Origin of the sequence: Roseibium sp. FZY0029 (assembly GCF_036350355.1) — a bacterium.
Taxonomy (GTDB): domain Bacteria; phylum Pseudomonadota; class Alphaproteobacteria; order Rhizobiales; family Stappiaceae; genus Roseibium.
This window is the reverse complement of record NZ_JAZDVZ010000005.1, coordinates 478109-535779: the sequence shown is the minus strand read 5'-3', so window position 1 is coordinate 535779 and position 57671 is coordinate 478109. Positions and strand designations below refer to the sequence as shown.

At 57.4% G+C, this 57671-nt stretch carries 51 protein-coding genes (2 of these 51 running past the window's edge); 33 read left to right on the top strand and 18 right to left on the bottom strand.

What is annotated here, in order from left to right; all coding sequences use genetic code 11:
- Both V1T76_RS17205 and parE read right to left on the bottom strand, forming a co-directional pair.
- Window positions 1-513, bottom strand: the 5' portion of a protein-coding gene (locus V1T76_RS17205) for a sulfotransferase family 2 domain-containing protein (protein WP_330561986.1). It extends 204 nt beyond the left edge of the window; the window shows 513 of its 717 coding nt (coding positions 1-513); it begins with the start codon at window positions 511-513; its stop codon lies beyond the left edge, outside the window.
- Window positions 514-626: 113 nt separating this feature from the next.
- On the bottom strand, window positions 627-2672 hold the full coding sequence (gene parE, locus V1T76_RS17200; RefSeq protein ID WP_330561871.1) for a DNA topoisomerase IV subunit B: 2046 nt from the start codon (window positions 2670-2672) through the stop codon (window positions 627-629).
- Between the two features lie 587 nt (window positions 2673-3259).
- Here parE and V1T76_RS17195 point away from each other — a divergent pair.
- Window positions 3260-4117, top strand: a complete 858-nt coding sequence (locus tag V1T76_RS17195) for a tetratricopeptide repeat protein (protein WP_330561985.1) — start codon at window positions 3260-3262, stop codon at window positions 4115-4117.
- A gap of 139 nt (window positions 4118-4256) precedes the next feature.
- Here the strand turns inward: V1T76_RS17195 and V1T76_RS17190 are convergent, their stop codons facing one another.
- The 3 genes from V1T76_RS17190 to erpA all read right to left on the bottom strand — a co-directional run bounded on the left by V1T76_RS17190 (window position 4257) and on the right by erpA (window position 5970).
- Window positions 4257-4577: a hypothetical protein gene (locus tag V1T76_RS17190; RefSeq protein WP_330561870.1), complete on the bottom strand. Its 321-nt coding sequence runs from the start codon at window positions 4575-4577 to the stop codon at window positions 4257-4259.
- 201 nt (window positions 4578-4778) lie between these two features.
- Window positions 4779-5561, bottom strand: a complete 783-nt coding sequence (gene xth / locus V1T76_RS17185; protein ID WP_330561869.1) for an exodeoxyribonuclease III — start codon at window positions 5559-5561, stop codon at window positions 4779-4781.
- Between the two features lie 67 nt (window positions 5562-5628).
- Window positions 5629-5970 carry an iron-sulfur cluster insertion protein ErpA gene (gene erpA, locus V1T76_RS17180; protein WP_330561868.1) on the bottom strand — a complete coding sequence of 114 codons (342 nt, stop codon included), beginning with the start codon at window positions 5968-5970 and terminating at the stop codon, window positions 5629-5631.
- Between the two features lie 154 nt (window positions 5971-6124).
- On the opposite strand from erpA, the gene V1T76_RS17175 reads away from it, so the two are divergent.
- From V1T76_RS17175 to V1T76_RS17165, 3 genes are all read left to right on the top strand, one after another.
- A complete protein-coding gene (locus V1T76_RS17175; RefSeq protein ID WP_330561867.1) occupies window positions 6125-7342 on the top strand; it encodes a deoxyguanosinetriphosphate triphosphohydrolase in 1218 nt (405 codons plus the stop codon).
- Between the two features lie 97 nt (window positions 7343-7439).
- The gene (gene argS, locus V1T76_RS17170; RefSeq protein WP_330561983.1) at window positions 7440-9209 is read left to right on the top strand and encodes an arginine--tRNA ligase; all 1770 of its coding nucleotides are present in this window, start codon (window positions 7440-7442) and stop codon (window positions 9207-9209) included.
- Between the two features lie 358 nt (window positions 9210-9567).
- The gene (locus V1T76_RS17165; protein WP_330561866.1) at window positions 9568-11766 is read left to right on the top strand and encodes an SPOR domain-containing protein; all 2199 of its coding nucleotides are present in this window, start codon (window positions 9568-9570) and stop codon (window positions 11764-11766) included.
- 57 nt (window positions 11767-11823) lie between these two features.
- Here the strand turns inward: V1T76_RS17165 and V1T76_RS17160 are convergent, their stop codons facing one another.
- Window positions 11824-12741: a LysR family transcriptional regulator gene (locus V1T76_RS17160; RefSeq protein ID WP_330561865.1), complete on the bottom strand. Its 918-nt coding sequence runs from the start codon at window positions 12739-12741 to the stop codon at window positions 11824-11826.
- A gap of 132 nt (window positions 12742-12873) precedes the next feature.
- Here V1T76_RS17160 and V1T76_RS17155 point away from each other — a divergent pair, with 132 nt between their 5' ends.
- Complete coding sequence (locus tag V1T76_RS17155) at window positions 12874-13797, top strand: DMT family transporter (protein ID WP_330561864.1); 924 nt, start codon at window positions 12874-12876, stop codon at window positions 13795-13797.
- A gap of 234 nt (window positions 13798-14031) precedes the next feature.
- Here V1T76_RS17155 and V1T76_RS17150 read toward each other — a convergent pair whose 3' ends face one another.
- A complete protein-coding gene (locus V1T76_RS17150) occupies window positions 14032-15045 on the bottom strand; it encodes an alpha/beta hydrolase (protein WP_330561863.1) in 1014 nt (337 codons plus the stop codon).
- Window positions 15046-15162: 117 nt separating this feature from the next.
- On the opposite strand from V1T76_RS17150, the gene nagZ reads away from it, so the two are divergent.
- The 11 genes from nagZ (at window position 15163) to V1T76_RS17095 (ending at window position 25149) form a co-directional block, all read left to right on the top strand.
- On the top strand, window positions 15163-16182 hold the full coding sequence (gene nagZ, locus V1T76_RS17145; protein ID WP_330561862.1) for a beta-N-acetylhexosaminidase: 1020 nt from the start codon (window positions 15163-15165) through the stop codon (window positions 16180-16182).
- Window positions 16183-16193: 11 nt separating this feature from the next.
- On the top strand, window positions 16194-17033 hold the full coding sequence (locus V1T76_RS17140) for a segregation and condensation protein A (RefSeq protein ID WP_330561861.1): 840 nt from the start codon (window positions 16194-16196) through the stop codon (window positions 17031-17033).
- Window positions 17023-17730 carry an SMC-Scp complex subunit ScpB gene (gene scpB / locus V1T76_RS17135; RefSeq protein WP_330561860.1) on the top strand — a complete coding sequence of 236 codons (708 nt, stop codon included), beginning with the start codon at window positions 17023-17025 and terminating at the stop codon, window positions 17728-17730. The genes V1T76_RS17140 and scpB overlap by 11 nt, the downstream gene beginning before the upstream one ends.
- Window positions 17730-18869, top strand: a complete 1140-nt coding sequence (locus tag V1T76_RS17130) for an ABC transporter ATP-binding protein (RefSeq protein WP_330561859.1) — start codon at window positions 17730-17732, stop codon at window positions 18867-18869. The genes scpB and V1T76_RS17130 overlap by 1 nt, the downstream gene beginning before the upstream one ends.
- A gap of 126 nt (window positions 18870-18995) precedes the next feature.
- Window positions 18996-19220 (top strand): twin-arginine translocase TatA/TatE family subunit, encoded by a 225-nt coding sequence (locus tag V1T76_RS17125; protein WP_330561858.1) that lies wholly within the window; start codon window positions 18996-18998, stop codon window positions 19218-19220.
- 83 nt (window positions 19221-19303) lie between these two features.
- Window positions 19304-19690: a Sec-independent protein translocase protein TatB gene (locus V1T76_RS17120; RefSeq protein WP_442970137.1), complete on the top strand. Its 387-nt coding sequence runs from the start codon at window positions 19304-19306 to the stop codon at window positions 19688-19690.
- Window positions 19687-20487 (top strand): twin-arginine translocase subunit TatC, encoded by an 801-nt coding sequence (gene tatC / locus V1T76_RS17115; protein WP_330561856.1) that lies wholly within the window; start codon window positions 19687-19689, stop codon window positions 20485-20487. Before V1T76_RS17120 ends, tatC begins: the two co-directional genes overlap by 4 nt.
- A gap of 71 nt (window positions 20488-20558) precedes the next feature.
- Window positions 20559-21839, top strand: coding sequence for a serine--tRNA ligase (gene serS / locus V1T76_RS17110; protein ID WP_330561855.1), 1281 nt, complete (start codon window positions 20559-20561; stop codon window positions 21837-21839).
- Between the two features lie 185 nt (window positions 21840-22024).
- Entirely contained in the window at window positions 22025-22783 is a 759-nt protein-coding gene (gene surE / locus V1T76_RS17105) for a 5'/3'-nucleotidase SurE (protein WP_330561854.1), read from the top strand.
- Window positions 22784-22801: 18 nt separating this feature from the next.
- The gene (locus V1T76_RS17100; RefSeq protein WP_330561853.1) at window positions 22802-23494 is read left to right on the top strand and encodes a protein-L-isoaspartate(D-aspartate) O-methyltransferase; all 693 of its coding nucleotides are present in this window, start codon (window positions 22802-22804) and stop codon (window positions 23492-23494) included.
- Between the two features lie 239 nt (window positions 23495-23733).
- Entirely contained in the window at window positions 23734-25149 is a 1416-nt protein-coding gene (locus V1T76_RS17095; RefSeq protein ID WP_330561852.1) for a peptidoglycan DD-metalloendopeptidase family protein, read from the top strand.
- A 121-nt stretch (window positions 25150-25270) separates the two neighbouring features.
- On the opposite strand, the gene V1T76_RS17090 is transcribed toward V1T76_RS17095, so the two are convergent.
- Window positions 25271-26143, bottom strand: a complete 873-nt coding sequence (locus V1T76_RS17090; protein ID WP_330561851.1) for an ATP-binding protein — start codon at window positions 26141-26143, stop codon at window positions 25271-25273.
- A gap of 242 nt (window positions 26144-26385) precedes the next feature.
- Here V1T76_RS17090 and yajC point away from each other — a divergent pair, with 242 nt between their 5' ends.
- From yajC to V1T76_RS17065, 5 genes are all read left to right on the top strand, one after another.
- Entirely contained in the window at window positions 26386-26721 is a 336-nt protein-coding gene (yajC, locus tag V1T76_RS17085; protein ID WP_330561850.1) for a preprotein translocase subunit YajC, read from the top strand.
- A gap of 72 nt (window positions 26722-26793) precedes the next feature.
- Window positions 26794-28404 carry a protein translocase subunit SecD gene (secD, locus tag V1T76_RS17080; RefSeq protein ID WP_330561849.1) on the top strand — a complete coding sequence of 537 codons (1611 nt, stop codon included), beginning with the start codon at window positions 26794-26796 and terminating at the stop codon, window positions 28402-28404.
- A 16-nt stretch (window positions 28405-28420) separates the two neighbouring features.
- Complete coding sequence (gene secF / locus V1T76_RS17075) at window positions 28421-29371, top strand: protein translocase subunit SecF (RefSeq protein ID WP_330561848.1); 951 nt, start codon at window positions 28421-28423, stop codon at window positions 29369-29371.
- A 10-nt stretch (window positions 29372-29381) separates the two neighbouring features.
- Entirely contained in the window at window positions 29382-29759 is a 378-nt protein-coding gene (locus tag V1T76_RS17070) for an Mth938-like domain-containing protein (RefSeq protein WP_330561847.1), read from the top strand.
- Window positions 29760-29784: 25 nt separating this feature from the next.
- Window positions 29785-30636, top strand: a complete 852-nt coding sequence (locus V1T76_RS17065; RefSeq protein ID WP_330561846.1) for a phytoene/squalene synthase family protein — start codon at window positions 29785-29787, stop codon at window positions 30634-30636.
- A 123-nt stretch (window positions 30637-30759) separates the two neighbouring features.
- Here the strand turns inward: V1T76_RS17065 and trmFO are convergent, their stop codons facing one another.
- The 4 genes from trmFO to uvrA all read right to left on the bottom strand — a co-directional run bounded on the left by trmFO (window position 30760) and on the right by uvrA (window position 36798).
- Entirely contained in the window at window positions 30760-32178 is a 1419-nt protein-coding gene (trmFO, locus tag V1T76_RS17060) for a methylenetetrahydrofolate--tRNA-(uracil(54)-C(5))-methyltransferase (FADH(2)-oxidizing) TrmFO (protein ID WP_330561845.1), read from the bottom strand.
- A 290-nt stretch (window positions 32179-32468) separates the two neighbouring features.
- Entirely contained in the window at window positions 32469-32618 is a 150-nt protein-coding gene (locus V1T76_RS17055) for a DUF1127 domain-containing protein (protein ID WP_330561844.1), read from the bottom strand.
- A gap of 855 nt (window positions 32619-33473) precedes the next feature.
- Window positions 33474-33623 carry a DUF1127 domain-containing protein gene (locus V1T76_RS17050; protein ID WP_006933294.1) on the bottom strand — a complete coding sequence of 50 codons (150 nt, stop codon included), beginning with the start codon at window positions 33621-33623 and terminating at the stop codon, window positions 33474-33476.
- Window positions 33624-33867: 244 nt separating this feature from the next.
- Entirely contained in the window at window positions 33868-36798 is a 2931-nt protein-coding gene (gene uvrA, locus V1T76_RS17045; RefSeq protein WP_330561843.1) for an excinuclease ABC subunit UvrA, read from the bottom strand.
- Between the two features lie 387 nt (window positions 36799-37185).
- Here uvrA and V1T76_RS17040 point away from each other — a divergent pair, with 387 nt between their 5' ends.
- Complete coding sequence (locus V1T76_RS17040; protein ID WP_330561842.1) at window positions 37186-37419, top strand: hypothetical protein; 234 nt, start codon at window positions 37186-37188, stop codon at window positions 37417-37419.
- Window positions 37382-37933 carry a single-stranded DNA-binding protein gene (locus V1T76_RS17035; RefSeq protein WP_330561841.1) on the top strand — a complete coding sequence of 184 codons (552 nt, stop codon included), beginning with the start codon at window positions 37382-37384 and terminating at the stop codon, window positions 37931-37933. The genes V1T76_RS17040 and V1T76_RS17035 overlap by 38 nt, the downstream gene beginning before the upstream one ends.
- A gap of 61 nt (window positions 37934-37994) precedes the next feature.
- On the opposite strand, the gene V1T76_RS17030 is transcribed toward V1T76_RS17035, so the two are convergent.
- Entirely contained in the window at window positions 37995-38471 is a 477-nt protein-coding gene (locus V1T76_RS17030; protein WP_330561840.1) for a hypothetical protein, read from the bottom strand.
- 436 nt (window positions 38472-38907) lie between these two features.
- Here V1T76_RS17030 and V1T76_RS17025 point away from each other — a divergent pair, with 436 nt between their 5' ends.
- Window positions 38908-40893: a L,D-transpeptidase family protein gene (locus V1T76_RS17025; RefSeq protein WP_330561839.1), complete on the top strand. Its 1986-nt coding sequence runs from the start codon at window positions 38908-38910 to the stop codon at window positions 40891-40893.
- A gap of 73 nt (window positions 40894-40966) precedes the next feature.
- Here V1T76_RS17025 and V1T76_RS17020 read toward each other — a convergent pair whose 3' ends face one another.
- Window positions 40967-42190 carry a zinc ABC transporter substrate-binding protein gene (locus V1T76_RS17020; RefSeq protein WP_330561838.1) on the bottom strand — a complete coding sequence of 408 codons (1224 nt, stop codon included), beginning with the start codon at window positions 42188-42190 and terminating at the stop codon, window positions 40967-40969.
- A gap of 44 nt (window positions 42191-42234) precedes the next feature.
- On the opposite strand from V1T76_RS17020, the gene V1T76_RS17015 reads away from it, so the two are divergent.
- The 8 genes from V1T76_RS17015 (at window position 42235) to paaZ (ending at window position 49582) form a co-directional block, all read left to right on the top strand.
- Window positions 42235-43092, top strand: coding sequence for a PaaX family transcriptional regulator (locus V1T76_RS17015; RefSeq protein ID WP_330561837.1), 858 nt, complete (start codon window positions 42235-42237; stop codon window positions 43090-43092).
- Between the two features lie 131 nt (window positions 43093-43223).
- Complete coding sequence (gene paaA / locus V1T76_RS17010) at window positions 43224-44216, top strand: 1,2-phenylacetyl-CoA epoxidase subunit PaaA (protein ID WP_330561982.1); 993 nt, start codon at window positions 43224-43226, stop codon at window positions 44214-44216.
- 5 nt (window positions 44217-44221) lie between these two features.
- Window positions 44222-44707, top strand: a complete 486-nt coding sequence (locus tag V1T76_RS17005) for a DUF3291 domain-containing protein (protein WP_330561836.1) — start codon at window positions 44222-44224, stop codon at window positions 44705-44707.
- Between the two features lie 16 nt (window positions 44708-44723).
- Complete coding sequence (gene paaB, locus V1T76_RS17000; RefSeq protein WP_006933303.1) at window positions 44724-45008, top strand: 1,2-phenylacetyl-CoA epoxidase subunit PaaB; 285 nt, start codon at window positions 44724-44726, stop codon at window positions 45006-45008.
- Entirely contained in the window at window positions 45008-45784 is a 777-nt protein-coding gene (gene paaC, locus V1T76_RS16995) for a 1,2-phenylacetyl-CoA epoxidase subunit PaaC (RefSeq protein WP_330561835.1), read from the top strand. Before paaB ends, paaC begins: the two co-directional genes overlap by 1 nt.
- A 4-nt stretch (window positions 45785-45788) precedes the next feature.
- Entirely contained in the window at window positions 45789-46301 is a 513-nt protein-coding gene (gene paaD / locus V1T76_RS16990) for a 1,2-phenylacetyl-CoA epoxidase subunit PaaD (protein ID WP_330561834.1), read from the top strand.
- Between the two features lie 128 nt (window positions 46302-46429).
- Window positions 46430-47503 (top strand): 1,2-phenylacetyl-CoA epoxidase subunit PaaE, encoded by a 1074-nt coding sequence (gene paaE, locus V1T76_RS16985; protein ID WP_330561833.1) that lies wholly within the window; start codon window positions 46430-46432, stop codon window positions 47501-47503.
- Window positions 47504-47533: 30 nt separating this feature from the next.
- Window positions 47534-49582, top strand: coding sequence for a phenylacetic acid degradation bifunctional protein PaaZ (gene paaZ, locus V1T76_RS16980; protein ID WP_330561832.1), 2049 nt, complete (start codon window positions 47534-47536; stop codon window positions 49580-49582).
- Window positions 49583-49740: 158 nt separating this feature from the next.
- On the opposite strand, the gene paaK is transcribed toward paaZ, so the two are convergent.
- From paaK to paaG, 3 genes are read right to left on the bottom strand one after another with little or no spacing between them, the layout of a single operon-like run.
- A complete protein-coding gene (gene paaK / locus V1T76_RS16975) occupies window positions 49741-51051 on the bottom strand; it encodes a phenylacetate--CoA ligase PaaK (protein ID WP_330561831.1) in 1311 nt (436 codons plus the stop codon).
- A gap of 38 nt (window positions 51052-51089) precedes the next feature.
- Entirely contained in the window at window positions 51090-51515 is a 426-nt protein-coding gene (gene paaI, locus V1T76_RS16970) for a hydroxyphenylacetyl-CoA thioesterase PaaI (protein ID WP_330561830.1), read from the bottom strand.
- Between the two features lie 12 nt (window positions 51516-51527).
- Window positions 51528-52322, bottom strand: coding sequence for a 2-(1,2-epoxy-1,2-dihydrophenyl)acetyl-CoA isomerase PaaG (gene paaG, locus V1T76_RS16965; RefSeq protein ID WP_330561829.1), 795 nt, complete (start codon window positions 52320-52322; stop codon window positions 51528-51530).
- A 254-nt stretch (window positions 52323-52576) separates the two neighbouring features.
- Here paaG and V1T76_RS16960 point away from each other — a divergent pair, with 254 nt between their 5' ends.
- The gene (locus V1T76_RS16960) at window positions 52577-53896 is read left to right on the top strand and encodes an HlyD family type I secretion periplasmic adaptor subunit (RefSeq protein ID WP_330561828.1); all 1320 of its coding nucleotides are present in this window, start codon (window positions 52577-52579) and stop codon (window positions 53894-53896) included.
- 108 nt (window positions 53897-54004) lie between these two features.
- Here the strand turns inward: V1T76_RS16960 and V1T76_RS16955 are convergent, their stop codons facing one another.
- A protein-coding gene (locus V1T76_RS16955) for a cadherin domain-containing protein (protein ID WP_330561827.1) crosses the window boundary here: on the bottom strand, window positions 54005-57671 show its 3' portion. The gene runs 3356 nt beyond the window's last position; the window shows 3667 of its 7023 coding nt (coding positions 3357-7023); its start codon lies beyond the right edge, outside the window — the gene reads right to left on this strand; its stop codon occupies window positions 54005-54007.

The window sequence follows — 57671 nt, the reverse complement described above, 5'->3', positions numbered from 1 at the left end:
TTCTAGCTGCAGAACCAGATCGGCTGTCAGCATGCCTTTGTAGGTGAGCGTGGCAGTCTGGCTACGGAAGAGATTGTCCGCTTCCAGGTCGGAAATCGAGGCAACATGGGACACGAATTGCTGTGGTGTCATGTCCTGACTGAACTGCCGTTCTTCGTAATAGGCAGGAAGGGGATCGGAACTCAGAATGACCTTCTCGTAACAATAGGCAAGCCGGTGCATGGGGTTCTGAACCCAGGCGGCAACTTTCATGTCGGGATGGCGGCGCTTGAGTTCCCGTGCCGTCAACAACTCGACATTTCCATGAAAAAGCAGCCGTTCGGTCGCGGCCGCCTTGAGATCAATTCCGGAAAGAGCCGTGAGCTTGTCGGTGCCGGCAAGGCGATGAAGAACCGGACGCAACAACTGAAATGCCGGCTCCGCAATACGAGCGAAGGCAATTTTATGCTTTGGAAAAGCCAGGAAGACATGATTTCGCAATGGGCGAAGCCGTCTATCCAATATCGAATACATCCGGTTTAACATGCTACTTTTCCGACCGGTCAAATAGGCCATGCGGGCAAAACTAATTACACCCGATCCGCCTCCTCAAAAAAAGATTTAGATCAAACTACCCACTGTTGCGTCTAAATATCAAGATCTTCTGCGAATTCAGCGTTGTCTTGAATGAAACGGAAGCGCGCTTCCGGCTTGTTACCCATGAGGCGCTCAACAGTGTCGTTTGTATCCGACACCGCCTCTTCTTCGACAACGACCCTCAGCATTGTGCGCTTGGACGGATCCATTGTCGTTTCTTTCAACTGGGCAGGCAGCATTTCACCCAAGCCCTTGAACCGACCAATCTCCACCTTGGACTTGCCCTTGAAGACGGTCTCCATCAGTTCGTCTTTATGAGCATCGTCGCGTGCATAAAGGGTCTTGCCCCCCTGGCTAAGACGATAGAGGGGAGGGACGGCCAGGAAGAGATGGCCGCCGCGGATCAGCTCGGGCATTTCCCGGTAAAAGAAGGTAATCAAGAGTGAAGCAATGTGGGCGCCGTCGACGTCGGCATCCGTCATGATGACGATCTTTTCGTAGCGCAGGTCGCTTTCCCGGTATTGCGAGCGGGTGCCGCAGCCTAGAGCCTGAATGAGGTCGGCAAGCTGCTGGTTGGCGACGAGCTTGTCTCGTCCGGCATTGGCAACGTTGAGGATCTTGCCGCGCAAGGGCAGGACAGCCTGGTTGGACCGGTTACGCGCCTGTTTGGCAGAGCCACCTGCCGAGTCGCCCTCCACGATAAAGAGCTCGGTTCCATCCGACTGGTTCGCCGAACAGTCGGCAAGCTTGCCGGGAAGACGCAGCTTGCGCACGGCTGTCTTGCGGGCAACGTCCTTTTCCTGGCGGCGGCGCAAGCGCTCGTCGGCGCGGTCTATCACCCATTCCAGAAGCTTGTTTGCCTGGTTGGGGGAAGCCGTCAACCAATGATCGAACGCATCTCGGACGGCCGTTTCCGTAATGCGGGTGGCTTCGTTGGTCGCCAGCTTGTCCTTGGTCTGGCCTACAAACTCGGGCTCGCGAATGAAGACCGACAGCATCCCGCCGGCGGATGTCATCACATCGTCGCCGGTGATGATGGAGGCCTTCTTGTTGTTTGTCAGCTCGCCATATGCCTTCAGGCCGCGCAGCAGCGCGTAACGGAAACCCGCTTCGTGCGTTCCGCCTTCCGGTGTCGGCACGGTGTTACAGTAGGAATTGACGAAGCCGTCGCCGGCATACCAGCTGACGGCCCATTCGACGGAGCCGTGTTTGCCGGCATTGTCGGTGCGGCCGAAAAAGACATCGTCAACGACGCGGCGTTCCTTGGACAGTCGCTCGTTGAGGAAGTCGCGAAGGCCGCCTGGAAAGTGGAAAACGGCCTCGGCCGGTGTTTCGTCCTTTTCCGACAACAGTTCAGGATCGCAGTGCCAGCGGATCTCGACCCCGCCGAAGAGATAGGCCTTCGACCGGGCCATTTTCAAAAGACGACCGGGTGTGAACTTGGCGCCTTTGCCGAAAATCTGCTCGTCCGGCTTGAAACTGACCTGGGTGCCGCGCCTGTTCTGCGTGTCGCCGACATGTTCCAGCGGTCCTTGAGCATGACCACGGCGGAAGATCTGGCGATACAGCTTCCGGCTGCGTGCGACCTCGACGATCAGCACTTCAGAAAGCGCATTGACCACTGAAATGCCGACGCCGTGCAGGCCACCGGAGGTTTCATAGACCTTGCTGTCGAACTTTCCGCCCGCGTGAAGCGTTGTCATGATCACTTCAAGCGCGGACTTGTCCTTGAACTTGGGGTGGGGGTCGACAGGTATGCCGCGACCATTGTCGGTAATCGTCAGGTAGCCATCAGCGGAAAGCGAAACGTCGATCCAGGTCGCATGACCGGCAACCGCCTCGTCCATGGAGTTGTCGATCACCTCGGCAAAGAGATGGTGTAGCGCCTTTTCATCCGTGCCGCCGATATACATGCCTGGCCGGCGCCGGACTGGCTCGAGCCCTTCAAGAACCTCGATGTCGGCAGCGGAATAATCGTCGCTGACCGCGACGGGCGCAACGGGACGCGGCTTTTGCGGAGCAGGGGCGGGCTCGTCACGTGTCATCGGGGCAGCGACCGCCGCGTTGCCTGCAAACAGATCGTCTTTTGCGCTCATTCCGTATCGCCTGATGGGTCTTGGGTCACAGTTTTCACTAACTCAGCGCCGTTACCTACACCGAATCATGCCTCAGTTTGAAGGACAAACATAGAACGGCAAAGGTAATTGGCCAAAAGCCCCCGTTTTCAACAGCCCTCATGGCTGAAAAGCCTTTCTGGCAACACATCATCAACCCGCCTGTGATGAAATACAGGCCTTGAATGGGAGGTGTGGCCACGAAATGTGCCAATTCCGCAACAGTTGCTGACAGAGTCGCTGGCCGGGTCCCGGTTTGCCTCAGTTGCCCCTGTTCGGCCATGTTTGCCCGTCACCCGTTGCGCTAATGTTTGAGACGCCCCGACAGGAAGGCAGCTTCCCTAGCGGGACACCGTCCGGACATAAGAATCAGGAAATTGTCTTAATTCGGCGCCGTATGGCCCAACTTAGGACGAAATGATCGGCCAGTTTAGGCCATTCCGAAACAGTGGATCCTGTGAGCGCGAGCTTCAGGATCGAAGAGACAGCAAATGCGCTTGGCGCGGACAAAAAACAAGAGCGTCCGTCGGGTACCTGTTTCGTTGCCGACGGATAATAGTGTGACTGGGATGCCTAAGAACAGCACAAAGCTTCAACGCATCGGAAAAGCCGGAACCGTGCTCGGTGCGTTGATCCTGATCGGATTGACCGGTCCTGTGGCCGCCTTTGACGGGCAGCCGGCGCCAGCCCGTGCGATTGGACCGACAGACCTTTCCCCGTCTGAAGCCCTGCGGGCAGGGGCCCGTCAATATTATGCCGGCGACAAGGCCGGAGCTCTCGGTTCGCTGCAATATGCCGCCGAAAACGGTCAGCCGATGGCCGCCTGGAAGTTGGGGGAGATGTATGCCTCCGGCGATGGCGTCAAGGAAGACGACCTCAAGGCTTTCGAATATTACAGCCAGATCGTCCGTGAACACGGTGAAGATCGTCCGGATGCACCCGACGCCCCCTTTGTTTCAAGTGCGTTTGTCGCCCTCGGGTCTTATTACCTGAACGGCATAGAAGGCGCTGTACCCAAGAATGAGTCTCGCGCCCGGCAGATTTTCACGCATGCCGCCTCCTATTTCGGCGATGCCGATGCGCAATACGAGCTTGGCCGCATGTACCAGGAAAACAACGGGCGAATGGCTGTTCGCTGGTACAATCTGGCTGCGCTGAAGGGGCATGTCGGGGCCCAGGCCCGGCTTGGTGAAACGCTTTATGCACTCGGAACATCCGACAAGAAAAAAGCGCGTGGCCTGATGTGGATGACAGTTGCGCGGGAACAGGCAAAAGGAACGGATGCGAATTGGATCCATTCCATGCATGAACAGTATTTCGCGGTTTCGCCCGAGCCTGTCAGGCAGATGGCAAGATCCATGGCTGACGGCTGGTTGAAGCAGAACCGTCCGGACATGCTCACCGCACAGCAACTGCCCGCACAATAACCCTCCAAGTGGACTAACCTGGTCCGATTGGAAAGGTGGCGCTTGTTCGGCGCCTCTCACTGGCAGCGAATTGCCAAGCATGCCGCGTAAGGTACGCCGTTTGGCTTCCCTATAGCTGCATGAAACCCAAATTGGGGTCTTAGAGCGTCGCTCTCGCCCACAACGTTTGCTGGATGTTTCCGGAATTGCGGGTGTCGAGGCTGTCGGATGCCGGGCTCTGGTTCTGCGTAAGTGGGCAAGGGGCGTTGCTGATCTGCCACGAGGTGTTGTTCAGCACCATCTCGCAGGTTGCCATCCGCAACCCCGTCGGGCTTTTCAGGCAAATGGATTCACCGATGCCGTATTTTTCACCCTTGTAGCGACAGGTGCAGGAGACATCCTGAGCCATTGCGCTCGCACCGAAACCCAGAGCTTCTACGAAAATCAAACCGGAAAAAACACAGGTGGCGAAGATCGACATACCCCTGCCGGCGACCTTTGTCGTCGCCGGTAAGTGTTGTCCGCATGTCGCCGTCGCGGAAATTGGTCGGCCGAGCGTTATCCCATGATGACAAAAAGCTTACCATGACATCAGCCGACTGCAAGCCTGGTTTTCGCGTTTTGGCAGCATGGACGTGCAAACGCAATCGGTGGCCTTTGCATATTGAGGTCGTAATCAGTCTCAGGCGGCGAGTTTGACCCACACCGGTACGTGGTCCGACGGCTTCTCCCAACCGCGCACATGCTTGTCGATACCGCAGCCGGAGAAACGATCCGTAGCCTGTGGCGACATCAATATGTGATCAATGCGAATGCCGTTGTTCTTCTGCCAGGCACCGGCCTGATAATCCCAGAAAGTGAATGTTTCTGAAGCTTCTGTGCAGGAACGGACGGCTTCGGTGAGACCGAGGTGTGTGAGGGCGCGAAACCGCTGACGGCTTTCTGGTTGAAAGAGCGCGTCTTCCAGCCAGTTTTGAGGGTTCTTGGCGTCAATCGGATCGGGAATGACGTTGTAGTCGCCAAGAAGAAGGAACGGCGTCTCTTCCTCAAGACGCTTTTGTGCATGCGCTATCAGCCGGTCCATCCACTCGAGCTTGTAGGGAAATTTCTCCGTTTTGAGCGGATTGCCGTTCGGAAGATAGAGGCAACCGATTCGAACAGGGCCTTTTTCCGTCGCCAGACTGGCTTCGATGTACCGGGCCTGTTCGTCCGCTTCGTTCCCCGGCAAACCGCGCTGAATTTCGTCTAGCGGGGTCTTGGACAGAAGCGCAACACCGTTGAAGCCCTTTTGCCCGTGCGTCTCGACAGCGTAGCCGAGGTCTTCGAACGGCTGACGAGGAAAGTTCTCATCGACGGATTTGATTTCCTGAAGGCAGGCAACGTCCGGCGAGGCTTCCTTAAGCCACTCCAGAACAGTGTCGATACGTGCCTTGACGCCGTTGATGTTCCAGGTCGCAATTTTCATGAGCGCGGTTGCCTCAACTTTTTGAAACGGCCGGGGCAACCGGCTGAAAACACATATCCAAGCGGGATCAGATCGTAAAACTTGTGCCGCAGCCACATCCGGCAACAGCATTTGGGTTGTTGATCTGAAAAGACTGGCCGATCAGATCGTCCACGAAATCGATTTCCGATCCGCCCATATATTGCAGGGAAATGGAATCGATCAGAACCGTCGCTCCGTTTTTTTCGATCACCAGATCGTCGTCTTCGCGGCTGTCGACCACGTCATATTTATATTGCAGTCCGGAACAGCCGCCACCTTCCACGCTGACGCGCAGCATGCTGCCGTCCGGCTCCTTCGACAAAATCGCAGCAATGCGCTTGGCAGCGCGGTCGCTGACTGTTACGCCAATTTCAAGTGTTTCGGTCATGTTTCACCGACTCGCTCTGTTCCGGCCATATGTGGGAACGTTAAACCTGATTTGTTCAGATAAGTATGTTTTGCGGTCGCTCGCGTCAATGTATTGCCAGCGGCCGAGGGAACGGCAAACACGGACGGGGTCTGTGAAGGATGGCTGGAAACAGATGAAGGCGGATATCGGATTTGGGGGACAGTCACGCGCGATCTATGCGCAAAACCCTCTGGAAAGCCGGGGCAGGCTCTTCCCCGAACCTGACAGCCCGACGCGGACACCCTTCCAGCGGGATCGGGACAGAATTATTCATTCCTCCGCCTTTCGCCGGCTGAAGCATAAGACGCAGGTTTTTGTCTATCACGAAGGCGATCACTTCCGCACACGTCTGACTCATACCATCGAGGTGTCGCAAATTGCGCGCTCGTTGGCACGCGCCCTTCGGCTCGATGAGGATCTGGCGGAGTGCCTGGCTTTGTCACATGACCTTGGACACACTCCGTTTGGCCACGAGGGCGAAGACGTCATGCATGAGTGCATGGCACCCTACGGCGGGTTCGATCACAACGCCCAATCGCTCAGGGTCGTAACGCATCTGGAACAACGCTACGCAGAATTCGATGGCCTTAATCTGGCCTGGGAAACGCTGGAGGGGCTGGTCAAGCACAACGGGCCTTTGATCGACGCCAACGGCGCCCCTCTTGGAAAATTCAAGGGTGGTCAGTTGCCCTTTGCGATCCGCGACTATGCCAAACAGCAGGATCTACTGTTGCACACCTGGCCGAGCGCTGAAGCGCAGGCAGCCGCGATTGCGGACGATATTGCCTATGACGCGCATGACCTGGACGACGGATTGAGGGCGGGCCTGTTCGCGATCGAAGACATGCGTGACGTCCCATTCCTGGCCGATATCCTGGAAGAGGTGGACGGCAAGTATCCCGGTCTCGAGGAAAGCCGCCGTATCCATGAGATCGTCAGGCGGTCGATTACACGCATGGTCGAGGATGTCATTCGCGAGGCCGTGCGCAATCTGAACGAGGTCGCTCCGCAAAGCGTGCAGGAGATTCGCATGGCTGGCCGCTGCCTTGTCGGCTTCTCTCAGGATATGACGGCTGCGGAAAAGGAAGTGAAGCGCTTCCTGTTTGCCAGGGTCTACAGGCATGAAGATGTTCTGGCGGTTCGAAAACTTGTCGCAAGGGTTGTTCGGGATCTTTTCGCGCGGTTCCATGCCGAACCGGACCTGATGCCGAAACCCTGGAACAGCGGCCTTGGCAATCTGAGCGAAACGGAGATCGCGCGGCTCGTTTGCGACTATATCGCCGGTATGACGGACCGATATGCCATTGAGGAGCACCGCAGACTGTTTGACGACACCCCCGATTTGGGGTAGGCGCTGGGGCGACTTTAAAGCCCTGTGGCGCCGAAGGCTTTGCCCTCGCAGCGCGCGGGGGCTTTGTGTTTTAAAACCAAAACCTGACCGGTGTTCTATGAATATCTTCGCGGACTTCACGCAACGCGTCAAAGACGCTCTCCAAGACATTGATCTAAAAGATGCAAACGGAGAGTCGCCAGATCTTTCGCGAGTGGTTGTGGAAGCACCCCGCGACCCGGCTCATGGCGATCTTGCCACCAACGCGGCAATGGTGCTCGCAAAACCGCTCGGCATGAAGCCGCGCGACGTTGCCGAACAGCTTGTCGCCAAGCTGAACGCCGACCCGGAAATCACGGAAACGTCTATTGCCGGACCAGGCTTCATCAACCTGCGCGTGGCCCAGACGGTTTGGCACAGGGTACTGGCCAGCGTTCTTGACGAGGGTATCCGGTTTGGCGCTCAGGAGCGGTCTCCGGCTCCGAAGGTCAACGTTGAATATGTTTCCGCCAATCCTACGGGCCCCATGCACGTGGGCCACATCCGTGGTGCGGTTGTCGGCGACGCCTTGGCGAACATACTGGCATTTGCCGGAAATGATGTGGTCAAGGAATATTACATCAACGATGCCGGCTCTCAGATCGACACGCTGGCACGCAGTGCCTTCCTGCGGTACCGCGAGGCGCTCGGCGAGGAGATTGGCGAGATTCCAGCCGGTCTTTACCCAGGCGATTACCTGAAACCAGTTGGTGAGAAGCTTAAGGCCGAGTTCGGGTCTTCGCTTGCCGACATGGCGGAGCGTGAATGGTTGCCGCTGGTAAAAGAGCGGGCCATTGCCGCCATGCTCGAACTTATCCGGCAGGACCTGGCCGCGCTCGGTGTCGAGCATGAAGTGTTCTATTCCGAAAGAACCCTGCATGACCGGGGCGAAGGCAATGGGTCCAAGATCGATCACATGCTCGAAACGCTTCGGAACAAGGGCCTGATCTACGAAGGAACGCTGCCGCCACCAAAGGGGCAGGTACCAGACGATTGGGAAGATCGCGAGCAGACACTTTTCCGGGCGAGCGATTTCGGCGACGACACCGATCGTGCCCTGAAGAAATCCGACGGTTCCTACACCTATTTCGCTGCCGATGTTGCCTATTTCCAGGACAAGTTCGAGCGCGGATTCACCGAAACGATCTACGTGCTGGGCGCCGATCATGGCGGTTACGCAAAACGCCTGCAGGCAGTCGGCAAGGCGATCTCGGACGGCAAGACGGAAGTTGTGGTCCGGTTCTGTCAGCTTGTGAAGCTGATGCGAGACGGCGAGCCGGTGAAGATGTCGAAGCGTTCCGGTGATTTCATCACACTGCGCGAAGTCGTCGATGAAGTCGGGCCGGACGCGGTTCGTTTCATGATGCTGTTCCGCAAGAATGACGCGCCGCTGGACTTCGACTTCAAAAAAGTCACGGAACAGTCGAAAGACAATCCGGTCTTCTACGTTCAATACGGACACGCGCGTTGCTGTTCGGTGCTGAGGCAGGCGGCTGATGAACTCAAGGAAGCAGGCTTTGCGGTCGAGGACCTCGCCGACGCCGATTTCTCACTGCTGGACGACGTGGGCGAGCAGGAGCTGTTCGCCAAGATGGCCGAATGGCCAAAAGTGGTAGAAGCAGCCGCCGAAACACATGAACCGCACAGAATTGCATTTTATCTACATGAACTCGCCAGTTCTTTGCACGGCCATTGGAATAAAGGCTACGAATTGCCTCATTTACGTTTTATTCAGGCCGGTAACTTGAAATTAACCCTAGCGCGTCTTGCTTTGGTTCGTGCAGTATCTTTGGTGCTCGCTTCAGGTCTAACGATTCTCGGCGTGAATGCTCCTGAAGAAATGCGCTAGTTTTAATGGCCGCTGGGGACGAATTCACCGTTCATCAGCGACTTGAAGTGGACCGGTTTTCGTAAAGCTCATGTCACAAGACTACGAAACAAAGCGATCAGATTTGCGCGCCTCGCAAAACGAGGCGGACAGCAAACGGCCGGCCGCGGAGGATCCGCTGGTTGAATTGGCGCGGATTGTCCACAAGAACAAGCAATCGGGGGCAAATGTGAGCAGCGGCCGCGTTGGTAGTACAGATTATTTTGCGGGGCTGGATGATGTCGCGGGTGATGAACCCGCAAAATCCACCCCAGCGCCGTCGCGCATCGAACCATCCTTTTCAAGCCTGCGACCGGTATCGAACACACCTGCGTCGAACGTGGGCGACACAACCGCTGAAGAGCCGGACGTAGCATCTGGCGCTTCAACGAGCGACTTTTACGGGGCAACGCCGTCTACCGGCTACGAGCAGTCTTTCGAGACGGATAAGCATATGCAGGTACCGCCGGTCACGCCGTCGTCGCATGTGTCGTCACTTTGGCCAAGCCAGCCGTTACAGGTTCAGCCCGGGCAGGGGCTGGAAAGCACACAGCCCGATCCAGTTGAGCATGTGGTTCAGTTTCGTGCGCCGCAGGCGCCTGCAGTGCAGGTAGAGCCTGAAGCGGCCAACGACAAATCCTATCTCGCTCCTTCAGTCGCTCTGGACCTTGAGCAGAATCTGACCGCTGAGCTGGAAGACGAACTGATCGGTGCATTGCGCCAGTCCGTCGACGAAACCCAACCGGCAGTTCAACCGAATGTAAGTTTCAAAGGCGAAGCACCAGACGCTGCACCCGTCGAACAGCAGACGCGGTTTCGCGAGCATGAGAAATCGGAACCTGCCGTTTCTGACAGCCTTACCCGGGCGGGTCAGATGACCGAAGCCCCGACCTTGTCTTCCGGTTCTGCATTTGCCGCAACAACAACACCAGCTCCTGAAGAATCGGCGCGGCCGACTGGAGACTATCGTGTCGGTGGTGTTCGGCACGACGAGCCTGCTTCTTCCTCTTCCGCAGAAGTGGAAACACCGATCGTAGCACAGAGCTATCAGCAGCCGGTGACGAGCCAGCGCCCGCAGATCGACGAGAATGATTTCTTCGCTGCGCTTAACCCTGTCCAGTCAGAGCCTGTGTCAGGTGTTTCTGAACCTGAAACGGAGAAGGCCGGGGATCCAGCTGGTATAGACGCTCTGTTTGCCGATCTCGATTTCCCGGCTCCAACGGCGCGAAAACCCGTCAGCTCCTCCAACGATTCAACCGTCCAGAACACGCCTGAAGAGGAACCTGATCTGGATGACATGACGTGGCCGGCTGCTGCCGCTGCCGTTCCTCAGGCCGATGACGACGAGACGCCGCCGCCGCCGGAAGGCTACGATCTGGATGCCGTTGCACGGGCGATGCAGGAAAGTGATCCTAGCCTTACCGGCGCAGGCGTTCTGCCGCCCCATTCGCCCGCGGAACGAAACGCAGTGCCTCAGGGTGGTGAAAAGTCGCGTAAGGGCTTGTTCGTTGCCGCCGGTGTTCTTGGAGTGGCCGTTTTGGGTGGCGCTGGTTTCTTTCTGTTCGACAGCGATGCCGTCCCGGTCCCCAGTGGTCCGCCGCCGATCATCAGCGGTTTGCAGGAACCTCTCAAGGTCTATCCGGAGCAGACTCAGGACACAGCGAGCGATCAGGCCGGCAAACTAATTTATGACCGGGTTGATGGAACAGGTGTCGCTGGACCCGACAGGCTCATTCCGACGGAATCTCCGCAGCTTGCTGAGTTGCCGCCGGCGCCCGTGGGCACAAGTGCTGACGCCGATCTTGTTCCCGGAACACCGAAACGGGTGAGAACGGTGGTCGTACGACCGGATGGAACCATTATTCCGGAAGGCGAAGAACCTGCTGTCGCAACGCCGGCACAGCCGCAACCGGCTACTCCAGTTGAAGCTGATGCCGCTTCTGGTGATGAAGGATCCCAGGTGGTCACGACGTCGCCTGTCGTTACCGGTGCTGATGTCGCGCCCGCCGAACCTGCGGATGTCGCACCGGCTCTGCCTGATACGCCTGCAATCGTGACCGGTGCCGACGTTGCACCGGAGCCGGCTGCAAGTGAGCCTGTAGCGCCAGTGCCTTCAGTTGTGCCGCGTAAGAAGCCGGATGCGCCGGTCCAGGTGGCCAGTGCGCCGCCGGCAGCCACAGCTCCGCAAAATGATCGTCCGCTCAATCTGACGCAACAGGCACCAGCTCCGGCAACTGCTGCGCCTGCAACGCCTGCACCTGTCGCCAGCACTTCCGGAAGCATTCCGGCAGGTACCTACATCGTACAGGTGACTTCCCAGCGCTCGGAAGCGGCGGCCAAAGATGCCTACTCCGGACTTCAGCGGCGCTTCCCGGGTGTTCTGGGTAACCGGAACGCGGTAATCGTTGCCGCTACCGTTGAAGACAGGGGCGTATTCTACCGGGCAAGAATCCCGACCGCTTCTCGTGATGAAGCGATCAGCTTGTGTGAAAGCCTTCAGGCTGCCGGTGGTGATTGCTTCGTGCGCAGACAGCCGTGACGGTGAGAAGTTAACAGCAATAGAAATTTCAGAAACGGCCGGGATTTCCCGGCCGTTTCATTCTGCGGCGACAACAGGTTTGTCCAGCTGCGTGCCACGCAATTGCGGCCCCATCTGGTGGAAGACCTCAGCAATCGCATCCATCGCCTTGCGGACGGCAGGCTCTCTGCGCAGATCCCGATGGACGATGATATGCTCGACGTTCGTGAGCTCCGGAAGCGGCTCGGTTAGTCTGACCAGCTCGCGATTGCTGTCTCCCATGAAAACCGGCAGAAGACACAGTCCGGCACCTGACGCTGTCATGTTCATGAGCGTGGTCATGGTGTTAGAGCGCAGTGTGGGCATTTGCGGCAGCCGGGTTTCCAGCCAGCGCATTTGAGCCGGATACCATAGGTCGTCCGGTGCAAAGCCGAGCCAGGCGCACAGCTTGTAGCGGTCAACGGTTCTGGCTGCCGGATGGTTTGCAACATAATCGGTTGAACCATAGACCGCATAGGCTAACTCACCGATTTTCCGGGCAATCAACGTGTCGGTTTCCGGCAGGCAGTTGCGGATCTGAAGTTCGATACTGCGTGACTGATGATTGACATGCTGATGGCTCGAGATCAGTTCCAGTTCCACACCGTCAAGCAAACTGGCAAGCACGTCGAACCGGTCAGTCAGGACGCGCGCGCGAACTTCGTCCACGGCGACCCGCACAACCTTCAACGCCGAGCCCGATAGATCAGGCAGGATCCGTGCCGCCGCCTCGGCTTTCTTGCGCATGTCCTCCGCAAGTGGGATGAGACGCACACCGGCATCCGTCGGTTTCAGACCGGTAGGGGTCCGGTCGAAAAGCCGCGCACCGATGCGGTCTTCGAAGCTTTTCAGCCGTCGGCTCAGTTGCGGTTGGCTGATGTCCAGCGCCTTGGCTGCTCCCGAGAGCGAACGCATGCGCGCAGCAGCATCGACAAGTTTCAGATCGTCCCAGTTCATGGGAGGGTTATACCAATCTACAGACCTGACGACAATGCAATGCGTTTCCGCATACCCGTTATTGGAATTTCAGGACTGATCCTGGCGACGCGTCGGTGATAAGACTAGACCGAAATTACCTGGATCCGATCGATGTCGCAGAACTCAATCTATCACCGTCCGGAAAACACCTTGCTCGCTCTGGCGCTGGCACTTGCCGGCATGACTGCCTTCACGCCGATCTTTGCCGCCGGCAAGTTGTCAGGAGGGTTGCTGCCGGTTGCTGTGCTGGTATGGCTTCGATTCCTGGGCGGGGCTGCAACAATCGTGAGTGTTGCGACCGTCAAGCGGGTTCCGGTTTTCACGCGTTTAAGCCCGCTCTGGAAACTCCATCTCATGCGCTCCTTCTGCGGCGTTGGCGGGCTTGCCTGTTCGATCTATGCCGCCAGCGTGTTGCCGCTGGCGGATGCAACAGCGATCGGCCTGACAAAAGGCATCATCGCTATCGTTTTGGCTGGTCTGATCCTCAAGGAAGTGATAACGGGCCGTCACTGGGTCGCAGGTGTGTTGTGCGCCGCTGGCGCGTATCTTGTGGTTCGGTCGGCAGAAACGGGCGCAGGTTATGACGACCTCGCTCTTACAGGCGTCGTCACGGCTCTTCTGGGAGCCATCTTCATGGCCTGTGAAGCCCTGATCATGCGCTATATCGCACAACGTGAAGATACCATCACCATACTGGCCTATGTGAATGTTTTCGCTGCCATTCTGTTGAGCGGACCGGTGCTGTGGCTGATCGTCAAGGATGGTATTGCCTGGCAGAACCTGCTTTTGTTCGCCTGGATGGGACCGCTGGCAATCGTTGGCCAGTCGCTGAACATCTCCGCTTACAGGCGAGCAGGGGCGGCCACGTTGGCACCGGTCTACTACGGCACCGTATTACTTTCCGCTGCGTTCGGTTTTGCGGTCTGGGGCGAAATACCAACGCGCATCGCGGTACTTGGTGCTGTGCTTATCATCGCCGGTGGAGCGGTTCTCACTTTGCCGAATCCGTTTCGCAAAATCCGCCAAGCCTCCTGAGTGGCCCGAAAGTCGTGCCCCAGGCCAACTGCTTCGACTGCCTTTGTCATTCCCGCGAAACCAGAACTCCACAAGGTAAGCCAAGCTTAAAAAGCAAACTCATGAGGTTACTGGGCCGCCGCTTTCGAGCGGATGACACCTGTTAAGGGCGCTCGGTCATGACAGAAACCACGACAACGGCGCTCTTAGACTTTTTCGGACCAGGCTCTGAGGGGCCTGGTCGCTTTCATTCCCTCAGTTACTGAGTTTTTCCGCCAGAAACGGCAGGCTTTCATCCATCCGATAGTCTACCGACGAATGATTGTCGCTGAACTCCTGATAGACGTGGTCAACACCGGCGTCGGTCAGTTTCCGGTGGAGGCGCCGAGCGCCATAAACAAGGTTGTACTGGTCCACATCACCGCACTCGATCCAGAGTCCTTTCAGGGATTTCAGCGCATCGATGTGATCATCAACGATCTGCACCGGGTCCCATTTCAGCCAGGCGTTCCAGCGCTCGTCAATCACCTCACAGGTTTCCGGGTCGACCGGCAGCCGGATACCGCAAAAGACTTCCGGGTCTGGATCGGGATCGTAGGTTGCCGCCATCGCAAAGGTCATCAGGTCGTGCAGTGAATTGCCCGGATATTTCGGTCCCTTTTCGAAATCCCTGACAAAAGCTTCGATCGAGCCGGCCTTGGCGATCGCTCTCAACGCGCTCGGCATTTCAGGCAGGTAGCACAGCTCAAATGCCATGTCCCCGGAATGGCAGGCTGCGGCGGACCAGACGTCGGCGTGTTTCATGGCTTGAATAATCGCACCATAGCCGCCGGATGACTTGCCGAAGATACCGCGTTTGCCGGCGCCGCCACACTTGAAGCGACCCTCGACATCCTCCAGCATTTCGGTTGTCAGCCAGGTTGCCCAGGGCCCCATGGCGTCACTGTCGATATACTGATTTCCGCCAAGGCGCGTGAAACAGTCGGGAAAGGCGACGGCGACAGGCGGCATCTGGCCGTCATGAATGAGCCTGTCGAGCCGTTCGGGAACATTCTCCCCGAAATTCTTCCAGTTGGTATGCGCCGGACCACCGGCGGTAAAGCCGACGATATCCACCAAAAGCGGCAACCCGCTGCCGTCGTGACCATGCGGCGTATAGACGTGGATCTCACGCGTCGCCGTATCGCCCAGCCTGTTTCTTCCAAGAATTTCAGATCTATGGGAAAAACGGTGCAGGGTGCCGGCCGGTATGTCGAGACGCGCGCGCATGGGGGCTCCAATCAGATCTGGGGACATGGCCGTCTAGATTGCAAGATCGTGACAAGCGCGCAAGGGGCGATGCTTGCATTTCTTGACGGGTCCCGGCGCTGCGGCTAAGCCGGATCCATGACCAAAGCCTTCGTATCCGGATGTGCCGGACTGACCCTGACAAGATCCGAAATCGATTTTTTTCGGCAGGAAGACCCCTGGGGACTGATCCTGTTCGCGCGCAACATTGATACGCCGCAGCAGGTCAGGGAGCTCACCGCAGCATTCCGGGAAGCCGTCGGCCGCGAGGATGCTCCTGTTCTTGTGGATCAGGAAGGAGGAAGGGTGCAGCGGTTGAAACCGCCCCACTGGCCCAAGTATCCCGCACCGAAAACATATGGCGATCTGTACGACCAGGACGCAGCAGCAGGACAAAGGGCTGCCTGGCTTGCCGGACGCCTGATCGCCGATGATCTCTACCACGTCGGCATCACCGTTGATTGCCTGCCGTGTCTTGATGTCAGGTTTCCTGACACTGTCGATGCCATTGGCGACAGGGCGTTTTCGCAAGACCCTGAAGTGGTGGCAACCCTGGGCAAGGCGATGGCGGAAGGGTCTCTGGCAGGCGGCGTTCTGCCGGTGATCAAACATATTCCCGGTCATGGCCGCGCACGTGTCGACAGCCATCTGGAGCTTCCCCGTGTCGAAGCTGCCATTTCTTCTTTGGAAAGCGTCGATTTCCGGCCGTTCAAGGCGCTTTCTGACGTGTCATTGGGGATGACAGCCCATATTGTGTACGAAGGGATAGATCCGGACACAGCAGGGACGCAGAGCGCGAAAGTCATTCAGGAGATCATCAGGGGCGAGATCGGATTCGACGGTTGCCTGATGAGTGATGATATCTCCATGAAGGCGCTCGGAGGCAGTTTTGAGGATCGGTCCGGCAAGATCATCGAGGCGGGGTGTGACATCGTTTTGCACTGCAATGGTGATATGGATGAGATGATCGCAGTCGCGAAGGTTGTTCCCGAGCTTGCGGGGGAAGCCATGCGGCGATGCGAGAAGGCCTTGAGCGGTATCCAGGTTCCCGATCTGGAATTTGACAGGCTCGCGGCCTTTGAAGAATTTCACACCTTGACCGGTTGGCAGGGCGTTTGACCGGAGCGGCAATGGCGGAAATGGAAAACAGCACGACGAGACAGGAAGACGGCTCCTTCGATCTCCTCAGTTCTGTCAGCACTCCGGAAGAACGGGCCAGTTCCGATCCGCAGCTTGTTGTCGATGTGGAAGGATTCGAAGGCCCTCTTGATCTACTGCTGGGCCTGGCGCGAACGCAAAAGGTCGACCTTGCGCGTATCTCCATTCTCGAACTCGTCGAACAATATCTGTCCTTCGTGGCCGAAGCCCGCAGGATGAGACTGGAACTGGCCGCAGATTATCTGGTCATGGCCGCATGGCTTGCCTTCCTGAAATCCAAACTGTTGCTGCCCGAGCAGAAGAACGATGACGAACCGACCGGTGAGGAACTTGCTGCGGCCCTCGCTTTCCGTCTTCGGCGCCTGGAGGCGATGCGTGAGGTTTCAGAGAGGCTCCTGACGCGCAACAGGCAGGGCAGGGACGTTTTCCATCGCGGTGAACCTGAAACCATGTCGGTGCAGCACAAAAGCATCTGGGACGCCTCCATCTACGACCTGCTGTCTGCATACGCCACGCAGCGCCAGCGGCAATCCGTAACTTCTGTGCGCGTCTTGCGCAGGACTGTCTGGTCGTTGCAGGAGGCGCGCGAGTTGCTCACCAAGCTTGTCGGACGGATCGGCGAATGGGCGCCGATGAACGCTTATTTGCGCGACTATCTTTACGACAACAAGGATTGGGCGACGATTGTCGCAAGCACCTTCAGCGCCAGTCTGGAGATGGTGCGGGAAGGACAGGTTGAAATCCGCCAGGGCGAGCCCTTCTCGCCGGTCTATATCCGCGCCGTCATAAAGGAGCCGGATCATGGCGTCTGAATTCGATCTTTTACAGGAAGACGAAGAGGAGCCTGCTGTCGGCCCAAAGCCGATGGATCCATCAGGCTTGCGCATGGTCGAAGCGCTGCTGTTTGCGTCGTCCGAGCCTCTTTCCCTTGAAGAGCTGACTTTACGTCTGCCAGAAGGCACCGATGTGCTGACCCTTCTGGAGGAGTTGCAGGTCACCTATGCGCCGAGAGGCGTCAATCTGGTGAAGGTTGCCGGCAAATGGTGTTTTCGGACCGCCGAGGATCTTGCATATTTGATGCATCGGAACGTGGAAGAGCAGCGCAAATTGTCGCGCGCTGCTCTCGAAACACTGGCAATCATTGCCTATCACCAGCCGGTCACACGCGCCGAGATTGAAGAGATCCGGGGCGTGTCCACGTCCAAGGGAACGCTTGACGTTTTGCTTGAAACGACCTGGATCCGAATGCGTGGACGCCGCAGAACACCGGGCCGCCCCGTCACATACGGGACGACCGATCAGTTCCTGATCCATTTCGGTCTGGAGAACGTCAGGGACCTGCCGGGTCTGGAGGAACTGAAGGGAGCAGGACTGCTGGACAGCGCTGTGCCGGCCTCGTTCCTCGTGCCGACGCCCAATGACGATACCGCATTGACGGAAGACGAGGATCCTCTAGAAGACGGGTCTCTGTTTGACGATGATGAAGCGGACGAGACCGCCGGATCCTGATGCCTGATCGCAAGAAGCCGACTTCAACCAACGGCAGCGGCCATCCGCTGAGCTGGGGTGCACCCGGAACCGCCGGTGCAACAATTGCGGCCGGCCTCGTCTTTGAGAACGTGTCTCACGACTACGATGGTGTCACGTCTGTTCAGGACCTCAGCCTGTCCATTGCACCGGGCGAGATCCTGTGTCTTCTCGGACATTCCGGCTGTGGCAAGACCACTTTGATGCGCATTGCCGCAGGCGTTGAGCGTCAGAGCAAGGGAAGGGTTCTGATCAATGGCCGGGAAATTGCCGGCGATGCACTGTTCCTGCCGCCCGAAAAACGTGGCGTTGGATTGATGTTCCAGGACTACGCGCTCTTTCCGCACATGAGCATCCTGGCAAATGTCATGTTTGGCCTCACCAACATGCCGAAGCGCGAAGCCCAGACTGCGGCCTTGAGTGCGCTCGGACGCGTCGGTCTGGCCGATTATGCGTCTGACTATCCGCATGCGCTGTCCGGCGGCGAGCAGCAGCGTGTCGCGCTGGCGCGCGCGCTTGTACCCCGGCCTGGAATTCTCCTGATGGACGAACCTTTTTCCGGACTCGACAAGCGGCTGCGGGACAATGTGCGCGATGAAACGCTGGCGGTTATTCGCGAAACCCGTGCGACGTGCATCATTGTGACCCACGATCCGGAAGAAGCGATGCGCATGGGTGACAGGATCGCCCTGATGCGGCAAGGACGTCTGGTGCAACATGGAACGGCAGCGGACCTCTACAAGGCGCCTGTAGATCTTTTTGCCGCCAGGTTCTTCTCCGAATTGAACCAGCTCGAAGGTGTTGTGACGTCGGCGGGGGTCGAAACGCCGGTGGGCGTGCTGGCCTCGGATGGCTTATCCACCGGGCAAAAGGTGGACGTTTGTGTGCGCCCGCAGGGCATTATTCTGAATAATGCGGGTTTATGCGGCGTTCCGGGAAGAATTCGTTCGAAACGATTCGTCGGCGAGGTCGATTTGTTGTCTATTGCTATAGACGGGCTCAATCATCCCCTTCAGGCAAGGGTTCGTGCGGGGAGCCCCTGGGAACGCGGAATGGACGTTGCCGTCACGACTGATCCGAAAGACGTGCTTGTTTTTCCGCGTGTACAGTCCCAAGTCTAGTGGGAGGGCAACTTAACCTTCTGTCTAGGTGATCGAAAACAAATAGACTGGCATGTTGCAGGGAGTGGGCCGTTTTTGTAAGAAGGGCCTTATGGCTTTTAAAGCCGATTATCAGGAGTTTGGCGTATGGGCATTAGTATTTGGCAGATCTTGATCATTGCAGTGGTCGTTGTTCTGCTGTTCGGACGTGGCAAGATTTCCGATCTCATGGGTGATGTCGCGAAGGGAATCAAAAGCTTCAAAAAAGGCATGGCCGAAGACGACGTAGCCGACGCTCCGAAGACCATCGACCACAAGAACAGCGAAACGGCATCGTCCGTGAACGCTGAAGATCAGACAAAAGCGAGCTGATCTTAATCTGCATCGCGTCTCCTTAAGGGACGATACATCTCATGTTCGATATCGGGTGGACCGAACTTTTGGTGATCGCCTGTGTGGCGATCATCGTCGTGGGGCCAAAAGATTTGCCGCGCATGCTGCGCACGCTTGGCCAGACGATTGGTAAAATGCGAAAACTTTCGCGTGAGTTCCAGTCGACCTTCAACGACGCGCTGCGTGAGGCCGAACAGCAGGCCGATATTGCGGACATGAAGAAGCAGGTCGAATCGGCGGCCAACTTCAATCCGCTGGGTGATCTGAAGAAATCCATCGAAGAAGACGCGACAAAAAAAGCCGACAAGCCGAAAGAGGCTGCCGGTGCACCGGCGTCGCCGCCGGCAGATAGCGCAAATGCGGACAAGGCGCCCTCGACCGAGTCAGCCAGGGCTGAACCCGAGGCCACGCCGAAAACCGCGCCGGTGACGGAAGATGTAAAGGCATGAGCCAGGACGAAATTGACGCCTCGAAGGCGCCACTGATCGAACACCTGATCGAATTGCGCCAACGGCTGATGTGGTCAATCGGCGCGATTCTCGTGATGTTCGTTATCTGCTTCTACTTCGCCACGGATATCTACAACATCCTGACCGTACCTTACCTGCGGGCGGCCGGTGACGGTCATCCGGTGGAGATGATCTTCACCGCGCCGCAGGAGTGGTTCTTCACCCAGTTGAAGCTGGCCCTGTTCGGCGCGCTTTTTCTGGCGTTTCCGGTGGTGGCCAGCCAGATCTACATGTTCGTGGCCCCTGGTCTCTACAAGCACGAGCGCGGCGCGTTTCTGCCGTTTCTTGTTGCGACGCCGGTGCTTTTCCTGATCGGGGCCTGTCTCGTCTATTTCCTCGTCATGCCAATGGCGATGGGCTTCTTCCTGTCTCAGGAACAGGCTGCCGGCACGGGCAAGGTTGCCATTCAGCACCTGGCCAAGGTGAGCGAATACCTTGGCCTGATCATGATCCTGATTTTCGCCTTCGGCCTTGTGTTCCAGCTTCCGGTGGTGCTGACCCTGCTTGGCAGGGCCGGTCTGGTCAGCGCGGAAACGCTTCGGCATAAACGCAAATACGCCATTGTTGGCGCCTTTGCCGCTGCAGCAATTTTAACACCACCCGACCCGATCTCGCAGATCGGTCTTGCGCTGCCAACGCTGCTTCTCTACGAAGTCTCCATTCTGTCCGTCAAACTGGTGGAGCGCCAGCGTGCCGAAAGGGAGGCTCAACGCGAAGCCGAAGACGCTGCTGCCTGACGCCCTGGCCGTAACGCTTCCCGGATTGACCGACGGAATGGATTGAAACGACCGTCGTTCGGGAAGCGAAGATGTTTGATATTAGATGGATACGGGAAAACGCAGCCGCCTTTGACCAGGCCTTGGCCAAACGGGGTTATGAGGCCTCCGCGGCCAAACTGATCGCGCTGGACGATTCCCGCCGTTCCCATATCACCAAGCTTCAGGAAGCCCAGGAACGGCGCAATGCCGCCTCCAAGGAAATCGGCAAGGCCAAGGGTTCCGGCGATGATGCGCGTGCTCAGGAGCTGATTGACGAAGTCGCACAGATCAAGGCGTTCATTCAGTCGGGCGAGGAAGAAGAGCGCAAGCTCATTGCCGATCTGGAAGCAGCCATGGCCGTCATCCCGAACTTGCCGCATGACGATGTGCCGGTGGGCGAGGATGAAACCGACAATGTGCTGCTGAAGATGCACGGTGAAAAACCGGTCTTCACCTTCAACGAAGCGCCGAAAGAACATTACGAGCTGGGCGAAGACCTGGGCGGCATGGATTTTGCCGCTGCCGCGAAGCTGTCCGGATCGCGCTTCGTGGTTCTCAAGGGACAGATTGCCCGGCTCGAACGTGCGCTTGGCCAGTTCATGATTGATCTGCACACCCAGGAAAACGGCTACACCGAGGTTTCTCCGCCGCTTCTGGTTCATAGCGAGCCGCTCTACGGCACCGGGCAATTGCCGAAGTTCGAGGAAGACCTTTTCAAGACCACCACGGATCACTACCTGATCCCGACGGCCGAAATTCCTCTGACCAACCTGGTTGCCGGCGAGATCCTCCCGGAAGATCAACTGCCTCTGCGTGTCACTGCATTGACCTATTGTTTCCGTTCCGAGGCCGGATCGGCTGGTCGTGATACGCGCGGAATGCTGCGCCAGCACCAGTTCCAGAAGTGCGAACTCGTCTCCGTGACCAAGCCGGAAGAGTCGCTCAACGAACTGGAACGCATGCTGGGTTGCGCGGAAAAAGTTCTGCAGAAGCTCGGTCTCCACTACCGCGTGATGACCTTGTGCAGCGGCGACATGGGTTTCGGTGCGCGCAAGACCTATGACATCGAGGTCTGGCTGCCCGGACAGGATACCTATCGCGAAATTTCGTCCTGCTCCGTTTGCGGTGATTTTCAGGCACGTCGCATGAACGCAAGGTTCCGCCCGGCAGACTCCAAACAGCCGGTTCACGTGCATACGCTCAACGGATCCGGCATCGCTGTTGGCCGGGCCCTGATTGCGGTTCTGGAAAATTATCAGAACGGTGACGGGTCGATAACCGTTCCCGATGTTCTGCGGCCTTACATGGGCGGGTTGGAAAAAATCGGCTGAATGACATCGGCGGGAAGGGGACCTAACAGTTTTCCCAGATCAGACGTCTTGGCCCACGGTCGCGTCATTCCGCCGAAAATTTTCAGGTTTGGACGGCACCCGCACAAGATTGCCGTCCATCTTCATTGGTCGGCTCTTCGAATCTCAGGACGGGAGCGCGCGCGGGAAAACGGAGCAACATCTAGATGCGTATCCTCATCACCAATGACGACGGCATTCAGTCCGCGGGATTGACCGTACTGGAAAACATTGCCCGGACCCTGTCTGACGATGTCTGGGTGATTGCTCCCGAAACGGACCAGAGCGGTGTCGCTCATTCATTGACCCTCAGCGACCCATTGCGCCTTCGAAAGATAGATGATCGGCACTACGCCCTCAAAGGAACGCCGACCGACTGTGTGATCATGGGAGTGCGCAAGGTGCTTCCCGCTCTGCCGGATCTCGTGCTTTCAGGCATCAACCGGGGCCAGAACCTTGCAGAGGATGTGACCTATTCGGGGACTGTGGCGGGCGCTATCGAAGGGGCGATTCTCGGGATCAGGTCCATTGCCGTGTCGCAGGCCTACAACTGGGATGTTCGTGCCGAACCTGATTATTCCACGGCGGAAACGCACGCGCCGGACCTCTTCCGGAAGCTGATTGACTTCAAGCTCCCGCAATACTCGCTTCTCAACGTCAATTTCCCGGCCTGTGCTGCCGAGGACGTAAAGGGCGTCAAGGTCACCGTGCAGGGCCATCATGAGCAGAGCGGTCTTTCGATCGACGAACGCAAGGACGGTCGCGGCTATCCCTATTACTGGCTGCGTTTTCAGGATCGCGGCAAATCGGTGCTTGATAATTCCGATTTGCATGCGATTGCGGATGGATATGTTTCCGTTTCGCCGCTACGCATAGATTTAACAGCCCACGATCTGGTGACACACCTGGCGGAGGCGTTGGGGTAACCCTAGGGGGAACGGTTCATGGCCGGTCATTTGCCCGGCAAGGATAACAGGGCGATGGCGTCCGCTTTGCCGGATGAGGCGGAAGCCCGCGCAGCGTTGGTTCTGGCATTGCGGCAGCGTGGTGTCGGGGCGAGGGATGTTCTGGCTGCAATAGAGCGCGTGCCCCGGCGTCTTTTCCTGTCCGCGCGCCATCACAGTCTTGCCTATGAAGACGCGATGCTGCCGATCGAATGCGGGCAGATTGTTTCAGCGCCATCCATTGTTGCCTTCACGGTTCAGGCACTCGCGATCACTTCCAGTCACACCGTTCTGGAAATCGGGACTGGGTCTGGCTATCAGGCGGCCGTCATGTCCCATCTTGCTGCGCAGGTCGAAACACTGGACAGATTCGCGACCTTGACCGATCTGGCAGCTCGCAGGTTTGAAGCCCTGAAACTGACAAACGTGAAGGTTCGCCAGGCCGACGGTTTGAGCAAGTTTCGTCAGAACGGTCCCTATGACCGGATCGTCGTCAATGCAGCCGTTGAAGAAATCCCCGACGTCTGGCTGCAGCAATTGAAACCGGGGGGCGTTCTGGTGGCTCCTGTTGGAAAGGCCAAACAGGCGCAATCGCTTATCAAGTTCCAGAAAACCGAGAGTGTCGTGACTGCGGAAACGCTGATGATGGTTCGGACGGTCATGTTGCAGCCGGGAATCGCCAAGAAGCTCTAGGCCGGTGTTTCTCACCGATTCTTGGCGTCACGCATGCCTAGAGCTCGTTCGTCCATTTTTTCGTCCAAATTTACTATAAACGGCGCGATTGCTGGCTTTCCGGCTCTCTTAAATACTGAAAAATCGCGGTTTTTCACCACAAGCCCAGCCGGTCTTTAGCCTTTATAAACCTTACTGCCGTCTACTCTTAACCATAACAGCCATAGTCAGCGGTTAGAGTTAAGGCGATGATGAAGCGGATGCGTACCCTCCGCAGGGATCTGATGGGCAAGGTGGCGACAGTGTCGCTGGTAGCAGTTGCTCTCGCAGGATGTTCCGGCGCGGTCGAGCGATTTGGTGAACCACCCTATTATACGGGCAATACCCAGAATCAGCGGGACATTCTCAACGGCGGCCAGAAGCAGCCGACTTATCAGGATATCGTAAATGGTCCTGGAGGGACCGTTGCCGGTCTCCCGCAGGGGGCGTCTCAACCGGTAACAACCGGGTCCATTCCGAATAGAGCACCTACGGTTCAGTCAGCGCCGTTGCCAGCCCCGGTAACGACCGCGCAGCGATCTGCGCCGGTCCGGACTGCGCCGGTTGCGACACAGCCAGCCCCTGAAGTCGTGGCAGCGTCTGGTGCCGCAAGAAGCTGGAAAGGGTGGACGTCTGCTGGCGGAACGCGGGTTCAGATGCGCCAGGGTGACTCCATCAATTCGATGGCGCGCCGGTATGGTGTCCCTATCCAGGCGATCGTTGCGGTCAATGGCATTGAAGATCCGGCAAAGGTACAACCGGGTCAGAGCATTATCATTCCGACTTACGTCTATGCCGAACGCAATGGCTCAACGAGCACGACTGAAGGTGAAAACGGCAGGGTGAAACTGCCGACGGCCGGGCGAAACGATAACGTTGTCACCGGTTCGGTGCCGACGTCTGTCGGAAACATGCCGCGGCCCGACAGCAAAAACGGTCAGCAGCCGACCTTTGCCGACATCAGTCAAGGCAAGGTGGATGTCATTCACGTCAGCACGTTGCCGAAGCGCAAGCCTGGCGGGTCTGAACATTCGCTGACGACGGCCTCCATTTCCTCCAATACGTCTTCCAGCGTGCCGACACCGCGCCGTCAACCGGCAGCGACATCCTCCGGTACGCAGGCGGTTTCTGCAGCTCCATCAGGAACCGTTGAGAAGACCAAGCTGCCGCAACCTGCCCTTACCCAGGAAGCCAAGCCGACGGCACCGATCAAGACGCCGACTGTCGTCGCTAACGTTCAGGACGACGATGGTGCCGATGCCAAGTTCAGGTGGCCTGTTCGCGGCCGCATCATCTCCGACTTCGGTGCGAAACCAGGCGGTGGCAAGAACGAAGGTGTGAATCTCGCTGTACCGGAAGGAACACCCGTGCACGCTGCCGACGATGGATCCGTGATCTATTCCGGTAACGAATTGAAGGGTTATGGCAACCTGATCCTCGTTCGTCACGATGACGGCTGGGTTTCTGCCTACGCCCATAACAGCGAACTGAAGGTCAAACGGGGGGACACCATCCGCCGTGGTGATGTGGTTGCGCTTGCCGGGGCCACCGGGTCAGTCAACCAGCCGCAGCTCCATTTTGAACTGCGTCAGGGCAACAAGCCGGTCGATCCACTGAAATACCTGCCGCGTCGCTGACGCTTTTCAAGTTCAAATCCGGTCGGACCATTCGTCCCGCCGGATCAGATCTGAGGCGCAACAACGTAAATGACCTCACGCAACGTTAATCAGCCCGGCCCTTGTGCCGGGCTTTGTTGTATCAGGAAATCGCCTTGCCGAGCCGACCTGCAAGATCCTGGATGAATTGGTACGCGACACGGCCGGACCGGCTGCCCCGCGTCGTCGCCCATTCGAGCGCCTTTGCCCTTAGCTCTTCAGCTTCGATTTTGAGGTCAAAGTGTGCGGCATAGCCACGCACCATATCGAGGTAATCGTCCTGGCTGCACTTGTGGAAGCCAAGCCAGAGACCAAAGCGATCTGACAGGGAGACCTTTTCCTCAACGGCTTCGGCAGGATTGATTGCCGTAGAGCGCTCGTTCTCGATCATGTCTCGAGGCAGAAGATGGCGGCGGTTCGACGTGGCATAGAAGATGACGTTGTCCGGCCGGCCTTCGATCCCTCCCTCAAGCACGGCTTTGAGCGACTTATAGGAAGTGTCGTCATTGTCGAAGCTCAGATCGTCGCAGAAGACGATGAACCGGCACGAAGCATCGCGGATCAGGTTCATGAGTTTCGGCAGAGACTCGATATCTTCTCGATGAATTTCAATAAGTTTCAGCTCGGCGGATGCGTTTTCAGCTGCAATCGCCGCGTGCGCCGCCTTGACCAGTGACGACTTCCCCATGCCTCTGGCGCCCCACAGCAACGCATTGTTGGCAGGAAGGCCCATGGCAAATCGGCGGGTGTTGTCGAGCAGAAGATCGCGAACGTGGGAAACCGCGCACAGCAGCGTGATATCGACGCGGTTGACCTTTTGCACCGGAACCAGTTCTCCCGGATCCGGCGACCAGACAAAGGCGTCAGCGGCTGAAAAATCGGGTTTGCCGGGAAGGGCCGGCACCGCACGTGCAATCAGGTCGATCAGGGAATCGAGTTTGGCATTTAATGCGGAGAGGTCGTTTTCAGCGTTCATTCTTCTTGCAAGCCCTATCAAAAAGGCCCATGTGAGGCCCTGAATTAAGTGGTGGCAGGATTAACATGGTGCGGGAGACGCGAAAACGTCAGTTATTCCCATACCGGTACGCTGGAAACTGCTTGCAAAGCTTGAAATGAGGCGCGCCACAGTTATAGTCCGCGCCACCAGAATGAGAGCGTTTTTGCCGAAGACCCACGAGAAGGGTCGTTGGTTATGAAAACGTCACCTAGGAGAAGTGAATGTTTATCACCCCAGCCTATGCGCAGGCAGCCGGTCCGGCCGGCGCTTCCGGTTTCTTGATCCAGATCCTGCCTTTCGTGGCAATCTTCGCAATCATGTATTTCCTGATCATCCGCCCGCAGCGCCAGCGCATGAAGAAGCATCAGGAAATGGTCGCCAACCTCCGCCGCGGCGACACTGTCGTGACCACCGGCGGCCTGATCGGCAAGGTGTCCAAGGTCGTCGACGACGGTGAAGTGCAGGTTGAACTGTCTGAGGGGGTCAAGGTTCGCCTTGTCCGCTCCATGGTGCAGGAAGTGCGTTCCAAAACCGAACCGGCCAAGGACAACGCGTAACGCGATCCCCGCCGCTTCGATGATACCGCCGGGCCGGTTTCATATCGGCCTGGCTGCATTTAAGGCTTGACCATGCTCTATTTCGCACGCTGGAAAATCGCGCTTATCGTGCTTGTGGTTGCCGCTGGCATCCTGACCACGCTGCCGAATTTCTTCTCCCAAAAACAACTTGAAAGCTGGCCGGACTTCCTGCCGAAGAACCAGATGGTTCTCGGTCTCGACCTTCAGGGCGGTGCTTATCTGCTCTATGAAATCGACAAGCAGGATTACATCCAGAAGCGCATGAGAGCGCTTGTCGGCGACATCCGGACAACGCTGCGCGAAGATCCGCGCATCGGGTATACCGGGCTTGGAGTTCAGGGAGATGCCGCGCAGGTTCGCATTCGCGATCTGACCCGGCTGGCGGATGCACAGGAACGTCTGCAGCCTCTCGTCAACCCGCTGGTCTCCAGCGTCTTTGGCGGACAGGCGGTCAATGAGTTCGACATGACCGCCACGGAAGACGGGTTGATCCGGTTTTCCTATTCCGAGCAGGGCCTGGAAGACCGCATGACGAACATCGTCCAGCAGTCCATCGAGGTGATCCGGCGACGTGTTGACGAAATCGGCACCACCGAACCCAGCATTCAGCGCCAGGGTGCTGACCGGATTCTTGTCGAAGCGCCCGGTGAAGACGATCCGGAACGCCTGAAGGATCTCGTTGGCCAGACCGCGCAGCTCACGTTCCACATGGTCGACACGTCCATGTCCGGGGAACAGGCACTTCAGAACCGTCCGCCTGCGGGCACGGTTATCATGATGTCTGTGGACGATCCGCCCATTCCTTACCTGCTTGAAGAAGCGCCGCTTCTATCTGGCGAAGATCTTGTCGATGCGCAGGTCAGCTTCGACTCGCGCACCAACGAACCGGTCGTGAACTTCCGCTTCAACCAGTCCGGTGCACGCAAGTTCGCTCAGATCACGCAGCAGAACGTCAACCGTCCGTTCGCGATCGTGCTCGACGAGGAAGTCATTTCCGCGCCGGTCATTCGGGAACCCATCACGGGTGGTTCCGGCCAGATTTCCGGGAACTTCACGGTGGACGGCGCCAACGACCTTGCCGTGCTTCTGCGTGCAGGTGCGCTGCCGGCCAAGTTGACGGTTATCGAGGAACGTTCCATCGGCCCGGGCCTGGGTGCGGACTCCATTGAGGCAGGCAAGCTGGCGTCGGTGATCGGCGGCGGTCTGGTGATCGTCTTCATGATCCTCGCGTATGGCCGCTTCGGCGTCATCGCCGACATTGCCCTGATGGTGAACATCTTCCTGATCTTCGGAGCGCTGACGCTGCTTCAGGCGACACTGACCTTGCCCGGCATCGCCGGTATCGTTCTGACGATCGGTATGGCGGTGGATGCGAACGTGCTTATCTTTGAGCGCATTCGCGAAGAAGCAAGGGCAGGGAGGTCCGCCATCTCGGCCGTCGATGCCGGCTTCAGCCGCGCACTCGGCACCATCCTGGATGCCAACATCACGACCCTGATCGCAGCCGTGATCCTGTTCCAGCTCGGTTCGGGGCCGGTTAAGGGCTTCGCCGTGACATTGGCCATCGGCATCTTCACCACTGTGTTCTCGGCTTTCACGTTCAGCCGGTTGCTGGTTGCCCTTTGGCTCCGTCGCCGTCGTCCGTCGAAATTGCCGATTTGATCCGGGAGACTTTCAAATGTTGCTGAGAATTGTTCCGGACAACACGAAAATCAAATTCATGTGGCTGCGGAAAGTCAGCTTTCCGCTGTCCATCGTCCTGGTGATCGCCTCGATCACGGCCTTCTTCACGGTCGGCCTGAACTACGGCATCGACTTCAAGGGCGGCACCATCATCGAAATCAAGACCGATGGTCCTGCCGATGTCGCTTCGATCCGTTCCGATCTGTCGTCCCTGAATCTGGGCGATGTCCAGGTGCAGGAATTTGGCGGGTCGGACGACATTCTGATCCGCGTCGAAGAACAGCCCGGCGGCGAACTTGCGCAGCAGGCCGTTGTCGGCAAGGTGCGGACCATCTTCGAAGGGCAGGAAGTAGATTTCCGCCGCGTTGAAGTTGTGGGCCCGCGTGTTTCCGGGGAACTTGCCCAGGCGGGCGCAATCGCGGTTGCGGCCTCCTTGCTGGCGATCCTGTTTTACATCTGGTTCCGGTTCGAGTGGCAGTTCGCAGTCGGGGCCATCCTGACGACGGCAAACGACGTGGTCATCACCATCGGCCTGTTCGTGCTGTTGCAGCTCGATTTCTCGTTGTCGAGTATCGCTGCCGTGCTGACCATCATCGGGTATTCCCTCAACGACACCGTGGTCGTCTATGACCGTATTCGCGAAAATCTGCGCAAATACAAGAAACGGCCGCTGACGGAGGTGCTCGACATGTCGATCAACGAGACGCTGTCTCGAACGACCATGACATCGCTGACGACGCTGCTGGCACTTTTTGCGCTCTACATCTTCGGGGGTGAGGTTATCCAGTCGTTCACGCTTGCGATGATCTTCGGTATCGTGATCGGCACCTATTCGTCGATCTTCCTGGCCGCTCCGTTCCTGATCCTGTTCAATCTCCGTGCGGAGGCCATGTCTCCCAACGATGAAGATGGCGAGAAGGATCCAAACGCGAAAGCGTCGGCTTAAGGACGGGACGATGGAAATCCGCGACGCACACTTTCCCGGCCGGGCGCCGCTTGAAGCCTATGGCAATGGCGGATTCCGGTTCGCAGGTATGTCGCATCGCGGATCGCTGATGTGTGTTCCGAGCGGCATTTACGGCTGGGACGTGAATGATGAGTCTGCCTTTTCTCCTGAAGCCTTCCAGAAGGTTCTGGAGGAACAGGCAGATATCGAAGTGCTTCTGGTTGGAACCGGCAAGGAATTGCAGCCCTTGCCTGCGGACCTGAAAACCTTGTTTCGCGAGGCGGGAATATTGTCCGACCCCATGTCGACCGGAGCGGCATTGCGCACGTTCAATGTTCTCCTGTCGGAAGACCGGGCTGTCGCCGCCGCACTGATCGCCGTCGACTGACGCTCCTCAAAGGCTAGCGGGCTCCATGACGACAGATTTTGATCATGCCGCCAATGTGGTCCGTCAATTCGACAAGGACCGCTATCTCAGCGCGTTGCTTGCGCCTGAAACGCATCGCGACGGTTTGATGGCACTCTATGCGTACAGCGCCGAGATTGCCCGCGTTCGCGAACTGGTTTCCGAACCGCTTCCGGGTGAAGTGCGGCTCCAATGGTGGCGGGATTTGCTGGAAGGCACGGAACATGGCGCTGTTGCCTCCAATCCGGTTGCCAACGCCTTGCTTCAGACAATCGAACGATACGCGTTGCCCAAACAAAGCCTTTTGGCCATGGCGGATGCGCGGGTCTTCGATCTCTACAACGATCAGATGCCATCCCTCAACGATCTGGAAGGATACGCAGGAGAGACCGTTTCCGGTCTGATCCAGCTTGCCTGCCTTGTTCTGAACGATGGCAAGGATCCAGGCACCGCAACGGCTGCGGGGCACGCGGGTGTAGCATATGCCTTGACCGGACTGATGCGTGCGCTGCCCTGGCACGCCTCCAGACAACAGATGTATCTGCCGAAGGATGTTTGCGAACGGCATAATCTTGACACCGAGAGCGTCTTCCGCGGCGAGACGACACCGGAACTCCGCGCGGTTCTTGCCGAAATAAGGGGCCACGTTCGCCATCATCTCGGCCGCGTTCGCCAGGTGGCCGAGGAAGTCCCCACCGCCTGTCAGTCAGCGTTTCTACCGCTTGTTCTTGTGGAGCCATTCCTGAAAAAGCTGGAACAGGACAGCCTGGACCCGTTGAAGGAGGTCGCGGAACTGTCTCAGCTCAGGCGGCAGTGGATACTCTGGCGTGCCTCCGGCAACGTCCTGAAGGCCATCTGATCCGGGTGGAGTGATTTTCAGAAATTCGAACAGGCGCTTCTCAGTCAGAAAAGCGCCTGTCTTTGGATGGTCTGAAGCAGACGCCGTCAGGCACCGCCTTTTCGCAGGTCAATCCATCTCGTCTTATTCTGCCGCGTGTCTTACAAGGCCAAGGGTAGTCTGCCAGTTGGCGAAATCGACCTTGGCCCGGTTGGTCATGGCCAGCTTCTTGGCTCGGCTTTTATCCTTGCCTTTCAACCGCTTGCCGCTCTCATCCTTGTTTGGCGCATCCACCTCGGGAAACAGGCCGAAATTGACATTCATCGGCTGGAAGGATCCCGGTTTGCCCGCGCCTTCGTCCCGCGTGATATGTCCACCGGTAATATGACCGAGCAACGCTCCCATGGCAGTCGTCGCCGGCGGCGGAACGATGTCCTGACCACGCGCCTCCAGGACGGCAAATAGACCGGCAAGGCAGCCGACGCTTGCCGATTCCACATACCCTTCACAGCCAGTGATCTGACCGGCAAACCGTAGCCGAGGGTCGGCCTTTAGGCGAAGCGTTCCGTCGAGAACCTTCGGCGAGTTCAGGAAGGTATTGCGGTGTAATCCGCCAAGGCGGGCAAATTGCGCATTCTCCAGGCCTGGAATCATGCGGAAGATGTCAGCCTGGGCGCCATATTTGAGCTTCGTCTGGAACCCGACCATGTTGTAAAGCGTGCCGAGTGCGTTGTCCTGGCGAAGCTGCACCACGGCATACGCTTTCACGGCCGGATTATGCGCGTTGGTCAACCCCATGGGTTTCATCGGTCCATGACGAAGTGTTTCCCGGCCGCGTGCGGCCATGACTTCAATCGGAAGGCACCCGTCAAAGTAAGGTGTGTTTTCTTCCCACTCCTTAAAATCGGCAGTCTCGCCCGCAAGAAGGGCATCGATGAAGGCTTCGTATTGATCCCTGTCCAGCGGGCAATTCAGATAGTCCTTGCCTGTTCCTCCAGGGCCTACCTTGTCATATCGGGATTGAAACCAGGCCTTCGAAAGGTCAACGCTCTCGAAATGCACAATCGGTGCGATGGCGTCAAAAAACGCAAGAGCGTCTTCACCGCTTTTCTCCAGGATGGCTTCAGAAAGTGCTGGGGAAGTCAGCGGACCTGTTGCGATGATCACCTTGTCCCAGTCTTTCGGCGGCAACCCGGCAACTTCCTCGCGCGAGATCGTCACATTCGGGTGTTTCTCCAGGGTCGACGTGACCGCATTGGAAAACCCGTCCCGATCCACGGCAAGGGCACTGCCTGCAGGCACCTGATGAGCGTCCGCACAGGACATGATAAGCGAACCGAGCTGGCGCAGTTCATGGTGAATCAGACCGACTGCGTTTTGCTCCGAGTCGTCCGAGCGGAAGGAATTCGAGCAGACAAGTTCTGCCAGTCCATCGGTCTGATGGGCGTCCGTTTTACGGACCGGGCGCATTTCATGAAGAACGACGGGCAAACCTGCTTGTGCAATCTGCCAGGCAGCCTCTGAACCGGCAAGGCCGCCGCCTATGATATGAATGGGGGTCATTTTGTGTCCCTGGGACTTGATCCGGCCACCTATCGTTGCCGTCTTGCGGAATGGCGAACCCGGACAATTTCTTTGCCGACCTGATTACAGGCAAAGCCCGAAAACCGCAATCTCTGCAAGGCCACCATACCGGTAGCTCCCTTCGTCAACGGCGGGAGCCTGGCCCAAAAACAAAAAAACGCCCGCCGGTGGGAGGAGGTACCGGCAGGCGCTTTTGGAGTTCCACGCATAAAGCGTGGATATGCGGTCTTCAGGTTGGGAGGAGGATACCGTCTGACCGCGAAACTTTATTATTTTGCAGACATGCGCGCGTAGCGAGCAATGTCGGCGCGGGCAATGCCCAAGTCGTCCAGTTCGCGGTTGGACAGGTTGGACAGCTCGTCATAGGTCTGACGGAAGCGTTTCCAGTTATTGAATTTGCGAACAACAGTATCGATCATGGTTTAGGCCTTTCGCTATCTCATGGCCATGGCACCGCGGATCGGCGTCTGGCCCGTTCATCTCTTACAGGCTGGAAAATAGGTGCTTTGTGCAGTGCGAGGTAGAGGGGAAATCGCGAAGCTGGTATGCAAAAAATGCAGATTAAGGAAGTCTTAAAAGGGTTGAAATGCCTGTAACACCCGCGCCTGTCGCATAGCTGTCATGATTTCCTGTTCGCACATGCGAGAAGGCCTTGGTTCCGTCAAACCATTCCAGCGGGGGATCGGCCGGAGGAGCTCATACCCGAACCTCAGTCCGAACTTTGGCAAGACGAGATACATTCGGAACGGGATTCGAGAGCCTGCGGATGCCGGATTGCGCCGTTGGCAGCGGTACAAACCGTTCGGGCTTGATAGGCGTATTCGGCGCGACGAACGATTCTGTCTTTTAAGGATTATCTCGAGCGACTGCGCATCTCACACAAGGCGCGGCTGGAACTGCGATCTCCATATTCCGTGTAACGCAAGGGGGTCTTTAATGCCTTACGCTCTCACGTCGGTCACACGAACGTCCGCGAAAGGAAGAACTGCGTAACTGGACGAAGCAGCTTCGCCTGGTTTCAAGCTCAAGCGGACATGATAAGCAAACCGGCGGCTTGCCGACAGAGAAGTGGAATTTTTGGAAAATACCGGTGTGAAGGTCTACTTGAGGAGCAGCTACCGGGACTGCGCTCCAGAAAAACGAACGCCCGCCAGCGGGAGGAGGTGCTGGCGGGCGACGTTTCGACGTGACAGGGCTGGGAGGAGGATGCCCTGCGTGTCACACGCCCGTCGGCTGGGAGGAGGATGCCTAGGGACGCGATCTCTTTATTTCATTCAGCCAATCTGGCGACGGGCGACAAACTTGATGTCGCTGCGGCAGATGCCGAGGTCGGCAAGCTCACGGGCCGAAAGACGGGACAATTCGTCAACCGCACGGCGGTAGCTTACCCAGTTGCTGTACTTTTGGCGCACGGTGTCAAACATCTTCTTATTCCTTAATTATCGAAACGCGTGTGCGTTCCGCGCCGTTGTTGAGAAATGATATATTTCACCACACGAAATAAAAGAAGTGCCATCTCTGCATGCCTGACATGCGTTTGATGCAATGCAGCAAAGCTTGCGCCAATCAAACAAGGATGATTCGGGCAACATTCAGAAAAACATATGAAAAAGGCCTGTGTGCATCGCACACAGGCCCAACGTCGCGTAACCAAAGAGTGGTTAAGGCTTATTCGGCGGCGTCGTTTGCCCTTTGTGGCCGCCTTTGCAGCAGCTCCTGCAGGAATTGGCCTGTGTAGCTTTCCGATACCTCAGCCACGTCTTCCGGGCGCCCGGTCGCAACCACCGTTCCGCCGCCGTCACCACCTTCCGGGCCGAGGTCGATAATCCAGTCTGCCGTCTTGATGACTTCCAGGTTGTGCTCGATCACCAGCACAGTGTTTCCCTGGTCGACAAGCTCATGCAGCACTTCCAGAAGTTTGGCGACGTCATGGAAGTGAAGACCAGTCGTCGGCTCGTCCAGGATGTACAGCGTCCGGCCTGTCGAACGCTTCGAGAGCTCCTTGGCCAGCTTTACCCGCTGCGCTTCCCCGCCCGAAAGCGTTGTCGCCTGCTGGCCAACCTTGATGTAGCCAAGACCGACACGTGCCAGGGTCTCCATCTTGTCGCGCACGGCTGGAACCGCGGAAAAGAAGACAGCGGCTTCATCCACAGTCATATCCAGCACATCGGCAATCGACTTGCCCTTGAACTCGACCTCGAGCGTTTCCCGGTTGTACCTCTTGCCTTTACAGACGTCGCACGTGACGTAGACATCCGGCAGGAAGTGCATCTCGATCTTGATGACGCCATCGCCCTGACAGGCTTCGCAGCGGCCACCCTTCACGTTGAAGGAAAACCGTCCGGGCTGATAGCCTCTGGCCTTGGCTTCCGGCATTCCGGCGAACCACTCGCGGATCGGGGTGAAGGCTCCGGTGTAGGTTGCCGGGTTGGACCTGGGCGTCCGTCCGATCGGCGACTGGTCGATGTCGATGACCTTGTCGAGAACCTCCAGGCCTTCGATACGATCATGCGGGGCAGGGTTGTCCCTTGCGCCGTTAAGGCGGCGGGCAGCAGCCTTATAAAGCGTGTCGATCAGAAACGTGGATTTGCCACCTCCGGAAACGCCGGTGACACAGGTGAAGGTGCCGAGCGGCACGTCGACATCGATGTCCTTGAGGTTGTTGCCTCGGGCTCCCCGGACGGAAATCTTCCGTTTCTTATTGATTTTCCGGCGCTCGTCGTTGCACGACACCATTTTCACTCCGGACAGGTACTGGCCTGTCAGCGAGTTGGGATTGGCCATGATTTCGGAAGGCGTGCCCTTGGCGACAATCTGGCCGCCATGCACACCGGCTCCAGGTCCCACATCTACCACATAATCAGCCGTCAGAACGGCATCTTCATCGTGTTCAACGACAATCACCGTGTTGCCGAGATCGCGCAGATGCTTGAGCGTCTCCAAAAGGCGGGCGTTGTCTCGTTGATGAAGGCCGATCGAGGGTTCGTCCAGCACGTAAAGAACGCCGGTAAGCCCCGATCCGATCTGCGATGCGAGACGGATACGCTGGCTTTCACCGCCTGAAAGAGTGCCGGAAGACCGTGACAGCGTCAGATATTCAAGTCCGACATCGTTCAGGAATTTCAGCCTCTCGCGGATTTCCTTCAGAATGCGGCCGGCGATTTCTGTCTGTTTTTCATTCAGCTGCTCGGGAAGAGCTTCGAACCACTTGCTCGCATCGCGGATGGAATGTTCGGTGATCTGTCCGATATGCTTGCCGGCAATCTTCACGGCAAGCGCTTCGGGCTTCAAGCGGAAGCCGTTACAGGCCGGGCAGGCGTGATCTGACTGGAACCTGGCAAGCTCCTCGCGAACCCAGGTCGATTCCGTCTCGCGCCAGCGCCGTTCGATGTTGCCGATGACACCTTCGAAGGTCTTTTCAGTCCGGTAGCTGCGAACACCGTCGTCGTAAACGAATTCAATCTTCGCATTGCCGGTACCGTGCAAGATTGCGTCACGAACCTCGGAAGGAAGATCTTTCCACGGGGTCGCCATGGAAACCTTGAAGTGGCTGCACAGGGCTTCAAGCGTCTGCGCATAATAAGGAGACGTCGACCCGGTCTTGGCCCACGGCAGCACAGCCCCTTCGCGCAGCGACAGTGAGTGGTCGGGCACCACCAGGTCTTCCTCGAACGCAAGCGTCGTTCCCAGACCGTCACAGGTTGGGCAGGCCCCAAAAGGATTGTTGAACGAGAACAGGCGCGGCTCGATTTCTGAAATTGTGAAACCGGAAACGGGGCAGGCGAATTTTTCGGAAAAGATCATCCGCTCCGGATTGCCGTTCTCGTCCGTCTTGTCGGCGAATTCGGCAATCGCAATGCCGTCGGCAAGTTTCAGCGCTGTTTCCAGGGAGTCGGCAAGCCTGCCGGAAATGTCGTCCCGGACGACAATGCGATCGACGACGACATCGATGTCGTGCTTGAACTTCTTGTCGAGGGCAGGGGCTTCGGAAATCTCGTGGAAGGTGCCGTCGATCTTGACGCGCTGGAAGCCCTTCTTCATCAGCTCGGCAAGTTCCTTGCGGTACTCCCCCTTGCGGCCTCGAACCATTGGAGCCAGCAGATAGAGGCGTGCGCCTTCTTCCAGTTCCAGAACGCGGTCGACCATCTGGCTGACAGTCTGGCTTTCAATCGGCAGGCCCGTCGCCGGCGAATAGGGGATCCCGACACGCGCAAACAGAAGGCGCATGTAGTCGTAGATCTCCGTAACCGTTCCAACGGTGGAGCGCGGATTACGAGATGTAGTCTTCTGTTCAATGGAGATTGCCGGAGACAGGCCATCGATCTGGTCGACATCCGGTTTCTGCATCATTTCCAGAAACTGACGTGCGTAGGCCGAGAGGCTTTCCACATACCGGCGCTGACCTTCGGCATAGATGGTGTCGAAGGCGAGAGACGATTTCCCGGACCCCGACAAGCCGGTCATCACAATTAGCTTGTCGCGAGGCAGATCCAGGTCGACACCCTTCAGGTTGTGCTCCCGCGCGCCGCGTATGCTGATGACCCGGGTGGGGTCTGCCTTCCAGGCTTCTTCCGACTGCGATCCCTTGGCTGTCTTCATCGTCGTTCTTCCTGACCGCACGCGGCGCGTGATGCCGATTGATACCCGCGCATGCGTTAGAGATGTTCCATTAAAGCTGATGTCTGTTGCCCCGATATAGCAGTTTCGGGCGGAGCTTCCAGTGAGGCATATTCGATATCTTGGCCAAAGCCGCTTCGGTTACGATGCCTGATTGAATCGCTTTTACAGAAATGATAAGAACAAAACAAGTACATTGACAGGTCTACCGTCAGGAGCGCGACCTGAAAAGGTGGACAGGCCGCGGCAAAGCGCGAGGTTCTGTCCTGACAGATCGTGACGTTAAGTCTGGAACAAAGACGGAGCAAATTGTAACGACCCGCAATTCATGGTGGTATCGTTTGGAACTGCTCGAATTTTGAGCGCACGATGCCGGTGGCGAATTTCGTGCTGCCTTGTGGAAAATGGTTGAAGGCAGGCGAAAATAGCGGCGAAGCTGTTGGCGGGCCGTTAGGGTTCTGGTTTCTAGCAGCAAAGCTTGCAGCGCGGGCTGATTGCCGAAGCGTGCCGGAGAAGCACGTGCATATCGGCGGTCCGGTCAGCGAAAAACAAACAGGAGTGCAGTATGGCGGGCAGCGTCAACAAGGTAATTTTGGTCGGTAATCTGGGAGCAGACCCGGAAATCCGCCGCACGCAGGATGGCCGCCCGATCGCCAATCTCCGGATTGCGACGTCGGAATCCTGGCGTGATCGCAACACCGGCGAGCGTCGCGAAAAGACGGAATGGCACCGGGTGGTGATCTTCAACGACGGTTTGTGCAAAGTCGCCGAGCAGTATTTGCGTAAAGGCTCGAAGGTCTATCTGGAAGGTCAGCTTCAGACCCGTAAGTGGCAGGATCAGTCCGGCCAGGACCGGTACTCGACGGAAATCGTTTTGCAGGGGTTCAACTCCAACCTGACCATGCTTGACGGCCGCGGCGAAGGCGGCGGTGCATCCGGTGGTCTCCCCGATTACGGCAATGACTCACAGGGCGGCGGAGGCGGCTTTGGCGGTGGCGGTTCTGGTTCCGGAGGGAATTTCGGCGGCGGCTACAGTGGTGGTTCCAGCAGCGGTGGCGGTTACGGCGGCCCGTCCGGTGGCGGCGGTGGCCCAATGGACGACGAGATCCCGTTCTGATCCGGCTTTATTGTTCCATGTGCGGCCCCTGGCATTGGGGCCGCGCATCATGGAATGTCGATCAGCCGCCCACGTGTGGGTCGTAAGGCGTGCTTGGATCGTCAACACCCTCATAATACTCCTTCGCAGTGCCAAGGCCGCAATGGTAGACGGCTTCCTCCGCACGCGTATCGCCACCGGTGATCGGTGCGCCATTGTGGTGTGCGAACTCATGGATAATGGTCGCAAGCACCATCCATCTCCCCATTTTGAAAGCTCTGTCGCCTATCGCGATTTCGCCGGAAGGAACATGAATTTCCCCGTGCAGCGGTGATATCGTCGGGCCGTAATTCACCCAGATCGTGCTGTCGTTGATCATGTCCGACAGGCTGCGCCCTCTGGGCAGCGTGCGGAAATAGGCATTACACGACGGGTTGTTCTTGACCATCTTGAATAATTTGTTCCGGGCCCACTTCAGCTTTGAATACTGGGAGGAATTGAAACTGGTGTATTTCCAGATTGGTGACGAATGATCACCGACATTGAATTGAAACGGCATGTTGCACTCCGGCTTTCTCACTAATTCGTGATGCCGTGATACGTCGTCGCAGCGAAGGGTGAAGTGACGACGGTCACTTTGAAGCGCTTTTAAAAATACCCGGATTTGGCCGCGCAAACGTTCGGGAGGCCAAACAAGGCGAAGCGGGTACGAGGCATTATCGCCACACTTGTCTGATTTCAAACCTGTGTATGACCACGCCCCTTAACCATCTGATGAACCCTGTTATAGTATCAAGCGTTTTAAGACGCAGTTTCAGGGAGTCGGAGGGTGGCTCCGGTTAAATGGAAACTGCAAAGCCCGCACCATGCACCTTAAACCGTTGTCGGTCGCGCATGTGCTGGAACGTCTTCGATCCTGGCAGGGAATGATAAAACCTGGAAGACTTGCGCAAGGCTTCAGGTTCAAACAGACATAAAACAAACGGGTTTAAACAATGCGAGCGAATGAAATGGCACTGGGCGAAGGTTCCAGGAAAAACCGGACACGCTCTGTGCTTGGCGCGTCCTTCAGGGCCGGCCTGATGGCGACGGTTCTCTTTTCCGGGTTCAATCTTGCGACTGTCGAAACGGCATCCGCGCAAGGCCTGTTTCAACGCCTGTTCAATCCTGAAGCGCATCGGCGCCAGCAGGAGCGGGAACGGCAGCAGCAACAGCAGGATCTGCGCAAGAAAGTTGTTAGCGCCAGGGTCTCAGCTCCCCGTTACCTCAATTACACGCCCGATAGCTGGAAGGCGGTCTCTCTTGCAGAGCTGTCGGAGATGAAAACAGCCGAGGTGAAGCCCGGCGTACAATCCGGTGAAGTTGCCGAAACACCGGCCGTTGAGAGCGATAGCTTGCCTCAGGCTCCTGTCGTGCCGACTGCGTTCGACGCTGCGCGCCCGGCGTTGAAGAAGATGACTCTGACGGTTTTGCCGGAAGTTGGCGAAGCGGTTATCTCCTATTATCGCGAACATCCCGATTTCGTATGGGTCAAGGACGGTAAGCCCGCCGACAAGGCAATGGCCATGCGCCGCGGCCTCGGTGATACCGCCAAATATGCGCTTAACCCGGATGACTACCTTGTGGATCTTCCCGCGACCGCCGGACTGGAAGGCGAGGCGCTTGATACCGCGATGATGCGTTTTGAAATGGAAATGAGCGCAGCGGTTCTGACGTATGTTCTGGATTCCAAACGCGGCCGCGTCGATCCGAACCGCATTTCCGAGTATCACGACCTGCCTCGGCATGCGGTTGATCTTGTCAGCGCTCTGGAAAGTTTCAAGAATGCTTCGGATGTTGAAGCTGAAGTTGCGCAAGTACAGCCGCAGAGCGACCATTTCCGCAAACTGACGGAAGAGCTTGCCCGCCTGAAAGCTGAAGACGAGGACGCCGACCAGATCGTCATCGCGCCGGGCACTTTCCTCAAAGCGGGCAAGTCCAGCCCTGAAATGAAGAATATCGTCGCCGCGATCAACAAGAACGGTTCCGAGGAGCTCAAGACGGCTCATGCAGAAACGCTGGCGGCCTACGACGGCGCAGAACTCTATTCTCCGGAACTTGTTGAGCTGGTGAAGTCCTTCCAGAAGGAAGCCAAGCTCACGCCGGATGGCATCATCGGCAAGAACACCATCAATGCGATGGTCGGAGAGACCAACGCGGCAAAGATCGCAAAGGTCGAACTGGCCATGGAGCGGAGCCGCTGGTTGCCCGAGCAACTTGGCGAGCGCAAGGTCTTCATCAATCAGGCAGCCTTTACAGCCACCTATACGGCGCCGGGCGAAGATCCGCTGAGCATGCGTGTCGTTGTCGGCAAGAAGTCCAATCAGACCAACTTCTTCTACGACAAGATCCAGATCGTTGAATACAATCCTTATTGGGGCGTTCCGTATTCGATCATCGTCAATGAAATGCTGCCGAAACTCGCCAAGGATCCCAGCTATCTCGATCGTGCCGGCTACGAAGTCACGACACCGGGCGGTCGCCAGATCTCCTCGTCTGCAGTCGATTGGTACGCGGTTGCCTCCAAACAGCAATCCGTCAATGTACGCCAGTATCCGGGCAGCTCGAATGCACTAGGGGAGGTCAAGATTCTCTTCCCCAACAAGCATCACATCTACATGCATGACACGCCAGCGAAGAGCCTCTTCAAGAAAGACATGCGTGCGTACAGCCACGGCTGCATTCGCCTTCAGGACCCTCGCGCCATGGCCGCTGCTGTTCTAGGGAAGTCCAAGGATTACGTGAGTTCGCGTATCTCGGCTGGCCAGAACGAACAGGAAAAGGTCACGGGTGATATTCCCGTCTATGTGTCCTACTTCACGGCATGGCCGGAGGTGGACGGGACTATCGGCTTCTATACAGATGTCTACGACAGGGACATGCACCTGTTGGAGGCAATCGAGAAAACAGAAGCTGCTCGCGAAAAAGCCAGAACGTCCTGAGCAAGGACTGGAACAAAAAAACCGCCGAAGGGAAACCTTCGGCGGTTTTTTGTTTTTCCTCGAACGATCACTCTCAGGACGCTCCGTCCAGACATCCCTTCAAGGAATCTGCTAGCCCCTTCAGGACTTGCGGGTAAAGGTCCGGTCCGTTTTCCAGCTCGGTTCCCAGCGGGTCGAGCGTGGCTGACTTTGCTTTGCTGCCTTCCAGGACAACGGAAACCAGCTTGGAGTCAAACTGCGGCTCTTGAAACACGCAACTGACATTGAGTTCGCTGATCTTGTTCTGAATAGCCTTGATCCTGTCCGCACTGGCCAAAGCTTCCGGAGAAACGGTGATAGAGCCGCTTGCCTCGATATCGTAATGGTGTTCGAAATGGTGGTAAGCGTCGTGGAACACGATGAACTTGTGGTCCGCCAAGGGGGCGAGTTCGGCGGAAATCTCTTCGTCGAGTTCACCGATCCGTTTAGCGAATGCCGACGCGTTCTTTTTGTAAATGTCGGCATTGGCAGGGTCCCGTTCAGCAAGGGTTTCTGCCATGATCTTTGCAATCTCGACGCCGTTTTCCGGATTCAGCCAGATATGCGGGTCAACGGCATCATGCTCCGCGTGATGATGCTCTTCATCGTGGTCATGGTCGCCGTGATCGTGATCATCGTGATCAGAAGCTTCATGCACTTCGTCATGATCATGAGCGGAATGGTCGTGGTCATGACCAGCATGTTCTTCTTCCGAGCCGCCCTCATCATGATGGTGATCATGAGCTTCGAAGGTAGCGCCTTCACGGATATCAAGTTGATGGATACCCGCGGCATCGATCAGTTCGACAGATACGGCGTTCTTTGCCATGGTTTCGATAGGCTTCTTGAGGGAGGGAGCCAATTCCGGGCCGACCCAGAAAACCACATCGGCCCCTTGAAGCAGAAAAGCCTGGGACGGTTTTAACGCATACCCATGGGGAGAAGATGCTCCGTCGATGAGCACATATGGGGTTCCTACACCTTCCATAACGGCGGCAGCGATGGATTGGAGCGGTTTGATCGAGGTAACGACCGAAGGGGCTTCGGCATGTGCGTTCACAGCCAGGGTCAGAAGCGCAGCGGTGGCAGGTGCAGTCAGACGAAGCGAGCGGTTGACGCCGGCTTGGAGCGCGGGAAAGGAGAGGGGCATCGGATGTGACTTCCACAGAGATGTAATTATATAACGCGTAACTTTATAACGTTCAGGTTTTTGTTTTTCAAGACCACATATACCGGTTTGTTGCCAGGCGCGTTTTCGAACGTCTTGGTTTGCCGGCAACCAGCGGGTAAACTTCCGAAAAAAGCCGATGGATCAAAAGCTTCATGCACACTGATACTGAAAGTCTGACGGAAGGTTTTCTGCAGCCGTTTCCGCCCAAAGCCGCGCAGCTGATCGTAACGATCTACGGCGATATCGTCGAACCGCGCGGCGGTGTGTTGTGGATGGGAGATCTCATCAGCCTGTGCGCCAGTTTCGGGGTCAATGAATCCCTGGTCAGAACGGCAGTTTCCCGTCTTGTGACCAAAGGTCAGCTGACGGGTGAGAGGGAAGGCCGGCGAAGTTTCTATGCTTTGACGCCGGACGCGCGAGAGGAGTACCACCTCGCGGCCGATTTGTTCTATGGCCCCGAAGATACCGATTGCGGCTGGCTTTTGACCCATTGCACTGAAGCTGCGGATCAGGCGATTCTGATGCGGTTCGGTTTTGCCTCCCTGGAAGGCAATGTTTACATCGGGGCTGACAGGCCGGGGCGCCCGCTTCTTGGCACAACGTTTCGCGCAACGGACGTGCCTAACCGAGGCGATCTGGAAAACATCGCCAGCTCCGCGTTTGGTCTTTTCTCTCTTGACCGTGACTACGCGGAGTTTGTGTCACACTTCAGGCCGATGCAGGACCTTGTTGCGACAGGGCTATTGCCGAGATCCGCGCTGCTGTTTCGTCTCGCGCTCGTGCATGCCTACCGCGGCATTCGCTTGCGAGACCCGCGTCTGCCACGCTCGATTTTGCCAAAAGACTGGAGCGGTTATGAGGCAAGATCGCTCTTTGCCGCCCTTTACCGAGACCTGTCTCCAGGTGCTGACGGTTACATCGCCCAAAACCTTATGAACCAGGATGGTCTGTTGGCCGAAGCGCCAGACCCCGTTTTGAAACGGATGCGCGCACTTTCTTCAAGTGCCTGAAATAAAAAATGAAATGAACCTGACGGGGGCGCAGGAAACAAAAACATCACAAAAATTTTTAAATTCATGCTTTTTCTGTGATGCTTTGTAGGGTATCCTTTCGGAAATTCAACATGACGAAAGGAGGCGTCATGTATGCCCAGATGGTAAAAACCGACGCGACCAAAGTACGTTCTCTTTCCGAAATGACGGAACAGGAACGCGCCTTCCAGGAACGCATTGACCGTGGCGAGAAGATCGAGCCGACGGACTGGATGCCGGAAGGCTATCGCAAGACCCTGATCCGCCAGATTGGCCAGCATGCCCACTCGGAAATTGTCGGACAGCTTCCGGAAGGCAACTGGATCACGCGTGCGCCGACGCTTGAACGCAAGGCCATCCTGCTTGCCAAGGTGCAGGACGAGGCTGGTCATGGGCTTTACCTCTACTGTGCGGCAGAAACGCTCGGCGTCAGCCGGGATGAGCTGATTGAGCTGCTGCACGCCGGCAAGATGAAATACTCCTCGATCTTCAATTACCCGACACTGACATGGGCGGATATCGGCGCGGTCGGTTGGCTGGTGGATGGTGCGGCCATCATGAATCAGGTGCCGCTGCAGAGAACATCTTTCGGACCGTATTCCCGGGCGATGATCCGCATCTGCAAGGAAGAGAGTTTCCACCAACGCCAGGGCTACGACATCATGATGAAGATGGCCAAGGGCTCGCCGGCGCAACGCCGGATGGCGCAGGATGCCTTGAACAGGTTCTGGTATCCGTCGCTGATGATGTTCGGTCCTTCTGACAAGGATTCTGTGCATTCCGCTCAGTCAATGGCGTGGAAAATCAAGATCAACACGAATGACGAGCTCCGTCAGAAATTTGTCGACCAGACCGTTCCCCAAGCTGAGTACCTCGGACTGAAGGTTCCAGATGAGAACCTCAAATGGAATGAGGAAAAGGGCGGCTACGACTTCTCCGAACCGGACTGGAGCGAATTTTTCGAAGTGCTGAAGGGCAACGGCCCTTGCAACAGAGAGCGGATGGAAGCGCGGGTCAGGGCCTGGGAAGATGGTGCCTGGGTGCGTGACGGACTGATGGCGCATGCTGACAAGCGGACCGCTGCACGAACCGCCGCCGAGTAAGATACATGATCAGGAAACAACACCTGGCTGAATTGAATGTCGCGCGGCTGCGTTATGAAATAACCGATCCCCGGATCGCAGATTTCGTCAACAATCTGGACCGTGTCAACGCAGCCGCCGAACGCAGCAGCGGGTTTGTCTGGCGCTTGAAGGACGAGGCTGGCAACGCCACTTCCATGGCCAGCGATAACGACCCGCTGGTGATCCCAAACCTGTCGGTGTGGACTGACGTGAGCTCTTTGGAAAACTTTGTCTTCAAGACCGTCCATAAACGCATTTACGACCGGCGGGCTGAATGGTTCGAAGTCATGGAACGGATGCATTTCGTCATGTGGCCGGTCGACGTTGGCCATGAGCCGACGCTCCAGGAAGCCTTGCAAAAACTCGACTATCTGAACACCCATGGATCAACGGATCTTGCCTTCGGCTGGGACCATGTGAAGGACGCCACTCTCTGGCGGTCGGCACGTTGTTCCAGTGCCGCAGCCTGACATTTCGGAGGAAATCATGAAAAAGGAATGGCCCCTCTGGGAGGTCTTTATTCGTGGTCAGCACGGACTCAATCATCGTCATGTCGGCTCCCTTCATGCTCCGGATGCCGAGATGGCGATCAAGAACGCGCGCGATGTTTACACACGACGCAAGGAAGGCGTTTCTATCTGGGTGGTCCCGTCAGCGCAGATCACCGCATCAGATCCCGGCGCCAAGGATGCCCTGTTCGAGCCGTCCATGGACAAGATCTACAGGCACCCGAGTTTTTACGACATTCCTGATGAAGTCGGAAAAATGTAATGGCCCGCGCTACCGATCTTATCTCAAACGATATTCTCTTTGAGTGGCTGCTGCGCCGGGGCGATACCGCGCTGGTGCTCGGACACCGCGTTTCCGAGTGGTGTGGACATTCACCGGTCCTTGAAGAAGATATCGCGCTCGCGAATGTCGCGCTCGATCTAATTGGGCAGGCGCGGATGTGGCTCGGCCTTGCAGGTGAAGTCGAGGGGGAGGGGCGCGGCGAAAACGAGCTGGCTTATCTTCGTGACGCCTGGGACTTTCGCAACTTTCTGCTCGCCGAACAGCCGAACGGAGATTTCGGCCAAACGCTGATGAGGCAGTTCCTGATCGACGCCTATCAGGTGCCGTTGCTTGAGGCTCTAAAAGGTTCGAAAGACGAGAGGATCGCAGCCATTGCCGCCAAGGCCGGCAAGGAAGTTGCCTATCATCTTGATCGCTCCGCCGACCTTGTGATCCGGCTTGGTGACGGCACCGCGGAAAGTCATCGCCGCATGCAGCAGGCGCTCGATGCCCTATGGTCTTACACCGGAGAAATGTTTATCAGCGACGCCGTCGACACCGCAATGGCGGAAGCTGGTCTTGCTCCGGATCCTGCGTCCTTGAAAGTGGCGTGGCAGGAAACCGTTGATGCGGTTCTGGACCAGGCGACACTCACAGCACCGGAAGACGAATTTGCCCATACCGGTGGCTTGACGGGACGTCATTCGGAACATCTGGGGCATCTACTTGCGGAAATGCAGTTCCTGCAGCGCGCCTATCCCGGCGCAACCTGGTGACGCCATGCCTGTTACCGAGGACATCGTCTGGAAATGGTTGTCGGAGATACCGGATCCGGAAATCCCGGTTCTGTCTCTGACGGATCTGGGTGTCATCCGTGATGTCGCCTGGCAGGACGAAACTCTTGTTGTAACCGTCACGCCGACCTACAGCGGCTGCCCGGCAACAGCCATAATCAATCTCGATATTGAAACCAAGTTGCTGGAATGCGGTGTTTCGAACGTGCGTCTTGAGCAGCAGCTCAGCCCGCCATGGACGACCGACTGGTTGACGAAAGCGGGCCGGGAAAAACTGCGCGCATACGGCATTGCGCCGCCGGTTGACGGAACCCGTTCCGACAGTTCGGCTGCCGGACGGATGGCGCGACTGACAGGTCAAGGCGATTTCAAGGTCGCCTGTCCGCGCTGCGGTTCGGAAAACACGGAAAAGATCAGTCAGTTTGGCTCCACACCCTGCAAGGCAGCTTATCGCTGCCAGGCCTGCCTGGAGCCATTCGATTACTTCAAGTGCCACTGAGAGGGCACGGCTTCTAGTCTGGTCGCGCAGGGAGGCTTGAGGCTTCCGTTCTGCGGCCAGGGTTATTCGACGAGCGCCTCAAAGCCGGAACCGGAAGGCGCTCCAGATCATGTTTCGGGAGGACATGCATGTCGCGGTTTCATGCGCTGACAGTGACTGAGGTGACGCCGGATACAAGAGATTCCGTCGTCGTTACCTTGCAACCGAAGCCAGAAGAACAGGATCTGTTCCGCTTCGAGCAGGGACAGTATCTGACGTTCCGGCGCGACTTCGATGGCCATGAAGTACGCCGTTGCTACTCTATTTGCGCCGGCACCGAGGACGGAACGCTGAAAGTGGGGATCAAGCGCGTTGATGGCGGCGCTTTTTCCTGCTGGGCTCATGAAAGCATGCGGCCTGGGGATATGCTCGAGGCCATGCCGCCACTCGGCAGCTTCAACGCCCCGATCAATCCGGACCTTGCGCGTTTTTACGTCGGTTTTGCCGGTGGTTCGGGCATTACCCCCATTCTATCTATCCTGAAAACGGTGTTGGCACGCGAACCGAATTCTCAATTCACGCTGGTTTATGCCAACCGGCAGATTTCCTCCATCATGTTCCGCGAGGAACTTGAGGACTTGAAGAACCGCTATCTCGGCCGCCTGCAGGTGATCCATATCCTCAAGAGCGATGCGCAGGATACCGAACTGTTTTCCGGCCGCGTCGACCAAGAGAAATTGAACGACCTGTTCGACACGCTGATCGACCCTCAGGACATTGACGTTGCTTTCCTGTGTGGTCCCCACGGCATGATGGAGACCGTTCGCACAAGTCTGGAAGCGCGAGGCGTTGAAGCGGACAAGATCCGTCAGGAACTCTTCAAGTCCGACCAGCCAGGGCGCTTGCCGGCAAAACTTCGCCCGGAAGTCATCGATGGCTCGGCGAAAGAAGCTGATCTTCGCCTGACAATCGACGGCACCACACGCGAAATTCACATGGAGCCGGGCGAGACCATTCTGGAAGCTGCACATCGCCATAACATTGATGCACCATATTCCTGTTGCGCCGGAGTGTGCTCCACTTGCCGTGGCAAGGTGCTGGAAGGAGAGGTCGAAATGGCCGCCAACCACGCTCTGGAGGACGATGAAATCCGTGACGGTTACGTTCTTACATGCCAGTCGCGTCCGCTCAGCAAACGCCTTGTCGTCACCTACGACGCCTGAGCCCGTCCCGCCTCAAGAACTGGATTTAATATGACCGCTCACCCGCACAAAGTCCGCGTTTTGGAAAGCTACCTCGCCGGTAGCTGGCGGCAAGGAAAGGCAGAAGGCAAACCTTTGCTGGATGCCGCAACCGGCGCTCCCGTTGCAACAATTGACGCCTCCGGTCTGGATCTTGCCGAAGCGCTGGCCTGGGGCCGCGACACAGGCGGCAAGGCCCTTCGCAAGATGACCTATCACGAGCGCGCCCTGATGCTGAAAACCCTGGCTCAGGCGCTGACGGAGCAGAAGGAAATCTTCTACCAGGAGAGCTTTGCGACCGGTGCCACACGCAAGGACAGCTGGATCGATATCGAGGGCGGTATCGGCACCATGTTTGCCTATTCTTCAAAGGCCCGGCGGGAAATGCCGAACACCCGGGTTTTTGTCGAGGGCGCGGTGGAGCCGTTGTCGCGGGACAACACCTTTTCCGGCCAACACGTGCTGACACCTTTGCAGGGCGTCGCCGTTCATATCAATGCTTTCAACTTCCCGTGCTGGGGAATGCTGGAAAAAATTGCTCCGGCCCTGATTGCCGGGGTTCCGTGTCTGGTCAAGCCCGCGAGCCAGACCGCCTATCTCACCGAACTGATGGTGCGCCATATTCTGGCGACCGGAATTCTTCCGGAAGGTTCGCTTCAACTGCTGTGCGGATCGGCGGGAGATCTGATCGACCACGTCACGGGGCAGGATGTTGTCACCTTCACCGGATCCGCAGCCACGGGGCAGATGCTGCGTCAAACGCCAGCCATCGTGCAAAATTCCGTGCGCTTCTCCATGGAAGCCGACAGTCTCAACGCTGCCGTGCTGGGGCCGGATGTCAGCGCGGAAGATCCCGAATTTGATCTCTTCATCAAGGAAGTTGCCCGGGAAATGACGGTGAAGGCAGGGCAGAAGTGCACGGCCATTCGCCGGGTTATCGTCCCTCGCAAACTCTCTGCAGCAGTTGCGGATGCGCTTTGTAAGCGGCTCGGCAAGGCGGTGATCGGCGATCCGCGTGACGAAGCCGTGTCGATGGGGCCGCTTGCTTCTGCCAGCCAGCGTGAAGAAGTGCTAGCACGTGTCGCCGATCTGAAAGCAGAGGCCGAAATTGTGCCTGGCCTCGACCAGACAGGCCCGGCGAAGGGAGCGTTTGCTGGACCGGTTCTGTTGCATTGCGACAATCCCATGAGCGCTGAAGCGGTCCACTCGGTAGAGGCGTTTGGTCCGGTAGCGACATTGATGCCCTACGACGAATTGGAAGAAGCTGTTGAACTGACCCACAAGGGCAAGGGCTCTCTGGTAGCGTCTCTATTCACGAATGATCGGTCGGTTGCGGAAGAGGCGGTGCTCGGTATGGCGCCGTTCCACGGCCGTGTCGTGATCGGCAACCGTCAAAGCGCAAAATCCTCGACCGGTCACGGATCTCCTTTGCCAATGCTTGTCCATGGCGGGCCGGGCCGGGCAGGGGGCGGCGAAGAGCTTGGCGGCCTGCGCTCGGTCAAACATTACATGCAGCGGACAGCCGTCCAGGGAACGCCTGCCTTGCTCGGGGCCGTCACCGGAAGGTGGGTTTCAGGTGCTCCAGGGCGGGAGGACAGCCGTCATCCGTTCCGCAAGTCGCTCAGGGATCTGAAGATCGGTGATCAGCTCCACACGAAGTCGCGGGAAGTTTCGCTGGAAGACATCGAGCATTTCGCGACCTTCACCGGCGATACCTTCTATGCCCACATGGATGAAGACGCAGCGAAACGGAACCCGTTCTTTGAAGGCCGGGTAGCACACGGCTATCTGATCGTCTCCTTTGCCGCTGGTCTATTCGTTGATCCGGACGAAGGACCGGTGCTGGCGAACTACGGCGTCGACAGCCTGCGTTTCATGACGCCGGTCAATGCGGGTGACGCGCTCAAGGTCCAGCTGACCGCCAAGGAAATTTCGCCAAGAATTTCTGCCGACTATGGCGAAGTGCGGTGGGATTGCCTCGTGACCAACCAGAACGATGAACCGGTCGCTCAGTATGACGTTCTGACACTAGTCGCCAAGGAATGGCCGGCCTCTGCCTGAGGCATCAGCAGCTTAAAAGGAAGAAGGCCACCTGATCGGGTGGCCTTTTTCTTTGTCGAAGGGTTCTAGCAAAGTTGCCGAGGGCGTCCAGCTTTTTGTCCGTGCCCCAGTCCCGGCTCGTGCGAACCACGGCCGAGCGCGATACGGAACTGGATTGCTTACTCTTTCGGACGGTTATCGACGACCCGTTTTGCCTTTCCGGCAGAACGCTCCACCTTGCCTGGTTCGGTGACATCGATCTTTGCCGACACGCCGACCACGCTCTTGATGTGGTGCGAGAGTTCCCTGGCCGAGGCCTGACGCGCATCATCCGCCGCCGCATTCGGCAAGGCTTCCACATGTACCGTCATGACATCAAGCCTATCGGACCGGGACAATTCGATCTGGAAATGCGGAGACAGCCCTTCGCATTTCAGGATCTGCTCCTCGATCTGGGTTGGGAACACATTGACGCCGCGAAGGATGATCATGTCATCGGAGCGGCCTGTGATCTTTTCCATCCGCCGCATGGACCGAGCCGTGCCGGGCAAAAGCCGGGTCAGGTCGCGGGTGCGGTAACGGACCATCGGCAGGCCTTCCTTGGTGAGCGTGGTAAAGACTAGTTCCCCGATCTCGCCATCCGGCAGCACATCACCGGTCACCGGGTCGATGATTTCTGGATAGAAATGATCCTCCCAGATATGCAGGCCATCCTTGGTCTCCACACATTCGTTCGCAACACCCGGCCCAAGAACCTCCGACAGGCCATAAATGTCGACCGCATGCATGTCGAATGCGTCTTCTATTTCCGAGCGCATCGCGTTGGTCCAGGGCTCTGCGCCGAAGATCCCTGTGGCAAGAGACGTTTCGCGCGGATCAATTCCCTGTCTGCGGAACTCATCCAGAATGGACAGGAGATAGGACGGCGTCACCATGATGATGCGAGGTTTGAAGTCCTGGATCAGCGTCACCTGGCGTTCCGTCATGCCACCGGAGACAGGAACGACGGTGCACCCTAACTTTTCAGCGCCGTAGTGAGCACCGAGCCCACCGGTGAAAAGCCCGTAGCCATAGGCGACGTGAATGATATCGCCAGGCCGCCCGCCGGACGCACGAATGGAGCGCGCGACAAGTCCGGCCCACATGTCGATGTCATTCGCCGTGTATCCGACGACCGTCGGTTTCCCCGTGGTGCCGGAAGACGCATGCACGCGCACGATCTTGTCGCGCGGCACGGCAAAGAGGCCGAAAGGATAATTGTCCCTCAGGTCGCTCTTGGTCGTGAACGGAAATTTCGACAAGTCGGCAAGGGTCTTCAAGTCTGAAGGATGGACGCCTTTTTCATCGAAGCGTTTCCTGAAAAGCGGGACATTTTCGTAGGAATGATTGAGAGACCACTGCAATCTCTGCAATTGCAGGGCCGACAATTCGTCCCGGCTGGCTGTTTCAATAGGCTCAAGATCTCCCGGTCGCGGAGCCAGATTTTCCATGTTTTCCTCCCTTGAGCAGCCCTGTGGGCCACCCGCCGTCAGTCCGGCAAGATTGTACCTTTAGTTGTTCTGGAATTACCTCGGAATTCAGCAATGACGGTGCCCATCTGGTTGGCCACAGTCACATCGTACAGGCCCGACCGGCCGGTACGCGATTTCTCGCTCGCGGTGGCCGTCAAACGGTCCCCCAGATGGGCAGGGGCCAGAAACGTGATGTCACAATGCTGGGCGACCGTAACCTGGTTGTAGGTATTGCAGGCAAATGCGAAGGCGCTGTCGGCAAGCGTGAAGATATAGCCGCCATGGCAGATACCGTGGCCATTGGTCATAGCTTTTGTAACCGTCATCGACATTGTCGAGTGGCCGGCGCGTACGGCCTCGAGTTTCATGTCGAGGTGCTGTGTTGCTGTATCCTGTGACCACATTCGATCGGCGCAGGCGCGAGCTAGTTCATCCGGTGTCATGGAGTGCCTCATTCAAACGCCGGTAAACCGGGCAGGGCGTTTTTCCAGGAATGCGGTAACGCCTTCCCGGTAATCATTCGTGCGTCCGGCCTTCCGCTGACCGTCACGCTCTGCATCCAGATGCTGGTCGAGAGACTGGTCTGCCGCAGCCTGGATCAGTTCCTTGGTAAGAGCCAATCCGGTGGTTGCTCCGGCCGCCAGTTGCGTTGCCAGCGTTCCGGCTTCTGTCATCAGTTCCGCGTCAGGAACCGACTTCCAGATAAGCCCCCAGTCGGCCGCGGTCTCAGCTCCCAAAGGCTCACCGGTCATGGCAAGCGCCTTGGCACGCGCCTCGCCGATAAGCCTCGGCAACAACCACGTTCCACCCGAATCGGGCACCAGTCCAATCTTTGAAAAAGCTTGTATGAAGCGTGCCGACTGGGCGGCCAGCACGATATCGCAGGCAAGTGCTATATTGGCGCCAGCGCCCGCAGCCACTCCGTTAACCGCACAAACAACCGGTTTTTGGAGGGCCCTGATCTGACGAACCAGCGGATTATAGAGCGTCTCAAGCGTCACGCCGAGATCGGGAGCCTCGCCTCCGCCGCGCATGTCCCTGTCGGAAAGGTCCTGGCCCGCGCAAAATGCACGGCCAGCTCCTGTCAGCAACACCGCCCGGATTGAGTTGTCTTGCGTGGCGTCGGTCAAATGCTTGCGAAGCGCATGATGCATTGCTTCGTTGAAAGCATTGAGCCGATCCGGCCGGTTGAGTGTCAAAAAAAGACAACCATCGCGCCGTTCAGCGAGCACGGTTTCAGCGTCTGTCATGCGCCCCTCCCAAAGCATCACATCTTTTTCCAGAAAATGGATATTCTTGTGACATTAATGCACGACGAACCGTCCCGGTCAAAGCCAGAATGCAGATTTGCGGTACGCTTGTTCACTTTGGGCCTCCGCGGCAGTCCGCGTGTCCTTCGCACAACTCGGGTTCGAAAAGCCCTTAAAATGACATTCCTCTGATTCAGCTCATATTTACTTTAACCATCGATAGTTAGCGCAGTTTCAGCCAGCGTCAGGGCATCATGTTCATCCGTAAAACCACCGGTGACAATTTTTCATTGGACATTCCTTTGGAACTGGAAGAGGGACCTCCTCCGGTTGCCTATCGCCGCGTGCTGCAAGTTTTGTCGCTGACCTCCGCCGCATTTCTTGCCTGGGCCGCCATCGGTCAAGTGCGTGAAGTGGCAAATGCATCGGGTGAAATCGTTCCGGCGGGAAAGGTTCAGACTGTCGGTCACCTCGAAGGTGGAATCGTAGCCGAAGTGATGGTTCGCGAAGGCCAGCTGGTTGAAAAGGGAACCCCCATCGTCCGACTTTTGGAAACCGCGACGTCGAGTGATCTGGAAAAGGTGCAGACCCGGCTGAAGTTTCTGGCAACGGAAGAGCAACGGCTCGGAAACCCGGACCTTGGTACCGGTGCGAATGGTTTAAGGCTTGGAGCCGACGCAGGCTTCAGCGAAGCCCAGCAGGCCGCTTACGATGCGCAGCGGCTCGCGCTGGAAAAGGAACAGCAGGCGCTAAAGGCTCGGGTCAGTGAAAAGCAAGCCGAACTGACCAGTATTCTGGAACGGATCGCACTTCAGGAAACGCAGGTCGAGATCGAACAGGAAAAGTACCAGATCCAGGAAAACCTCTTCAAACAGGGATACACCTCGAAACGGCGCTTTCTGGATTCAAAGTCATCTCTTCAAATCGCGCAGAGTCAGTTGAGCGAACTGAAGGGCATGAGCGGCCGCGTTACGGCACAATTGACAGAAGCAACCGCCAGCCTTGAGCGCTCGATCGCCGTTGCAGAGGAAGAACAGGCGGTTGAGCGCAGCCGCGTCGCGCAGGAACGCAGCGAGCTGGTTTTCGAAGCTGACAAGCAGAAAGACCGTTTCGATCGTCTGTTCGTGCGGGCTCCGGTGAGCGGACACGTGAAGGCGCTTTATCTCAAAGGGCCCGGCAGCGTGCTGGCGCCGGGAGATGTAGTCGCCGAGGTGGTGCCGAGCGACAGCGATCTTGTTGCCGAAGTGCGTGTTTCGCCGCGAGACATCGGTCATGTTGATGTTGGCGACGAAGCGGAAATAGCCGTAACAACATTTGATCCGAACATCGAGGGAACGTTGAAAGGCGAGGTATCTGTTATCTCTGCCTCAAGTTTCCGGGATGAATACGGCAACTACTATTTCAAGGCCACGATCCCTCTCAAGACCAACACCATCGGTCATGGGGCCAGCGCCGAAACCATTTCTCCCGGCATGGTCGTCGATGCGAAGATTGTCACCGGTTCCAAGTCGGTGCTGCAATACATGCTGAAGCCGGTCACCCGCGCCATCGGCGACCCGCTCAGTGAACGTTGAGCCCACCCCAGGCATCCGATCGCTTCTTGTTCAACGCTCAAGGCAAATGAAAAACCCCGCCGTTTCCGGTGGGGCTTTTGATCAGTTGCCGCTGTCCGGTGACATCAGCTACCAGCGAATTTCCTCGACATCGCTGAAGTTCACCCGGCTGCCGTCAGCAAAGTCGATGTAACCATCGGCGTCCTGGGAAAGATCAAGCCGGCCGCCTTCGGTGTCGGTCATTTCGATCGAGCCGTTGGTGATTGTCACGGTCCAGTCCGTCTCGTATACGCCGGCAGACGTGATGCTAGGCCCGCCACCCAGATCGATGACGTCTGTCCATCCAGCCCCTGCGCCGGCGTTGATGGTGTCGCTGCCATCACCGAGGCCATACATGAAGAGGTCGGAGCCGTCGCCGCCGTTGAGGGTGTCGTTTCCGGCACCGCCAATGATCGTATCGTTGCCGGTGCCGCCGTAGATTTCGTCGTCGCCGCCACGGCCAAAGATCAGATCGTTGCCGCCGCCCCCGTCGAGAGTGTCGTTCCCGCCATTTGCACCACCGTCAATCCGGTCGTCGAAGTCACCGGTGGTGATGGTGTCGTCGCCGCCAACGCCATCAACGCTGTACGATTTGTCGGTGCCGGTGAAGGTTCCCCCGCCGTCACCGCCGGTAAACTCGCCATCATATTCCCCAGTGACCGAAATCGCGAAGGCCTGGCTCGACTGGGAGCCATCTGCAGAGGTCGCGGTAACTGTCAAGTCGATGGAGTTTTCGACCTGGCTGTCAAAAAATGCATGATCGGCAACTGTGACCACGCCATCGGCGTCAATTTCGAACCGGTCGTCACTCAGCGTATAGGTCACTGCGTCACCGTTCGGGTCTTCGGCAAAAGCCGTGATTTCGACCTGTGTGCCCGCTCCATCCAGTTCGTGGATCGTGTTGCCAAAAGAATTGGTATCGCTCACATCACCAACAGGCCTGTCGATCAACTCATCAGACTGAAGTTCACCATCGGCAAACCGATAGGTTTCCACGTTCGACACCGTATCAACACCATCCGGCGCGTCGGCGCGAAGATCCGTGATCGTGTAGCTGCCATCGTCGTTCTGGACGATGTCGTAATCTTCCCAGTTACCCGAGTATATGGCCTTGTCCGTGCCGGCGCCGCCGTCAAGCCTGTCGTTGCCAGCGCCACCGAACAGGGTGTCGTTGCCTTCACCGCCAAGGATCGTGTCGTTGCCTGCGCCAGTCCAGATGACGTCATTACCTACACCGCCGTCGACGGTCATGTCGGTGGTGTAGCTATGTTTATCACTGGTCATGTCCAGAATATCGTCACCGGCACCCAGGTTTACGTTTTCAATGCTGACAAGCCGCGGACCAGATGCCTCCGCATGCATGTCTGAGTAGGTGTCGTCCAGGAAGATCGCATCGGCCGCATCGGTGCCCTGAAGCGTGTCCGTTCCATCACCGCCCTCGAACACATCGGAGTTTATGGTCCGACCAGAAATAGAGACGGTGTCACCGGTGACGGTGTTGCGTGCAGAATAGCCGGACCATGTGCCGTCACCGCCCATCTGGAACGTGTCATCTCCGGCACCACCCTGCAGAAGGTCGGCGCCTGCGCCGCCTGTCAGTGCGTCGTTGCCAGCACCACCCTGGAGTTTGTCACTTCCGGAAGAGCCGGTGAGGGTGTCGTTGCCTTCACCACCGTTGATGGACCCGCCACTGCTGTGGGCTGTGATCGCGTCGTCGCCCGTGCCGCCCGTGATGGTGGTTTCGGCAACACCGATATCTGTGAAGGTGACGCCACCGTCGGCCAGTTGAAGGTTCTCCGCTGCATCCGACACACTCAAGGTAAAGCTTTCACTGGAGCTGGAGCCGTCCGTGGACGTGGCAGTCACGGTGATGCTGATCTGAGGCTCGCTCTCGTAATCGAAGCTTGCACCAGCTGCCACGCGAACGGTTCCATCGGCATCCACCGTGAAACGGGCATCGTCGACAGTGTAAGAGACCGTATCTGAAGTGTTTTCGTCATCAGCGAATGCCGTGATACCGACAGTCGAGCCTTCTTCCGCATTCTCAAAAATGGTATTCGAGGCTGTGTCGGTATCAGAGACGGCGGAAATATCTTTCGCGACAAGATCGCCCGCCAGAATATCACCGTCGGCGAAGCGGAACGTTTCTACGTTGATGACGGTATCGGTTCCCTCTGAGCCATCGGTGCGGGTGTCGACAACAGTGTAGGAACCGTCTGCATTATCGGTGATGTCATAATCGGACCGGTTCCCGGAATAGATCACCGTATCCGTGCCGCTGCCGCCGTCGATACTATCGTCGCCAGACCCGCCTTTCAGGATGTCGTTGCCGTCTCCGCCGTCCAGCGTATCGTTTCCAGCGTCGCCATAAAGCTTGTCGTTCCCGGCATCACCCTGGAGCGTATCGTCGTCATTTTCTCCATGCAGAGTATCGTTGCCGGAACCGCCGATCAGCGTGTCGTTCCCGCTTCCGCCGTACATGGTATCGTTGCCGTCGCCGCCATCCAGGTAGTTGTCACCCGTATTCGGCTGCGTGCCGCGTTCGTCGTCGATGAAATCGTCACCGGCGCCACCATAGACCACATCAGCACCTTCTCCGAAGAGGATCGTGTCGTTGCCAGCACCGCCATAAATCGTGTCGTCCCCGGCTCCACTATAGATGGTGCTGCCGTCATCATGGGCTGTGATGGTGTCCGCGCTGTCGTTGCCGGTAATCGATGTCTCGGCAACGCCCGTGTCGGTAAAGGTCGTCTGTCCTTCGGCAAGCTGATAGGATTCAGCCACGTCGGCTACCGAGAGTGTAAAGGTTTCCTGAGACGTGGACCCGTCTGATGATGTCGCTGTAACGGTAAGATCGATCGTCGGCTCGCTCTCATAATCGAAAGCTGCACCAGCAGCGACCGTGATCACCCCATCTGCGCCAACGGTGAACCTGTCATCGGAAACCGTATAGGAAACCGTGTCGGTTGCATCTTCGTCCGTTGCCTGAACGGTGATGCCGACAGTGCTGCCTTCAGCGGCATCTTCCGCAAAGCTGTTTGCCGCGGCATCAACGTCGGTAACAGCGGAGACTGCGGTTTCATTCACGTCGGAAACGGCAATCGTGAAGGTCTCTTCGGATACCGAGCCGTCTGTGGAGATCGCGGTGACAACAATATCGATTGAGCCTTCAGTCTCGGCATCGAAACTCGCGCCTTCGGCAACACGGATTACACCATTTTCGTCCACGTTGAAGCGGTTGTCGTTGACGGAATAGGAAACCGTGTCACTGACGTCAGCATCGCTAGCAAGCGCCGTTATGCCGACCTGCGTGCCTGCCGTTGCATCTTCTGCAATTTCATTGGCGGCAGCGTCGGTATCGGACACACTGGAGACGTCATACTCATCAAAATCGGAGACAGAAACAGTGAATGTCTCGCTCGAGGTTGAACCATCGGTGGACGTCGCAGTCACGGTAATGTCGATTGAGCCTTCAGTCTCGGCATCGAAGCTTGCACCATTTGCAATCCGAACCACTCCATTTTCATCGATGGTGAACCGACTATCGTTGACCGAATAGGAAACGGTGTCACTTGCATCGGCATCAGTTGCCTGGGCTGTAACGCCGACTTGCGTCCCGGCAGCATCTTCTTCCGAAATCGAGTTGTCGGTGCTGTCCGTATCGGTGACGTCCGAGACCGCAGTCTCGTTTACATCCGCTACCCTGATCGTGAAGGTTTCGGAGGATGTGGATCCGTCGGAAGAAGTGGCGGTCACG

What these genes read in the sequence shown, in the direction of transcription:
- V1T76_RS17090 (WP_330561851.1), bottom strand. Translation starts at nt 26,143, where the DNA reads ATGAACGCTGAAAACGACCTCTCCGCATTAAATGCCAAACTCGATTCC.
- paaI (WP_330561830.1), bottom strand. Translation starts at nt 51,515, where the DNA reads ATGACACCGGATGAACTAGCTCGCGCCTGCGCCGATCGAATGTGGTCA.
- V1T76_RS17035 (WP_330561841.1), top strand. Translation starts at nt 37,382, where the DNA reads ATGGCGGGCAGCGTCAACAAGGTAATTTTGGTCGGTAATCTGGGAGCA.
- paaE (WP_330561833.1), top strand. Translation starts at nt 46,430, where the DNA reads ATGTCGCGGTTTCATGCGCTGACAGTGACTGAGGTGACGCCGGATACA.
- V1T76_RS17125 (WP_330561858.1), top strand. Translation starts at nt 18,996, where the DNA reads ATGGGCATTAGTATTTGGCAGATCTTGATCATTGCAGTGGTCGTTGTT.
- xth (WP_330561869.1), bottom strand. Translation starts at nt 5,561, where the DNA reads ATGAAAATTGCGACCTGGAACATCAACGGCGTCAAGGCACGTATCGAC.
- V1T76_RS17150 (WP_330561863.1), bottom strand. Translation starts at nt 15,045, where the DNA reads ATGCGCGCGCGTCTCGACATACCGGCCGGCACCCTGCACCGTTTTTCC.
- paaD (WP_330561834.1), top strand. Translation starts at nt 45,789, where the DNA reads ATGCCTGTTACCGAGGACATCGTCTGGAAATGGTTGTCGGAGATACCG.
- scpB (WP_330561860.1), top strand. Translation starts at nt 17,023, where the DNA reads ATGGCGTCTGAATTCGATCTTTTACAGGAAGACGAAGAGGAGCCTGCT.
- V1T76_RS17190 (WP_330561870.1), bottom strand. Translation starts at nt 4,577, where the DNA reads ATGTCGATCTTCGCCACCTGTGTTTTTTCCGGTTTGATTTTCGTAGAA.
- paaC (WP_330561835.1), top strand. Translation starts at nt 45,008, where the DNA reads ATGGCCCGCGCTACCGATCTTATCTCAAACGATATTCTCTTTGAGTGG.
- secD (WP_330561849.1), top strand. Translation starts at nt 26,794, where the DNA reads ATGCTCTATTTCGCACGCTGGAAAATCGCGCTTATCGTGCTTGTGGTT.
- V1T76_RS17005 (WP_330561836.1), top strand. Translation starts at nt 44,222, where the DNA reads ATGATCAGGAAACAACACCTGGCTGAATTGAATGTCGCGCGGCTGCGT.
- V1T76_RS16960 (WP_330561828.1), top strand. Translation starts at nt 52,577, where the DNA reads ATGTTCATCCGTAAAACCACCGGTGACAATTTTTCATTGGACATTCCT.
- V1T76_RS17130 (WP_330561859.1), top strand. Translation starts at nt 17,730, where the DNA reads ATGCCTGATCGCAAGAAGCCGACTTCAACCAACGGCAGCGGCCATCCG.
- V1T76_RS17175 (WP_330561867.1), top strand. Translation starts at nt 6,125, where the DNA reads ATGAAGGCGGATATCGGATTTGGGGGACAGTCACGCGCGATCTATGCG.
- surE (WP_330561854.1), top strand. Translation starts at nt 22,025, where the DNA reads ATGCGTATCCTCATCACCAATGACGACGGCATTCAGTCCGCGGGATTG.
- V1T76_RS17195 (WP_330561985.1), top strand. Translation starts at nt 3,260, where the DNA reads ATGCCTAAGAACAGCACAAAGCTTCAACGCATCGGAAAAGCCGGAACC.
- argS (WP_330561983.1), top strand. Translation starts at nt 7,440, where the DNA reads ATGAATATCTTCGCGGACTTCACGCAACGCGTCAAAGACGCTCTCCAA.
- secF (WP_330561848.1), top strand. Translation starts at nt 28,421, where the DNA reads ATGTTGCTGAGAATTGTTCCGGACAACACGAAAATCAAATTCATGTGG.
- paaK (WP_330561831.1), bottom strand. Translation starts at nt 51,051, where the DNA reads ATGGAAAATCTGGCTCCGCGACCGGGAGATCTTGAGCCTATTGAAACA.
- parE (WP_330561871.1), bottom strand. Translation starts at nt 2,672, where the DNA reads ATGAGCGCAAAAGACGATCTGTTTGCAGGCAACGCGGCGGTCGCTGCC.
- tatC (WP_330561856.1), top strand. Translation starts at nt 19,687, where the DNA reads ATGAGCCAGGACGAAATTGACGCCTCGAAGGCGCCACTGATCGAACAC.
- paaG (WP_330561829.1), bottom strand. Translation starts at nt 52,322, where the DNA reads ATGACAGACGCTGAAACCGTGCTCGCTGAACGGCGCGATGGTTGTCTT.
- V1T76_RS17055 (WP_330561844.1), bottom strand. Translation starts at nt 32,618, where the DNA reads ATGATCGATACTGTTGTTCGCAAATTCAATAACTGGAAACGCTTCCGT.
- uvrA (WP_330561843.1), bottom strand. Translation starts at nt 36,798, where the DNA reads ATGAAGACAGCCAAGGGATCGCAGTCGGAAGAAGCCTGGAAGGCAGAC.
- V1T76_RS17160 (WP_330561865.1), bottom strand. Translation starts at nt 12,741, where the DNA reads ATGAACTGGGACGATCTGAAACTTGTCGATGCTGCTGCGCGCATGCGT.
- erpA (WP_330561868.1), bottom strand. Translation starts at nt 5,970, where the DNA reads ATGACCGAAACACTTGAAATTGGCGTAACAGTCAGCGACCGCGCTGCC.
- nagZ (WP_330561862.1), top strand. Translation starts at nt 15,163, where the DNA reads ATGACCAAAGCCTTCGTATCCGGATGTGCCGGACTGACCCTGACAAGA.
- paaB (WP_006933303.1), top strand. Translation starts at nt 44,724, where the DNA reads ATGAAAAAGGAATGGCCCCTCTGGGAGGTCTTTATTCGTGGTCAGCAC.
- V1T76_RS17065 (WP_330561846.1), top strand. Translation starts at nt 29,785, where the DNA reads ATGACGACAGATTTTGATCATGCCGCCAATGTGGTCCGTCAATTCGAC.
- V1T76_RS17070 (WP_330561847.1), top strand. Translation starts at nt 29,382, where the DNA reads ATGGAAATCCGCGACGCACACTTTCCCGGCCGGGCGCCGCTTGAAGCC.
- paaA (WP_330561982.1), top strand. Translation starts at nt 43,224, where the DNA reads ATGTATGCCCAGATGGTAAAAACCGACGCGACCAAAGTACGTTCTCTT.
- V1T76_RS17015 (WP_330561837.1), top strand. Translation starts at nt 42,235, where the DNA reads ATGCACACTGATACTGAAAGTCTGACGGAAGGTTTTCTGCAGCCGTTT.
- V1T76_RS17050 (WP_006933294.1), bottom strand. Translation starts at nt 33,623, where the DNA reads ATGTTTGACACCGTGCGCCAAAAGTACAGCAACTGGGTAAGCTACCGC.
- V1T76_RS17040 (WP_330561842.1), top strand. Translation starts at nt 37,186, where the DNA reads ATGCCGGTGGCGAATTTCGTGCTGCCTTGTGGAAAATGGTTGAAGGCA.
- V1T76_RS17030 (WP_330561840.1), bottom strand. Translation starts at nt 38,471, where the DNA reads ATGCCGTTTCAATTCAATGTCGGTGATCATTCGTCACCAATCTGGAAA.
- trmFO (WP_330561845.1), bottom strand. Translation starts at nt 32,178, where the DNA reads ATGACCCCCATTCATATCATAGGCGGCGGCCTTGCCGGTTCAGAGGCT.
- paaZ (WP_330561832.1), top strand. Translation starts at nt 47,534, where the DNA reads ATGACCGCTCACCCGCACAAAGTCCGCGTTTTGGAAAGCTACCTCGCC.
- V1T76_RS17025 (WP_330561839.1), top strand. Translation starts at nt 38,908, where the DNA reads ATGCGAGCGAATGAAATGGCACTGGGCGAAGGTTCCAGGAAAAACCGG.
- V1T76_RS17095 (WP_330561852.1), top strand. Translation starts at nt 23,734, where the DNA reads ATGCGTACCCTCCGCAGGGATCTGATGGGCAAGGTGGCGACAGTGTCG.
- serS (WP_330561855.1), top strand. Translation starts at nt 20,559, where the DNA reads ATGTTTGATATTAGATGGATACGGGAAAACGCAGCCGCCTTTGACCAG.
- V1T76_RS17155 (WP_330561864.1), top strand. Translation starts at nt 12,874, where the DNA reads ATGTCGCAGAACTCAATCTATCACCGTCCGGAAAACACCTTGCTCGCT.
- V1T76_RS17140 (WP_330561861.1), top strand. Translation starts at nt 16,194, where the DNA reads ATGGCGGAAATGGAAAACAGCACGACGAGACAGGAAGACGGCTCCTTC.
- V1T76_RS17100 (WP_330561853.1), top strand. Translation starts at nt 22,802, where the DNA reads ATGGCCGGTCATTTGCCCGGCAAGGATAACAGGGCGATGGCGTCCGCT.
- yajC (WP_330561850.1), top strand. Translation starts at nt 26,386, where the DNA reads ATGTTTATCACCCCAGCCTATGCGCAGGCAGCCGGTCCGGCCGGCGCT.